54 protein-coding genes (2 of these 54 only partly in view) are annotated in these 56,758 nt (G+C 56.8%); 34 read left to right on the forward strand and 20 right to left on the reverse strand.

Annotation, left to right across the window (positions count from 1 at the left end):
- Both MFP24_RS15780 and MFP24_RS15785 read right to left on the reverse strand, forming a co-directional pair.
- A protein-coding gene (locus tag MFP24_RS15780; RefSeq protein WP_249231387.1) for a HutD/Ves family protein crosses the window boundary here: on the reverse strand, nt 1–180 show its start. It extends 396 nt beyond the left edge of the window; 180 of the gene's 576 nt are visible here — the first part of the coding sequence; its start codon is at nt 178–180; its stop codon lies beyond the left edge, outside the window.
- Nucleotides 177–1,532: a formimidoylglutamate deiminase gene (locus MFP24_RS15785; RefSeq protein ID WP_249231386.1), complete on the reverse strand. Its 1,356-nt coding sequence runs from the start codon at nt 1,530–1,532 to the stop codon at nt 177–179. The genes MFP24_RS15780 and MFP24_RS15785 overlap by 4 nt, the downstream gene beginning before the upstream one ends.
- A 100-nt stretch (nt 1,533–1,632) precedes the next feature.
- Here MFP24_RS15785 and hutI point away from each other — a divergent pair, with 100 nt between their 5' ends.
- A complete protein-coding gene (gene hutI / locus MFP24_RS15790; RefSeq protein ID WP_249231385.1) occupies nt 1,633–2,850 on the forward strand; it encodes an imidazolonepropionase in 1,218 nt (405 codons plus the stop codon).
- Nucleotides 2,847–3,638, forward strand: a complete 792-nt coding sequence (hutG, locus tag MFP24_RS15795; RefSeq protein WP_249231384.1) for an N-formylglutamate deformylase — start codon at nt 2,847–2,849, stop codon at nt 3,636–3,638. Before hutI ends, hutG begins: the two co-directional genes overlap by 4 nt.
- A 28-nt stretch (nt 3,639–3,666) precedes the next feature.
- On the opposite strand, the gene hutC is transcribed toward hutG, so the two are convergent.
- Nucleotides 3,667–4,422 (reverse strand): histidine utilization transcriptional repressor HutC, encoded by a 756-nt coding sequence (hutC, locus tag MFP24_RS15800; RefSeq protein WP_249231383.1) that lies wholly within the window; start codon nt 4,420–4,422, stop codon nt 3,667–3,669.
- Between the two features lie 244 nt (nt 4,423–4,666).
- Here hutC and MFP24_RS15805 point away from each other — a divergent pair, with 244 nt between their 5' ends.
- The 4 genes from MFP24_RS15805 to ahpF all read left to right on the forward strand — a co-directional run bounded on the left by MFP24_RS15805 (nt 4,667) and on the right by ahpF (nt 7,873).
- Nucleotides 4,667–4,987, forward strand: coding sequence for a type II toxin-antitoxin system PrlF family antitoxin (locus tag MFP24_RS15805; protein ID WP_249231382.1), 321 nt, complete (start codon nt 4,667–4,669; stop codon nt 4,985–4,987).
- On the forward strand, nt 4,987–5,445 hold the full coding sequence (locus MFP24_RS15810) for a type II toxin-antitoxin system YhaV family toxin (protein ID WP_249231381.1): 459 nt from the start codon (nt 4,987–4,989) through the stop codon (nt 5,443–5,445). The genes MFP24_RS15805 and MFP24_RS15810 overlap by 1 nt, the downstream gene beginning before the upstream one ends.
- A gap of 222 nt (nt 5,446–5,667) precedes the next feature.
- Nucleotides 5,668–6,231 carry an alkyl hydroperoxide reductase subunit C gene (gene ahpC / locus MFP24_RS15815; protein ID WP_249231380.1) on the forward strand — a complete coding sequence of 188 codons (564 nt, stop codon included), beginning with the start codon at nt 5,668–5,670 and terminating at the stop codon, nt 6,229–6,231.
- A gap of 73 nt (nt 6,232–6,304) precedes the next feature.
- Entirely contained in the window at nt 6,305–7,873 is a 1,569-nt protein-coding gene (gene ahpF / locus MFP24_RS15820) for an alkyl hydroperoxide reductase subunit F (protein WP_249231379.1), read from the forward strand.
- 512 nt (nt 7,874–8,385) lie between these two features.
- Here the strand turns inward: ahpF and queG are convergent.
- Nucleotides 8,386–9,525: a tRNA epoxyqueuosine(34) reductase QueG gene (gene queG / locus MFP24_RS15825; protein WP_249231378.1), complete on the reverse strand. Its 1,140-nt coding sequence runs from the start codon at nt 9,523–9,525 to the stop codon at nt 8,386–8,388.
- A 144-nt stretch (nt 9,526–9,669) separates the two neighbouring features.
- On the opposite strand from queG, the gene nnr reads away from it, so the two are divergent.
- From nnr to MFP24_RS15880, 11 genes are all read left to right on the forward strand, one after another.
- Nucleotides 9,670–11,199: a bifunctional ADP-dependent NAD(P)H-hydrate dehydratase/NAD(P)H-hydrate epimerase gene (gene nnr / locus MFP24_RS15830; RefSeq protein ID WP_249231377.1), complete on the forward strand. Its 1,530-nt coding sequence runs from the start codon at nt 9,670–9,672 to the stop codon at nt 11,197–11,199.
- Nucleotides 11,196–11,678, forward strand: coding sequence for a tRNA (adenosine(37)-N6)-threonylcarbamoyltransferase complex ATPase subunit type 1 TsaE (gene tsaE / locus MFP24_RS15835; protein WP_249231376.1), 483 nt, complete (start codon nt 11,196–11,198; stop codon nt 11,676–11,678). Before nnr ends, tsaE begins: the two co-directional genes overlap by 4 nt.
- Nucleotides 11,675–13,360, forward strand: a complete 1,686-nt coding sequence (amiB, locus tag MFP24_RS15840; RefSeq protein WP_249231375.1) for an N-acetylmuramoyl-L-alanine amidase AmiB — start codon at nt 11,675–11,677, stop codon at nt 13,358–13,360. Before tsaE ends, amiB begins: the two co-directional genes overlap by 4 nt.
- 74 nt (nt 13,361–13,434) lie before the next feature.
- Entirely contained in the window at nt 13,435–15,366 is a 1,932-nt protein-coding gene (mutL, locus tag MFP24_RS15845) for a DNA mismatch repair endonuclease MutL (RefSeq protein WP_249231374.1), read from the forward strand.
- Nucleotides 15,359–16,300, forward strand: a complete 942-nt coding sequence (gene miaA, locus MFP24_RS15850; RefSeq protein WP_249231373.1) for a tRNA (adenosine(37)-N6)-dimethylallyltransferase MiaA — start codon at nt 15,359–15,361, stop codon at nt 16,298–16,300. The genes mutL and miaA overlap by 8 nt, the downstream gene beginning before the upstream one ends.
- 114 nt (nt 16,301–16,414) lie before the next feature.
- Nucleotides 16,415–16,711, forward strand: coding sequence for an RNA chaperone Hfq (gene hfq / locus MFP24_RS15855; RefSeq protein ID WP_249231372.1), 297 nt, complete (start codon nt 16,415–16,417; stop codon nt 16,709–16,711).
- 92 nt (nt 16,712–16,803) lie between these two features.
- Nucleotides 16,804–18,084: a ribosome rescue GTPase HflX gene (hflX, locus tag MFP24_RS15860; protein WP_249231371.1), complete on the forward strand. Its 1,281-nt coding sequence runs from the start codon at nt 16,804–16,806 to the stop codon at nt 18,082–18,084.
- 91 nt (nt 18,085–18,175) lie between these two features.
- Nucleotides 18,176–19,444, forward strand: coding sequence for an FtsH protease activity modulator HflK (hflK, locus tag MFP24_RS15865; protein ID WP_249231370.1), 1,269 nt, complete (start codon nt 18,176–18,178; stop codon nt 19,442–19,444).
- Nucleotides 19,445–19,447: 3 nt separating this feature from the next.
- The gene (hflC, locus tag MFP24_RS15870) at nt 19,448–20,437 is read left to right on the forward strand and encodes a protease modulator HflC (protein ID WP_249231369.1); all 990 of its coding nucleotides are present in this window, start codon (nt 19,448–19,450) and stop codon (nt 20,435–20,437) included.
- A gap of 134 nt (nt 20,438–20,571) precedes the next feature.
- On the forward strand, nt 20,572–20,772 hold the full coding sequence (locus MFP24_RS15875) for a DUF2065 domain-containing protein (protein WP_249231368.1): 201 nt from the start codon (nt 20,572–20,574) through the stop codon (nt 20,770–20,772).
- A gap of 99 nt (nt 20,773–20,871) precedes the next feature.
- On the forward strand, nt 20,872–22,170 hold the full coding sequence (locus MFP24_RS15880; RefSeq protein ID WP_249231367.1) for an adenylosuccinate synthase: 1,299 nt from the start codon (nt 20,872–20,874) through the stop codon (nt 22,168–22,170).
- Between the two features lie 134 nt (nt 22,171–22,304).
- Here the strand turns inward: MFP24_RS15880 and mpl are convergent, their stop codons facing one another.
- Complete coding sequence (gene mpl / locus MFP24_RS15885) at nt 22,305–23,690, reverse strand: UDP-N-acetylmuramate:L-alanyl-gamma-D-glutamyl-meso-diaminopimelate ligase (protein ID WP_249231366.1); 1,386 nt, start codon at nt 23,688–23,690, stop codon at nt 22,305–22,307.
- 167 nt (nt 23,691–23,857) lie between these two features.
- Between mpl and fbp the strand changes: the two genes are divergently transcribed.
- The gene (gene fbp, locus MFP24_RS15890; RefSeq protein WP_249231365.1) at nt 23,858–24,862 is read left to right on the forward strand and encodes a class 1 fructose-bisphosphatase; all 1,005 of its coding nucleotides are present in this window, start codon (nt 23,858–23,860) and stop codon (nt 24,860–24,862) included.
- Between the two features lie 111 nt (nt 24,863–24,973).
- Here the strand turns inward: fbp and ruvX are convergent, their stop codons facing one another.
- The 7 genes from ruvX to metK all read right to left on the reverse strand — a co-directional run bounded on the left by ruvX (nt 24,974) and on the right by metK (nt 30,616).
- A complete protein-coding gene (gene ruvX, locus MFP24_RS15895; RefSeq protein ID WP_249231364.1) occupies nt 24,974–25,396 on the reverse strand; it encodes a Holliday junction resolvase RuvX in 423 nt (140 codons plus the stop codon).
- Nucleotides 25,396–25,959 carry a YqgE/AlgH family protein gene (locus MFP24_RS15900; RefSeq protein WP_249231363.1) on the reverse strand — a complete coding sequence of 188 codons (564 nt, stop codon included), beginning with the start codon at nt 25,957–25,959 and terminating at the stop codon, nt 25,396–25,398. The genes ruvX and MFP24_RS15900 overlap by 1 nt, the downstream gene beginning before the upstream one ends.
- A 102-nt stretch (nt 25,960–26,061) precedes the next feature.
- Nucleotides 26,062–27,021, reverse strand: a complete 960-nt coding sequence (gene gshB / locus MFP24_RS15905) for a glutathione synthase (RefSeq protein WP_249231362.1) — start codon at nt 27,019–27,021, stop codon at nt 26,062–26,064.
- A gap of 12 nt (nt 27,022–27,033) precedes the next feature.
- On the reverse strand, nt 27,034–27,768 hold the full coding sequence (rsmE, locus tag MFP24_RS15910; RefSeq protein WP_249231361.1) for a 16S rRNA (uracil(1498)-N(3))-methyltransferase: 735 nt from the start codon (nt 27,766–27,768) through the stop codon (nt 27,034–27,036).
- Between the two features lie 119 nt (nt 27,769–27,887).
- On the reverse strand, nt 27,888–28,586 hold the full coding sequence (endA, locus tag MFP24_RS15915) for a deoxyribonuclease I (protein ID WP_249231360.1): 699 nt from the start codon (nt 28,584–28,586) through the stop codon (nt 27,888–27,890).
- 97 nt (nt 28,587–28,683) lie between these two features.
- Nucleotides 28,684–29,196 (reverse strand): SprT family zinc-dependent metalloprotease, encoded by a 513-nt coding sequence (locus MFP24_RS15920; protein WP_249231359.1) that lies wholly within the window; start codon nt 29,194–29,196, stop codon nt 28,684–28,686.
- Between the two features lie 268 nt (nt 29,197–29,464).
- Nucleotides 29,465–30,616: a methionine adenosyltransferase gene (gene metK, locus MFP24_RS15925; protein ID WP_249231358.1), complete on the reverse strand. Its 1,152-nt coding sequence runs from the start codon at nt 30,614–30,616 to the stop codon at nt 29,465–29,467.
- Between metK and MFP24_RS15930 the strand changes: the two genes are divergently transcribed.
- The gene (locus MFP24_RS15930; RefSeq protein WP_249231357.1) at nt 30,615–30,866 is read left to right on the forward strand and encodes a hypothetical protein; all 252 of its coding nucleotides are present in this window, start codon (nt 30,615–30,617) and stop codon (nt 30,864–30,866) included. The genes metK and MFP24_RS15930 overlap by 2 nt on opposite strands.
- 335 nt (nt 30,867–31,201) lie before the next feature.
- Nucleotides 31,202–33,181 (forward strand): biosynthetic arginine decarboxylase, encoded by a 1,980-nt coding sequence (gene speA / locus MFP24_RS15935; RefSeq protein ID WP_249231356.1) that lies wholly within the window; start codon nt 31,202–31,204, stop codon nt 33,179–33,181.
- A 38-nt stretch (nt 33,182–33,219) separates the two neighbouring features.
- On the opposite strand, the gene MFP24_RS15940 is transcribed toward speA, so the two are convergent.
- Entirely contained in the window at nt 33,220–33,843 is a 624-nt protein-coding gene (locus MFP24_RS15940; protein ID WP_249231355.1) for a LuxR C-terminal-related transcriptional regulator, read from the reverse strand.
- Between the two features lie 470 nt (nt 33,844–34,313).
- The gene (loiP, locus tag MFP24_RS15945; protein ID WP_249231354.1) at nt 34,314–35,066 is read right to left on the reverse strand and encodes a metalloprotease LoiP; all 753 of its coding nucleotides are present in this window, start codon (nt 35,064–35,066) and stop codon (nt 34,314–34,316) included.
- Between the two features lie 371 nt (nt 35,067–35,437).
- Here loiP and tkt point away from each other — a divergent pair, with 371 nt between their 5' ends.
- The 8 genes from tkt to MFP24_RS15985 all read left to right on the forward strand — a co-directional run bounded on the left by tkt (nt 35,438) and on the right by MFP24_RS15985 (nt 44,769).
- Entirely contained in the window at nt 35,438–37,432 is a 1,995-nt protein-coding gene (tkt, locus tag MFP24_RS15950; protein WP_249231353.1) for a transketolase, read from the forward strand.
- A 353-nt stretch (nt 37,433–37,785) separates the two neighbouring features.
- Nucleotides 37,786–38,802 carry an erythrose-4-phosphate dehydrogenase gene (epd, locus tag MFP24_RS15955; protein ID WP_249231352.1) on the forward strand — a complete coding sequence of 339 codons (1,017 nt, stop codon included), beginning with the start codon at nt 37,786–37,788 and terminating at the stop codon, nt 38,800–38,802.
- Between the two features lie 72 nt (nt 38,803–38,874).
- Entirely contained in the window at nt 38,875–40,038 is a 1,164-nt protein-coding gene (gene pgk, locus MFP24_RS15960; RefSeq protein ID WP_249231351.1) for a phosphoglycerate kinase, read from the forward strand.
- A 124-nt stretch (nt 40,039–40,162) separates the two neighbouring features.
- Entirely contained in the window at nt 40,163–41,239 is a 1,077-nt protein-coding gene (fbaA, locus tag MFP24_RS15965) for a class II fructose-bisphosphate aldolase (protein ID WP_136166011.1), read from the forward strand.
- Between the two features lie 259 nt (nt 41,240–41,498).
- Complete coding sequence (gene mscS / locus MFP24_RS15970) at nt 41,499–42,353, forward strand: small-conductance mechanosensitive channel MscS (protein ID WP_249231350.1); 855 nt, start codon at nt 41,499–41,501, stop codon at nt 42,351–42,353.
- 174 nt (nt 42,354–42,527) lie between these two features.
- The gene (locus MFP24_RS15975; RefSeq protein WP_249231349.1) at nt 42,528–43,148 is read left to right on the forward strand and encodes a hypothetical protein; all 621 of its coding nucleotides are present in this window, start codon (nt 42,528–42,530) and stop codon (nt 43,146–43,148) included.
- Between the two features lie 127 nt (nt 43,149–43,275).
- Complete coding sequence (argO, locus tag MFP24_RS15980; protein WP_249231348.1) at nt 43,276–43,890, forward strand: arginine exporter ArgO; 615 nt, start codon at nt 43,276–43,278, stop codon at nt 43,888–43,890.
- 156 nt (nt 43,891–44,046) lie between these two features.
- On the forward strand, nt 44,047–44,769 hold the full coding sequence (locus MFP24_RS15985; RefSeq protein WP_249231347.1) for an oxidative stress defense protein: 723 nt from the start codon (nt 44,047–44,049) through the stop codon (nt 44,767–44,769).
- 11 nt (nt 44,770–44,780) lie between these two features.
- Here MFP24_RS15985 and MFP24_RS15990 read toward each other — a convergent pair whose 3' ends face one another.
- Nucleotides 44,781–45,674: a LysR family transcriptional regulator ArgP gene (locus tag MFP24_RS15990; protein WP_136166016.1), complete on the reverse strand. Its 894-nt coding sequence runs from the start codon at nt 45,672–45,674 to the stop codon at nt 44,781–44,783.
- A 202-nt stretch (nt 45,675–45,876) separates the two neighbouring features.
- Here MFP24_RS15990 and rpiA point away from each other — a divergent pair, with 202 nt between their 5' ends.
- Complete coding sequence (gene rpiA / locus MFP24_RS15995) at nt 45,877–46,533, forward strand: ribose-5-phosphate isomerase RpiA (RefSeq protein ID WP_249231346.1); 657 nt, start codon at nt 45,877–45,879, stop codon at nt 46,531–46,533.
- 296 nt (nt 46,534–46,829) lie between these two features.
- Nucleotides 46,830–48,059 carry a phosphoglycerate dehydrogenase gene (gene serA, locus MFP24_RS16000; protein ID WP_249231345.1) on the forward strand — a complete coding sequence of 410 codons (1,230 nt, stop codon included), beginning with the start codon at nt 46,830–46,832 and terminating at the stop codon, nt 48,057–48,059.
- Between the two features lie 40 nt (nt 48,060–48,099).
- Here serA and MFP24_RS16005 read toward each other — a convergent pair whose 3' ends face one another.
- Both MFP24_RS16005 and ettA read right to left on the reverse strand, forming a co-directional pair.
- The gene (locus MFP24_RS16005) at nt 48,100–49,101 is read right to left on the reverse strand and encodes a zinc-binding alcohol dehydrogenase family protein (protein WP_249231344.1); all 1,002 of its coding nucleotides are present in this window, start codon (nt 49,099–49,101) and stop codon (nt 48,100–48,102) included.
- Nucleotides 49,102–49,248: 147 nt separating this feature from the next.
- Nucleotides 49,249–50,916, reverse strand: coding sequence for an energy-dependent translational throttle protein EttA (ettA, locus tag MFP24_RS16010; RefSeq protein WP_249231343.1), 1,668 nt, complete (start codon nt 50,914–50,916; stop codon nt 49,249–49,251).
- Between the two features lie 381 nt (nt 50,917–51,297).
- Between ettA and sltY the strand changes: the two genes are divergently transcribed.
- On the forward strand, nt 51,298–53,226 hold the full coding sequence (gene sltY / locus MFP24_RS16015; protein ID WP_249231342.1) for a murein transglycosylase: 1,929 nt from the start codon (nt 51,298–51,300) through the stop codon (nt 53,224–53,226).
- A gap of 73 nt (nt 53,227–53,299) precedes the next feature.
- Nucleotides 53,300–53,647 (forward strand): trp operon repressor, encoded by a 348-nt coding sequence (gene trpR / locus MFP24_RS16020; protein ID WP_249231341.1) that lies wholly within the window; start codon nt 53,300–53,302, stop codon nt 53,645–53,647.
- On the opposite strand, the gene yjjX is transcribed toward trpR, so the two are convergent.
- Nucleotides 53,644–54,180, reverse strand: a complete 537-nt coding sequence (gene yjjX / locus MFP24_RS16025; protein WP_249231340.1) for an inosine/xanthosine triphosphatase — start codon at nt 54,178–54,180, stop codon at nt 53,644–53,646. The genes trpR and yjjX overlap by 4 nt on opposite strands.
- Nucleotides 54,181–54,231: 51 nt before the next feature.
- Here yjjX and gpmB point away from each other — a divergent pair, with 51 nt between their 5' ends.
- Nucleotides 54,232–54,882, forward strand: coding sequence for a 2,3-diphosphoglycerate-dependent phosphoglycerate mutase GpmB (gene gpmB / locus MFP24_RS16030; RefSeq protein ID WP_249231339.1), 651 nt, complete (start codon nt 54,232–54,234; stop codon nt 54,880–54,882).
- Here gpmB and robA read toward each other — a convergent pair.
- Nucleotides 54,871–55,761: an MDR efflux pump AcrAB transcriptional activator RobA gene (robA, locus tag MFP24_RS16035; RefSeq protein WP_249231338.1), complete on the reverse strand. Its 891-nt coding sequence runs from the start codon at nt 55,759–55,761 to the stop codon at nt 54,871–54,873. The genes gpmB and robA overlap by 12 nt on opposite strands.
- Nucleotides 55,762–55,962: 201 nt before the next feature.
- Between robA and creA the strand changes: the two genes are divergently transcribed.
- Nucleotides 55,963–56,451: a protein CreA gene (gene creA / locus MFP24_RS16040; protein ID WP_249231337.1), complete on the forward strand. Its 489-nt coding sequence runs from the start codon at nt 55,963–55,965 to the stop codon at nt 56,449–56,451.
- 68 nt (nt 56,452–56,519) lie between these two features.
- On the opposite strand, the gene arcA is transcribed toward creA, so the two are convergent.
- Nucleotides 56,520–56,758, reverse strand: partial view of a two-component system response regulator ArcA gene (gene arcA / locus MFP24_RS16045; protein ID WP_136166026.1) — the end only. 478 nt of this gene lie beyond the right edge of the window; 239 of the gene's 717 nt are visible here — the last part of the coding sequence; the start codon falls outside the window, past its right edge — the gene reads right to left on this strand; the stop codon is at nt 56,520–56,522.

Genomic DNA, 56,758 nt, shown 5'->3' on the forward strand with positions numbered 1-56,758 from the left:
GATCACCCTGTCGGCGCCGGGAAAGGATGAAAACGCGCCGCTGGCGGCGATGGTGGCGATACTGGCCCGCCAGCCGAAGCCATCTTCTCCGCCAGGAAAGCGGACGATTTCCCGCGTTTCGCCGCCGCCGTTACGCCAGCGGCTGACCGGCAGGTCGCGCAGTTGGTAAATATGCATCATAACAGGGCCTGCATAACGGCACGGAAACGGGCGTCGCTTTCTTCCTGTCGGGCATGACGTCCCTGACGAATAACCTGCCGGCCGGCGACCCACACATCGCGGATCTGGCCGCGGTGGCCGCCAAACAGCCAGCGATTCATGCGCTGCCGGTCGTCGTCCAGCGCCAGAAAGGCGTCGTCCTCCAGCACCAGCCAGTCCGCGCGAAAGCCCGGTGCCAGCCTGCCGATATTGAGCCGGCAGGCCTGCGCGCCGCCCTGCGCCGCCTGCCGGTATAGCAGATCGCCCACCGAGGTTTCGTCGTCCGTCACGATACGGTTGCGGCGTCGGTCGCGCAGGCGCTGGCCGTATTCCAGCCAGCGTAATTCCTCCACCACGTCCAGCGAGACGTGGCTGTCGGAACCGATGCCCCAGCGCCCGCCCTGGGCGATATATTCCGTTGCCGGAAAGATCCCGTCGCCCAGATTGGCTTCGGTGGTCGGACATAGCCCGGCCACCGAACCGCTGACGGCCAGACGGCGGATTTCCGCGTCATCAAGGTGCGTGGCGTGTACCAGACACCAGCGATCGTCGACCTCAAAGCGATCCAATAGCCAGTTCACCGGCCGTTCTCCGCTCCAGGCCAGGCAGTCGTCGACCTCTTTCTCCTGCTCGGCGATATGAATATGCACCGGAAGCCGCTCGCCGAGGGAGGAGAGCACGTCGTGCATCTGTTCGCCGGTGACGGCGCGCAGCGAATGGAAGCAGATCCCCTGATTGTGCAGGGGCTTATCGGCCAGCAGACGGCGTAAATGCGCCTGCTGGCGCAGGTAGCGCTCGGTATCCTGAATAAAGCGCCGCTGCCCGGCCTGCGGCGGCTGCGCGCCAAAACCGGAATAGCTATACAGCACCGGCAGCAGCGTCTGGCCGATGCCCGCCTGTTCGGCGGCGTGGATCAACCGCGGCAGCATGGCGTCGTCGGCGTAGGGGCGGCCCCGTTCGTCGTGATGCAGATAGTGGAATTCCGCCACCTGCGTGTAGCCGCCTTTCAGCATATCGATATACAGCCGGGTGGCGATGTCTCCGACCTGCTCCGGCGTTAAACGCTGTACCATGCGATACATCAGCTCTCGCCACGTCCAGAAACTGTCCTGCGGATTTCCCGCCACTTCCGTCAGTCCCGCCATGGCGCGCTGAAAGGCATGCGAATGCAGGTTGGTCATACCCGGGATCACCGCCCCGGCGAGGCGGATTGCGTCGTCCGCCCGAGTATTGGCGGTGACGGCGGCGATCTCCCCCTGCGCGTTGACATCAATGCGTACGGACGGCTTCCAGCCTTCCGCCAGCAGCGCATGCGGCGCGAAATAACTCGTCATGCTTGCGTTCCCCGGATGTTATTGTATCAATCGACAATCTTGTATATACATGTTTATATTATTACGATAGATAATGCAATATGTGCCGGGGGAGAGAACGATGGCGGTTGAAATTGACTGTGACAGCCTGTGGTATGGCGCGGATGTCGTCACCATGCGCGACGGGCGTTATAACCAGATTGAAGACGGAGCGATTGCGGTAAAAAACGGCCGCATCGCCTGGGTTGGCCCGCGGGAAGCGGCGCAGGCGGCGCGCGCCGGGCGGCGAATCGATTTTGGCGGTGGCATCGTCACCCCCGGTCTAATCGATTGCCACACGCACCTGGTGTTTGGCGGCGATCGCAGCGCGGAGTTTGAACAACGGCTCAATGGCGCCAGCTATGCGCAGATTGCGGCGGGCGGCGGCGGTATTTTGTCCACGGTACGCGCGACGCGCGCCGCCAGCGCCGAAGAACTGGCGCAGAGCGCCCGGCGGCGTATCGCCTGTCTGTTGGCGGAGGGGGTGACGACGCTGGAGATCAAATCCGGCTATGGTCTGGACGAAGAGAGCGAACTGCGTATGTTGCAGGTGATCCGCTCGCTGGCGCGCGAGTTGCCGGTGGAGATTCACGCCACCTGTTTGGCGGCGCATGCCGTACCGCCGGAATACCGCGACGATCCCGATGGCTGGATAGACGTCATCTGCCAACGGTTGCTGCCGCAGGTAAAAGCGCAGGGGCTGGCCGATTCGGTGGACGCCTTTTGCGAACACCTGGCTTTTTCCGCCGCGCAGGTCGAACGCGTGTTCGCCTGCGCCCGGCAGCACGCGCTGCCGGTGCGGCTGCATGCGGCGCAACTGTCGTTTTCGGAAGGGTGTCAGCTGGCCGCCCGCTTCCAGGCGCTATCGGCCGACCATCTGGAGTACGCCACCGAGCGCGATGCGCAGGCGATGGCCGCTCAGGGCACCGTGGCGGTGCTGCTGCCCGGCGCATTTTATCTGCTGCGGGAAACGCAGCTGCCGCCGATCGAAGCTTTCCGCCGTCACGGCGTTCCCATGGCGCTGGCCAGCGACGCCAATCCCGGCACCTCGCCCGCACTCTCCTTACGGCTGATGCTCAATATGGGCTGCACGCTCTTCGGCATGACGCCGGAAGAGGCGCTGGCCGGGGTGACGCTGCACGCGGCCGGCGCGCTGGGCCTGACGGCAACGCACGGTTCGCTGGAAACGGGGAAAGTGGCGAATTTCGTGCATTGGCCGCTGTCCCGTCCGGCGGAGCTGACCTATTGGCTGGGAGGACAGTTGCCTTGCCAGGTTATCTATCATGGAGAAATGCGATGACACCTTTTGATTTTAGCGCCGGCACCTTGCCGCTGCTGGTCAGTATTCCTCACGCCGGCACCGCGTTGACGCCGGAAGTGGACGCGGGGCTGAGCGAGGCGGCGCGTCCTTTGTCGGATACCGACTGGCATATTCCCTTGCTGTATAATTTCGCGCGTTCAATGGGCGCCAGCGTGCTGATCGGCAACTATTCGCGTTTGGTGGTCGATCTCAACCGGCCGGCCGACGATCGGCCGCTTTATAGCACGGCGACAACCGGCCTGTTCCCGGATACGCTGTTTGACGGTGCGCCCGCGTTCAGGGACGGCATGACGCCGACGGCGCAACAGCGGCAGGGTTATCTTGAGCATATCTGGCAACCTTATCATCACCAGCTACAGCGGGAGCTGGCGCGGCTGAAGCGGCAGTTTGGCTACGTGCTGCTGTTTGACGCCCATTCGATCGCCTCGACGATCCCGCGTCTGTTTGCGGGGCGTCTGCCCGATCTGAATCTGGGCACCAATGATGGAAAAAGTTGCGGCGAGGCGATCGCTCAGGCGCTGAGCGCGCGCTGTCAGGCGCAATCGCATTTCAGCTGGGTGCTCAACGGTCGTTTTAAAGGCGGATATATTACCCGCGCTTACGGCCGGCCGGCGGAGCGACAGCATGCGGTGCAGTTGGAGTTGGCGCAGTGTAATTATATGGATGAGCATCCGCCTTTCCGCTGGCAGGAGGAGAAGGCGGCAGCGCTGCGGCCGCTGCTGCAATCGTTAGTGGAGACGCTGTTGCAGCAAGGGCGGGGCGCCTGAGGCTAACGCTATCCCGGTTAAGGGAATATCAACCGTTCTGCTGAAAGCGGCCGAACATTTTATAGCGGGCGCCGGGATAGAGCAGGCGGGCGCAGGTGACGACGCTATCCCGGTGCCAGGTACGGCGCTGAATTTGCAGGCAGGGTTCGTGGGCGGCGATATGCAGGAGTTTTTGCTCTTCCGGGCTGCCGCTCACGGCTTCCACCGTGTGTTCCGCGGCGGTCAGCGGCGCAACCTGGCTCAGATAAACGAACGGGGTATTTTGGGTAAAATCCTGCTGCAAATATTCCGGGGCGATCTGCGGATTGACCAGGCGATCTTCCAACTGAACCGGGATGCCGTCTTCAAAGTGCACGATGCGCGAGTGATAGAGCGGGGCGCCGACGGTCAGTTCGAATTTCAGCGCGTCTGATTCGCTGGAGGACTCTTGCCGCAAAAACAGCACCTGGCTGGTATGACGATGGCCGCGGCCTTTAATTTCGTCTGAAATATTATGCACTTCCAACATCGGGGTAAACGCTTTCCGTTCCGCCACAAAGGTGCCCACGCCCTGTAAACGCATTAAATAGCCTTCATGCGTCAATTCTCGCAGCGCGCGGTTGATGGTCATCCGGCTAACGTTCAGCTCATTCACCAGTTCACTTTCGGAAGGCACGCGCTGACGCGGCTGCCAGTGACCGTTATCGATCTGGTTAACGATAACTTGCTTAATCTGCTGATAGAGCGGGGCGGGCCGGTCGTTGGCGCCGGCTATCATCTCCGCTAATGTTTTATTTTGGGTCATGGTTTAACCTTTTATCCCGCCGGGCTCACTTTATAACAGATAATGTATCTGTATATACAACAGTTTTTCTCTTTCCGCTCTTTGCGGCGGCCGGCGGGGGATTTAGCGCTGATAATCAGCTTTTTCTGTGCTGATATTTATCATTATTTGGTTCAAGAGTTGGTTTCCGGCCATCAAAAAGAGTTGATAAAGTAAGGAATATTCCTTACTTTGAAGGTGATTATTCATTCAGAGAGAGCATACCATGCCTGTCATTCACGAACTTGCCACGATCACATCAAAGGGCCAGATCACGTTGCCCAAGCCGATCCGCCAGGCGCTGGGTGTCGATGCTGGCGGCAAGGTGGCGTTTGAACTGCAGGAGGATGGGAGCATCGTCGTCAGCCGCGTGGATGCTGAGCACGAGGATCCTGCTATCGGCGCGTTTTTGAGTCTGCTGGCTCGCGACATCGAAGCTGGTCGGCATGTTCACGGGCTGCCGGAGGATCTGGCTCGCGCGATGCTGGCGAATGTCGGACATGGCGCGAGTATGGATGAGGATATTGACGGCGAAGTGGCGCTCTGATGCAGCGGCACGGTTGGACTTTACTGTTCCATGACTGTGTGATCGAACAGTTGCGGAAACTGCACGCCGCCGCGCAGCGCGCGGAACAGAATGACCCCACGGGATTCGCGTCCAATGCCAACGTTAAATTGTTCCGCGCCCTAAGCCAACTGATGCTCGAAGTTGTTCCGGGCGATCCGTCATGTGACGAGTACCGTCAAGGCAATACCTTGGGGCCGGATTATCGTCACTGGCGGCGGGCCAAAATTGGGAGGCGGTTCCAGCTGTTCTTTCGCTACGACTCCAAGGCAAAGGTGATTGTCTACGCCTGGGTCAACGATGAGCAGACGCTACGATCGTCGGGCAGCAAATCCGATCCGTATGCGGTGTTTGAGAAGATGCTCGGGCGCGGAAATCCGCCGGACGACTGGAGTGTATTGGTGACTGCCAGCCGGCAGGATTGGAACAAACTCGAGTAACCGTTCAATCCACGTAGTAGGCGAGAATCTTCTTCAATAAACACGCGACGTTACGGGGGGAAAGTCTGCCGGAAGCCGTCGTATCGTCCATCGCTGCGCTACAGCGCTTCCGCCTATCGCCAAGTAAGGTATTACTTATCGATTCGATAACGACAACAGATTGGTGATGGCCATCACAATTATGTACTTTAATCCCATACCAACACACATGAGGATACAGTGATGTCAGTAATCAATACCAAAGTTAAACCATTCAAAAACACGGCCTTCAAAGATGGTGAATTCATCGAAGTGACCGAGAAAGATATCGAAGGCAAATGGAGCGTGTTCTTCTTCTATCCGGCCGACTTTACTTTCGTCTGCCCGACCGAACTGGGCGACGTTGCCGATTACTACGATGAATTCCAGCAGCGCGGCGTGGAAATCTACTCGGTGTCCACCGACACCCATTTTACGCACAAAGCCTGGCACAGCACGTCTGAAACCATCGGCAAAATCAAATACACCATGATCGGCGACCCGACCGGGCAGCTGACCCGCAACTTTGAAAACCTGCGTGAAGCGGAAGGTCTGGCCGATCGCGGTACCTTTATCGTTGACCCGCAGGGCATCATTCAGGCGGTGGAAATCACTGCTGAAGGTATCGGTCGTGACGCTTCCGATCTGCTGCGCAAAGTGAAAGCCGCTCAGTATGTGGCGTCCCACCCGGGCGAAGTCTGCCCAGCCAAATGGAAAGAGGGTGAAGCGACGCTGGCGCCGTCTCTGGACCTGGTCGGTAAAATCTAATCCGGACCCCCGCAGAGATAGTGATGTTTTTATCGGGTGCTCTGCACCCGATTTTTTGCACTGAGGATAATCGATGCTCGACAATACAATGAAAGTCCAGTTAAAAGCTTACCTGGAAAAATTAACCAAACCTGTTGAGTTAATTGCGACTCTGGATGACTCGGCCAAATCCCTGGAAGTCAGGGAATTGCTGACGGAAATCGCAGGATTATCTGAACAGGTTAGTTTCTCTGAACAGAATGGCCTGGCAGTGCGTAAACCCTCTTTTCTGATTACCAACCCAGGTTCGCAGAGCGGCCCGCGTTTCGCCGGCGCGCCGATGGGGCATGAGTTCACCTCGCTGATTCTGGCGCTGTTGCAGGTAGGCGGTCATCCGTCGAAAGAAGCGCAGGAGTTGCTCGACCAGATCCGCAACCTTGACGGATCGTTCCATTTTGAAACCTATTATTCGCTCTCCTGTCACAACTGTCCGGATGTGGTGCAGGCGCTGAATTTGATGGCGGTGCTGAATCCCAACATTACCCATACCGCCATCGACGGCGGCGTGTTTCAGGATGAGATCCAGAGCCGCAACGTGATGGGCGTGCCGACCGTGTTCCTCAACGGCGAGCACTTCAGCCAGGGGCGCATGAGCCTCGGCGAAATCGTGACCAAAATCGATACCGGCGCGAGCGCAAAGCAGGTTGAAAAACTGAATCAGCGCCCGGTGTACGACGTGCTGATCGTCGGCAGCGGCCCGGCAGGCGCGGCGGCGGCGGTCTATGCCGCCCGTAAAGGCATCCGTACCGGTCTGATCGGCGAACGTTTCGGCGGCCAGATATTGGATACCGTGGACATTGAAAACTACATTTCCGTACCGAAAACGGAAGGGGCCAAGCTGGCGACCGCGCTGAAAAGCCACGTTGATGACTACGATGTGGATGTGATTGACGCGCAGAGCGTTGAAGCCTTGATCCCCGGCAGCCAAGCGGGGGCGGCGCATCAGGTGGTGACCGTGTCCGGCGCGGTACTGAAGTCCCGCAGCGTTATCATCGCCACCGGCGCCCGCTGGAGAAACATGAACGTGCCTGGCGAAGATCAGTACCGTACCCGCGGGGTGACGTACTGTCCGCACTGCGACGGCCCGCTGTTTAAAGGCAAGCACGTGGCGGTGATCGGCGGCGGTAACTCCGGCGTGGAAGCGGCGATCGATCTGGCCGGGGTGGTGAAGCACGTTACCCTGCTGGAGTTCGCGCCGGAGCTGAAGGCGGACTCCGTATTGCAGGACAAATTGCGCAGCCTGCCGAATGTCGACATTATCGTTAACGCGCAGACCACGGAAGTGCAAGGCGACGGACAGAAAGTCACCGGTCTGGCCTATAAGGATCGCGTCAGCGATACGCAGCACCAACTGCCGCTGGAAGGGATCTTCGTGCAGATCGGCCTGCTGCCCAACACCAACTGGCTGGAAGGTACGGTCGCCCGTAACCGGATCGGCGAAATTGAAATCGACGCCAAGTGCGAAACCAGCGTTAAAGGCGTATTTGCCGCCGGCGACTGCACCACCGTGCCGTACAAACAGATCATTATCGCCACCGGCGAAGGGGCGAAAGCCTCGCTAAGCGCGTTTGATTATCTGATCAGAACGCAACCCGCCGAGTGATATTGACCACGTCGGCATAGCCTGCCGGCGGGTTTATTATCACAACCCCTTGGTGTTTACCCTGTCTGGCCCATTGCGCAATGCGCAATGGGCTTTTGGCGTTTCCCGTTGGAAAAAATAAGCCGTGGGGGCTTGCCAAGGAGCGATAACGAATCCATAATGCCCGTCCACTTTTCGCGTGGATGCGGATAAGTCGGCGCGGTTGAAGCGTTAAGGTTATTGGCTTCCCGCCAGCCTGTTTTCCGGCTCGTTATTATTCTCCTGTTATTAATCCACATAAAAAATCATAATGTTTTGAACAGACTTATCCACAGGCCGTCTGTGGACGTTCTCCCCGCACTCTCATCTCGTTGTCAGCGCTCTGTTTTTTATTTTATTGATATCTATAGATAAAAATTACTTATAAAACGTTATCAGGATCACTTGTACTTTTTGTGACAGTTGATTGTCAAAGAGTTTTTATATTTATCCACAGCTGGTGCGACAAATTGATGACGGCGGATTGCCGCCGTTCAGGCGTCACGCGGCAAGCCTTTCTCCACCGCGCGAATCAGCCTTTTTTTCCGCGCGGATTGCACCTTGATGCCCTGTGATGCGCGGCGTATCCTTTGTTGTTCAATGGCCCAGTGGATATGTTCGTCCAGCAGATCGTTTTCCCCCAGCCGGGTTTGCAGCGTCAGCACGATGCGGTCCTGATAAGGGGCGTTTCCCAGCGCCACCGCGATATTGCGCAGCCAGCGCAGATGGCCGATGCGGCGAATGGCGGAACCCTCGGTAATTCGCAGAAATTTTTCTTCGTTCCAACTGAACAGATCGAGTAATTCCGGGGTATGCAGCGCCGCGCGCGGGCTAAAATCGGTTTCGTCCGTTAATTGAGAGAAGCGATTCCACGGGCAAATTAACTGGCAGTCGTCGCACCCATAGATACGATTGCCCATCAGGGGGCGGAATTCCTCGGGGATCGCGCCTTCAAGCTCTATCGTCAGATATGAAATGCAGCGTCGGGCATCGACCGTGTACGGCTCGACGATGGCGCCGGTAGGGCAGGTTGTCATGCAGGCCACACAGCGGCCGCACTGCTCTTGCTGCGGCTGGTCGACCGGCAGCGGCAAATCGATCAGCAGCTCGCCGAGAAAGAACCAGGAGCCTGACTCCCGGTTTAATAGAAGTGAGTGTTTACCAACCCAACCAAGGCCGGCTTTGGCCGCCAGCGGGCGTTCCATTATCGGCGCTGAGTCAACGAAGGGACGAAAATTCAGTTCGCCGCAGTAGTCCTGAATCCGCTCGCCGAGTTTTTTCAGGCGCTGGCGCAGCAGCTTGTGATAATCGCGTCCCAGGGCATAGCGGCTGACGTACCCCAACTGCGGGTTGTTCAACGTACTGGCGAATGCCGCTTTGGCGGGCAAATAATTCATGCGCACGCTGATCACCCGCAGCGTGCCGGGCAATAGCTCATGCGGGCGCGCGCGCAGCATGCCGTGGCGCGCCATCCAGGCCATTTCACCGTGATACTGCTTGTCCAGCCAGGCCTGTAGCCTGGGTTCCTCGGCGGATAAATCCGTGTCGCAGATACCGACCTGCTGGAAGCCCAGCGATAGCCCCCATTGCTTGATAAGTTGCGCCAATTCACCGAGATCGTAGGGGTATGCCATGACCAGCCGTAAAAGGAATAAAGAGCGGGCTATTTTATCACACTCCGCTTTAGCGGCCGAATGCGCGGTAAATGGAGCGAACTCTGGCGGTTACCGCTATAGCTTGCTAAGTTGGGATCATTCGGGGAACCATAAGGGGGCGTGATGGCTGACGGCAAAACGCGTGGATATGACTTTTCTCTTCCACATTCGGTATTCCGGGCGGAGTGGGTACGCCGTGAAGAGGTAAACGCCGCCCGCGAGCTCGGGGTTTCATTACATGAACTGATGCTGCGCGCGGGCGAGGCCGCTTTTCAGGTCGCGCGCCGCTATTATCCGTCCGCCCGACGCTGGCTGATACTGGCGGGCCATGGCAACAACGGCGGCGATGGCTATGTGGTCGCCAGTCAGGCGCTGGCGGCGGGCATCACCCCTTATGTTATCGCCTGTCAGGGAAACCGCGCGTTGCCGGAGGAGGCTGAGGCCGCCCGTCGTTTCTGGCTGGAGCAGGGGGGCGCGATTCTGGATGCCGACGCCCCCTGGCCTGATGACGTCGATCTGATCGTTGACGGACTGCTGGGCACCGGTCTGACCAGCGCGCCGCGTCCGCCCTATGACGCGCTGATCGCCCAGATCAACGCGCATTCCGCCCCGGTGGTTTCCATTGATGTTCCCTCCGGCTTAAATGCCGAAACCGGGCAGTGTGCCGGCAACGCCGTTTATGCGGCGCACACGGTGACCTTTATCGCGCTGAAGCCGGGGCTGTTGACCGGACGCGCCCGCGATTTCGTGGGACGGTTGCACTATAGCGTCCTGGGAGTGGCTGACTGGCTGACCGGACAGACGGCGCCCATACGGCGGCTGTCGGCGGCGTTGCTTACCGAATGGCTGAAACCGCGGCGTCCCGGCGCGCACAAAGGCGATAACGGCCGCTTGCTGATCGTGGGCGGCGATTACGGCACCGGCGGCGCGGTGTTTATGGCGGGGGAAGCCGCCTTGCGCAGCGGCGCCGGTTTGGTGCGAGTGCTTACTCACAAACTCTACCTGGCGGCATTGCTGACGCATCGTCCCGAACTGATGGTGCAGGAACTGAGCGCGGAAACCCTGAAACAAGGGCTGGAATGGGCGGATGTGGTGGTGATCGGTCCCGGTCTGGGGCAGGACGAGTGGGGGAAAAACGCGCTGCGGCTGGCGGAAAATTGTAACAAACCCATGTTATGGGATGCGGACGCGCTTAACCTGCTGGCAATCAATCCGCATAAACGGCAAAATCGCGTGTTGACGCCGCATCCTGGCGAAGCGGCTCGTTTATTGCATTGCCGGGTGTCTGAAATTGAAAGCGATCGCTTACTTGCGGCGCAAAAACTGGTAAAACGCTATGGCGGCGTCGTGGTTTTAAAAGGCGCGGGCACGGTGGTCGCCGGCGAGCAGGGTCAACTGGCCATTGCCGATGTGGGAAACCCCGGTATGGCGACAGGGGGCATGGGCGACGTGCTGTCCGGCATTATCGGCGCCTTGCTGGCGCAAAAGCTATCGCCGTATGATGCCGCCTGCGCGGGGTGCGTGGTGCACGGCGCGGCGGCGGACGAACTGGCCGCGCGGCGAGGAACTCGTGGTATGCTGGCAACCGATCTGCTGCCGGCGTTGTCTCAATATGTCAATCCCGAACGGATACCCTTAGAAAAGACAGAATGAAAAAAATCGTGTTACCCCTGCCGGACGAGGCAGCAACCATCGCGTTGGGCGCGGCGCTGGCTAAAGCCTGTGAAAGCGCCTGCGTCGTGCATTTATATGGCGATCTCGGGGCGGGAAAAACCACATTCAGCCGCGGCTTTGTGCAGGCGTTGGGGCATCAGGGAAACGTAAAGAGCCCGACCTATACCCTGGTCGAGCCTTATGCGTTATCGCCGCTGGCGGTATACCATTTCGATCTCTATCGGCTTGCCGATCCTGAAGAGCTGGAATTTATGGGCATTCGCGATTATCTGGTTCAGGATGCCATCTGTCTGATTGAATGGCCGCAGCAGGGCGCCGGCGTATTACCCTCCGCCGATCTTGAACTGCATTTGCATTATCAGCAAGCGGGCAGACAAGCCGAACTCGCGGCGCTTTCCGCGCAGGGAGAGGCGATCCTGCGGCGTTTGGCCGGTCAGCTGGGGATAGAAGCACCATGATAAGTCGTACGATCAAACTGTTGGTATGCGCGTGGCTGATAGCGGCGGGGCCAGGCTGGGCCGCCAACCTGTCGGATATTCAGGTGAGTAACGGTTCCGGCCAGGCAACGGTAAGCCTGAGCTTTAGCGGTCAGCCTATTTATGCCTTCTTTCCGCTCAATAATCCTGAGCGAGTGGTGATTGATATTCGCCAGACGGCGCTGATCCAGGGATTGCCGCTGGATTTCAGCGGGCAAAATCTGATTAAGCGCATTCGCACCAGCAACGCGCAGGATGCGCAAAGCATCCGCCTGGTGCTCGACCTGACGCAGCCCGCCAAAACCAGGGCGGTCACGCGGCAAAACGGCTCCGGCTATAAGGTGGTCTTTACGGTTGCGGGCGACAAACCCCGAGCGGCGGCGCAGAAAAGTACGCCGGCCGCGCCCGGCCAGCCGCGCCCGGTGAAATCAGAACCGGTGAAAAACCCGTTCAATAATAAACCGACGGTGGTGGTGAACAGCAATGCCTCGGCCAGAGCGCCGGCGCGCGCCGCCGCTTCCGCCGGCAACGAGCGGGTGGTGGTGGCCATTGACGCCGGACATGGCGGACAGGATCCCGGCGCCATCGGTCAGAACGGGCTGCGCGAAAAGAACGTCACCATCGCCATTGCGCGCAAGCTGCAAACCTTGCTGAACGCCGATCCCGCTTTCAAGCCGGTGCTTACCCGCGACGGGGATTATTTTGTCTCGGTGATGGGGCGCTCGGATGTCGCGCGTAAACACGGCGCCAATATTCTGGTCTCCATCCATGCGGATGCCGCGCCGAATCGCAGCGCTACCGGGGCTTCGGTGTGGGTGTTGTCCAATCGCCGGGCGAACAGCGAAATGGCGAACTGGCTGGAACAGCACGAGAAGCAGTCCGAGCTGCTGGGCGGCGCCGGCGATTTGCTGGCCAACAGCAATGCCGACCCCTATTTAAGCCAGGCGGTGCTGGATCTGCAGTTCGGACACTCGCAGCGCGTCGGCTATGACGTCGCGACCAAGGTATTGGGCGAACTCCAGCGCGTCGGCGGATTACATAAACGCCGTCCGGAGCACGCCAGTCTGGGCGTGCTGCGCTCGCCGGATATCCCTTCGCTGCTGGTGGAAACCGGGTTTATCAGCAACGTAGGAGAAGAACGCCTATTGGGAAGCAGCGACTATCAGCAAAAAATCGCCGCCGCGATTTATCAGGGATTGCGCAATTATTTCCTGACGCACCCGTTGCAATCCTCCCCAAAGCAGGAAAGCCGCCCGGCGCTGGCGGCGGCAAATAGCGCTGCCGCCACCGGTTCCTCCAACGCGGCGGCCGGGAAGAACGGCGGCGGCAGTATCCGCCATACGGTGGCGCGGGGCGAAACGCTGTCGGCCATTGCGACGCGCTACGGCGTCAGCATGGCGGCGATCCGCAGCGTCAATAAGCTGAACAAAGATATCGTCTGGGTCGGACAGCGTCTGAACATCCCGGCAACGGCAAGCAAAGCGGCGCCCGCGGTCGCCGATACCAAAAAAGCGGCGCCCGTCAGGCATAAAGTTGTGCGGGGCGATAGCCTGAGCGCCATTGCCGCCCGTTATGGCGTGAGCATGAAAGAGATTCAGCGGGCGAATGATATGAACTCGGGCAACGTACAGCTGGGCCAGACGTTGATTATTCCTTCCGCCTGAGCGGGCTGATTTTTCCGGGCGCGTTTTTTATTATGATCGTGCTGTTTATTGTGATGCTGTAAGAGGGATAGACCATGCCGATTCAGGTTCTGCCGCCGCAACTGGCAAATCAGATCGCCGCCGGAGAAGTGGTGGAGCGGCCTGCGTCGGTGGTGAAGGAACTGGTGGAAAACAGCCTGGATGCCGGCGCGACCCGTATTGATATCGAGATAGAGCGCGGCGGCGCCAAGTTGATTCGTATCCGCGACAACGGCGCGGGCATCGGCAAGGACGAACTGACGCTGGCGCTGGCGCGTCATGCGACCAGTAAAATCGCCACGCTCGACGATCTGGAGGCCATTGTCAGTCTGGGATTCCGCGGCGAAGCGCTGGCCAGTATCAGTTCCGTCTCCCGTCTGACGCTGACGTCGCGCACCGCGCAGCAGTCCGAAGCCTGGCAGGCCTATGCCGAAGGGCGCGATATGTCGGTCACGGTCAAACCCGCCGCACACCCCGTCGGCACCACGCTGGAAGTGCTGGATCTGTTTTACAATACGCCGGCGCGGCGAAAATTTATGCGTACGGAAAAAACCGAGTTCGCGCATATCGATGAAGTGGTGCGGCGCATCGCCCTGGCGCGTTTCGACGTTGCCATTACGCTGCGCCACAACGGTAAGCCGATCCGCCAATACCGCCCCGCGCCGGAACCTTCGCAGCATGAACGTCGCCTGGGCGGCATCTGCGGCAGCGCCTTTTTACAGCATGCGCTGACGGTGTCATGGCAGCATGACGACCTGACCATTCACGGCTGGGTGGCCGATCCTTCCGGGGCGAAGCAGTTGCCCGACATGCAATATTGTTACGTTAACCAACGTATGATGCGCGATCGATTGATCAATCATGCGATTCGTCAGGCTTATCAGGATCGGCTCAAAGACGAGCAGCAACCGGCTTACGTCCTCTATCTGGAGGTCGATCCGCATCAGGTTGACGTCAATGTGCATCCCGCCAAGCATGAAGTGCGTTTTCATCAGGCGCGCCTGGTGCATGATTTTATTTATCAGGCGGTGATGACGGTATTGCAGCAGGTATCCGCGCCAGGGCTGCTGATGCCTGAGCCGGGAAGCGAACAGCCCATGCGGTGGCAGCAGGAAAACCGTACCGCCGCCGGTGAAAATCATTTTGCCCAACCCGCCGTCTCCCCGCCGGCTAAACGCCCCCAGGGTTCCGGCCGCGCCGCTGAGACGCCGCCCCCGGCCTATCCCGCCGGGCAGGGCTATCAGAAGAAACAGGGCGAGCTGTACCAGAAACTGTTGCGACCGGTTGATCCGAATGAAGAGGGATCCCGGCGCCGCGCGGCGCAGAGCGGCGCTATCCCCGCGCCGGCTGAACCCGCGTCCGGGCGGCGCAGTGAGTCGGCGGCGCAGCCTGAAACATCGCCGGCCGTTGCGGAATCGCCGCTGGAGAGCAATGCGACCGGGTTCGGCCGCGTTTTAACCGTCTATCCGCCTTGCTATGCCCTGCTTGAATATCGCAAGGGGCTGGCGTTGCTCTCTTTATCCGTGGCGGAGCGCTGCCTGAAACAGGTGCAGCTGACGCCGCCGGAAAGCGGGCTGCGCCCGCAGCCGTTATTGATCCCCCAGCGCCTGACGCTGAATAAATCCGAACTGGCGGTGCTGGCGAAACACCGGCCGCTGTTGACGACTTTTGGCATCGATATTCTGGTCGAATCGCAGCGCGCCACCTTACGGGCGGTACCTTTACCATTACGCCAACAAAATTTACAAAACTTGATCTCTGAACTGTTAGGCTATCTGGCCGATTATCAAACGATAGAACCGCAGGTTCTGGCGGCATGGTTGGCCGCCCGGTTAAATAGCGAACAGCAAAACTGGAGCCATTCCCAGGCGATACAATTATTAACGGACGTGGAGCGGCTTTGTCCGCGGTTGGTAAAAGACCCGCCGGCTGAACTTTTATATCCGATGGACGTCAATACAGCCATCAAGGCTTTGCAGCATGAGTGATTTTGCAACGGCGCCCTATCCGCCGGCTATTTTTATCATGGGGCCGACGGCATCCGGAAAAACGGCGCTGGCGATGGCATTACGTCAATATCTGCCGGTGGAGTTGATTAGCGTTGATTCAGCCCTCATCTATAAAGGCATGGATATCGGCACCGCCAAACCGAGCGCGCAGGAACTGGCCCGGGCGCCGCATCGGCTGATCGATATTCTCGACCCGGCGCAGGCCTATTCGGCGGCGGATTTTCGCCGGGACGCGCTGCGGGAAATGGCGCAAATCAGCGCCGCCGGGCGCATCCCCCTGCTGGTGGGGGGGACGATGCTCTATTTTAAGGCGTTGCTGGAGGGATTATCCCCGCTGCCGCCGGCCGATGCCGCGGTGCGACAACGCATCGAAGAGCAGGCGGCGGCCGTTGGCTGGGAGGCGATGCATCGCCGGTTATGTGAGATAGATCCGGTTGCCGCGGCTCGGATTCATCCAAATGATCCGCAGAGACTCTCGCGGGCACTGGAAGTTTTTTTCGTTTCAGGTAACACTTTAACTGAACTGACAAAAACGGCTGGAGAAACGCTGCCTTATCGCGTTCATCAGTTCGCTATCGCTCCGGCGACGCGCGAATTGCTGCATCAGCGCATCGAGTTGCGTTTCCACCAGATGTTGACGTCAGGTTTTGAGGCGGAGGCCCGGGTTCTTTTCGCCCGAAATGATTTGCATAGGGATTTGCCTTCCATTCGTTGTGTCGGTTACCGCCAGATGTGGTCATATTTATCCGGTGAAATTGATTATGATGAAATGGTTTATCGGGGAGTTTGTGCGACGCGTCAGCTTGCCAAGCGACAAATGACCTGGTTGCGCGGTTGGGACGATGTCCATTGGCTGGACAGCGAAAAGCCGCAGGAAGCGTTAGATAAGGTAGTACAGGTTGTTAGTGCATAGGTTGACTGATTGTGTACAATTGGCTAGGTCTCAGCGCACAAATTTTTTACATCGGTATTTTAGAACCCTGTGGGTTCTTTGTTACAAACAACATACAAATAAGGAAAATATAGAATGGCTAAGGGGCAATCTTTGCAAGATCCGTTCCTGAACGCATTGCGTCGTGAACGTGTTCCGGTTTCGATTTATTTGGTGAATGGTATTAAGCTGCAGGGTCAGATTGAGTCTTTCGATCAGTTTGTCATTTTGTTAAAAAATACGGTTAGCCAGATGGTGTACAAGCACGCCATTTCTACAGTGGTTCCATCCCGTCCGGTGTCTCATCACAGTAATAATCCAGGCGCCAGCAATTACCATGGTAGTAATCCGGCGGGCCAGCAACAGCCGCAGGAAAATGATGACGCTGAATAAAGCGTATCGTCAATTCACCGCGGCGGGGGTGAAGAACGCATTGCTCATCCCCTCCGCCGTGGTGTTTTTTGTTCGTTTGAGAGGTTACTCGCTTGTTTGACCGTTATGAAGCCGGTGAACGGGCCATACTTGTTCATATTTACTTCTCGCAAGATAAAGATACCGAAGACCTGCTGGAGTTCGAGTCTCTGGTTTCCTCTGCCGGTATTGAGTCGTTGCAGGTAATTACCGGCAGCCGTAAAGCACCTCACCCCAAGTATTTTGTTGGCGAAGGCAAAGCCGAAGAAATTGCCCAGGCAGTAAAAGAAACCGACGCTTTTGTGGTGCTGTTCGATCATGCGTTGACGCCCGCCCAGGAACGTAATCTGGAACGTTTATGCGAGTGCCGGGTGATTGACCGCACCGGGTTGATCCTGGATATTTTCGCCCAGCGCGCGCGAACCCACGAAGGCAAATTACAGGTAGAGCTGGCGCAGTTGCGCCATCTTGCCACCCGGTTGGTTCGCGGCTGGACGCACCTTGAGCGGCAGAAAGGGGGCATCGGTCTGCGCGGCCCGGGGGAAACCCAGCTTGAAACCGACCGCCGGCTGCTGCGTAATCGCATCAGCCAGATTTTATCCCGTCTCGAACGGGTGGAGAAGCAGCGCGAACAGGGGCGCAGGGCGCGGGTACGCGCCGATGTGCCGACGGTTTCGCTGGTGGGTTATACCAACGCCGGTAAATCCACGCTGTTTAACAAGATAACGTCGGCCGGCGTCTATGCGGCCGATCAGTTATTTGCCACGCTGGATCCGACATTGCGCCGTATTGAGGTGGATGATGTCGGTGACACGGTGTTGGCGGATACCGTAGGTTTTATCCGGCAGTTGCCGCACGATTTGGTGGCTGCGTTTAAGGCTACGTTACAGGAGACGCGTCAGGCTTCTCTGCTGTTGCACGTTGTGGACGCCGCCGATCCTCGTCTTGACGAGAATATCGACGCGGTGGATACGGTGCTGGCGGAGATTGAAGCGGATGAAATTCCTGCGCTGTTGGTAATGAACAAGATCGATATGCTGGAAGATTTCGTGCCGCGTATCGATCGCAACGAAGAAAATCTACCGGTCAGAGTGTGGCTTTCAGCTCAGAGCGGTGAAGGTATTCCGTTGCTATTTCAAGCGTTGACCGAACGACTATCCGGGGAAATTGCGCAATATTCATTGAGCCTTCCCCCTCAGGCCGGACGTCTGCGCAGCCGCTTTTATCAGCTTCAGGCAATAGAAAAAGAATGGATTGAAGAGGACGGGCATATCGGTTTAGCCATTCGTATGCCGATTGCCGACTGGCGCCGCCTCTGTAAACAAGAGCAGGAACTGACGGATTATGTTGTCTGACTGGCGGAAACGGTCTGAACGGCGAAATAGTCTGACGGACTCTGGGATATTGAACCTGAAGAACATCTATCATAAAGAATGGAGCTAAAACATGGCGTGGAATCAGCCCGGTAATAACGGACAGGACCGCGACCCGTGGGGGAGCAGCAATAACAATAGCGGCAACTCTGGCGGAAATAATAATAAAGGCGGCCGGGAGCAAGGGCCGCCGGATCTGGACGATATCTTCCGCAAGCTGAGTAAAAAACTCAGCGAACTGGGAGGAGGAAAAGGTACGGGCTCCGGCAACGGCGGGACTTCCGGCGGCTCCGGCCTGGGCGGTCGGGTTGTCGGCATCGTCGCGGTCGCGGCGGTCGTCATCTGGGCGGCCAGCGGCTTCTATACCATCAAAGAAGCGGAACGCGGCGTGGTGACGCGCTTTGGTAAATTCAGCCATCAGGTCGAACCCGGTCTGAACTGGAAGCCGACGTTCATTGATTCCGTCAGGGCCGTTAACGTGGAGTCGGTGCGTGAACTGGCGACGTCGGGCGTGATGCTGACCTCGGACGAGAACGTGGTGCGCGTCGAAATGAACGTGCAGTATCGCGTAACCGAACCGGAACGCTACCTGTTCAGCGTAACCAATGCCGATGACAGCCTGCGTCAGGCGACGGACAGCGCATTGCGCGGCGTGATCGGCAAGTACACCATGGATAAGATCCTGACCGAGGGCCGAACCATCGTGCGTACCGATACCCAGCGCGTGCTGGAGGAAACGGTGCGTCCTTACAATATGGGCATCACCCTGCTGGACGTCAACTTCCAGGCGGCGCGTCCGCCGGAAGAGGTCAAGGCCGCGTTTGACGACGCCATTGCCGCCCGTGAAAACGAGCAGCAATATATTCGTGAAGCGGAAGCCTATGCCAACGAGGTTCAGCCGCGCGCCAACGGTCAGGCGCAGCGTATTCTGGAAGAGGCTCGCGCTTATAAAACCCGTACCGTTCTGGAAGCGCAGGGTGAAGTGGCCCGTTTCGCCAGAGTGTTGCCGGAATACAAGGCCGCGCCGGAGATTACGCGCGAACGTCTGTATATCGAAACCATGGAGCGCGTACTGAGCCATACCCGTAAAGTGCTGGTCAATGACAAGGGCGGCAACCTGATGGTGCTGCCGCTGGATCAGATGCTGCGCGGCGGTTCATCCGGCAGCGGCGAGAATACGCCGTCAGGCAACAGCGGCGCCAACCCGCTGCGTTTGCCCGCCACGTCCGGCAATAGCGGGGCGAGCACCGGCCAGACGCGAAGCAGCAACAATGGAAATATCATGGATCAGCGCAGAGCGAATGCGCAACGTGATGACCTCACTCGAGTAGGGAGAGAATAATTAATGCGTAAGCCCTTACTATTTATCCTGATCCTGGTACTGGTGGTGGTCTATGCGTCACTGTTTGTGGTGCAGGAAGGCCAGCGTGGCATCGTGATGCGTTTTGGCAAAGTGTTGCGCGATGATGAAAACAAACCGCTGATCTATGCCCCGGGATTACAGTTCAAGATCCCGTTCATTGATTCGGTGAAGATGCTGGATGCCCGTATTCAGACCATGGAAAATCAGGCCGACCGCTTTATCACCAAAGAGCAGAAAGACCTGATTATCGATTCCTATATCAAATGGCGCATCAGCGATTTCAGCCGTTACTACCTGGCGACCGGCGGCGGCGATGTTTCTCAGGCGGAAGTGCTGTTGAAACGTAAATTCAGCGACCGTCTGCGTTCCGAGATTGGCCGTCTGGATTTAAAAGGCATCGTTACCGATTCGCGCGGCCAACTGATGACCGATGTGCGTGACGCATTGAACACCGGTACCGGCGAGACCACGGAAGCCGATAACGCCATTGCTTCGGCCGCGGCCCGCGTTGCGGAGGAAACCACCGGCGCTCAGCCGCACGTTAACCCGAACAGTATGGCGGCGCTGGGTATCGAAGTTATCGACGTGCGCATCAAGCAGATTAATCTGCCGACCGAAGTGTCCGACGCCATCTACCAACGTATGCGTGCGGAACGTGAAGCGGTAGCGCGTCGCCACCGTTCGCAGGGTCAGGAAGAGGCCGAGAAGTTAAAAGCGACGGCCGACTACGAGGTAACCCGTACGCTGGCGGAAGCCGAGCGCCAGGGTCGTATTTCCCGTGGTGAAGGCGATGCGGAAGCGGCGAAACTGTTTGCCCAGGCCTTCAGCGAAGATCCTGATTTCTACTCTTTCATTCGTAGCCTGCGCGCCTATGAAAGTAGCTTCAGTTCTAATCAGGACGTGATGGTGCTGAGCCCGGACAGCGATTTCTTCCGCTATATGAAATCGCCGGAAACGACGCTCCGTCGTTAATCGCTGACTGTAGAAAATTTGCCTAAAGCCCGTATTTACGGGCTTTTTTTATGACGGGCTTCCTGCTTGTCCCCCTTTGGGCCGTCGCAAGCGACGTTTAAAATCGCTCCCGGCGATTTTTATATGGAGTTTTTATGAACGCAACCGTGTGGATGGCGCTGGGTCTGGTGCTGATTATCGAAGGGCTGGGGCCCTTGCTGTTTCCCCGGATCTGGCGGCGGATGATTTTGGCGATGGCGCAGTTGCCTGATAACACGTTACGGCGTTTTGGCGGCGGAATAGTGGTTGCCGGATGTGTGATCTACTATATGTTGCGTAGCCGCATGGGCGGTTAAAATAGCGCGGAAAAATGTGCGCAAACGTGTGCTAAAAGTACTGAAAACGAGCAAATGAGATGTTAGAATCCTTTTTTAAGCAACCTGGTGATTCTTGAGATGGGAAAGAACGTCGTCGTACTGGGCACCCAATGGGGTGACGAAGGTAAAGGTAAGGTCGTTGACCTGCTGACTGAACGGGCTAAATATGTTGTGCGCTACCAAGGTGGCCACAATGCTGGCCATACTCTGGTTATCAACGGTGAAAAAACCGTTCTTCATTTAATTCCCTCGGGCATTCTGCGTGAAAACGTGGTTAGCATCATCGCTAACGGCGTGGTGCTGGCGCCTGACGCATTGTTGAAAGAGATGACGGATCTTGAAGCGCGCGGCGTCCCGGTACGCGAGCGTTTGCTGCTTTCCGAAGCCTGTCCGTTGATTCTTCCTTATCATGTGGCGTTGGATAACGCGCGTGAAAAAGCGCGCGGCGCGAAGGCCATCGGCACGACGGGGCGCGGCATCGGTCCGGCTTATGAAGATAAAGTCGCCCGCCGCGGGCTGCGCGTCGGCGATCTGTTTGATAAACAAACCTTCGCCGTCAAGCTCAAAGAGATAGTCGAATACCATAACTTCCAGCTGGTTAACTATTACAAAGTCGAAGCGGTCGACTATCAGAAAGTGCTGGATGACGTGCTGGCGATCGCCGACATCCTGACCGGCATGGTGGTCGATGTGTCCGATCTGCTGTACAAGGCGCATCAGCGCGGCGAATTTGTGATGTTTGAAGGGGCGCAGGGCACGCTGCTGGATATCGACCACGGCACCTATCCGTATGTGACCTCTTCGAATACCACCGCCGGCGGCGTGGCGACAGGTTCCGGCCTGGGCCCGCGTTACGTTGATTACGTGCTGGGCATCGTCAAAGCCTATTCCACCCGCGTCGGCGCCGGTCCGTTCCCGACCGAGCTGTTTGATGACGTCGGCGATTACCTCACCGAGAAAGGCAACGAATTCGGCGCCACCACCGGCCGTCGCCGCCGTACCGGCTGGCTGGACACGGTTGCCGTTCGCCGCGCGGTACAGATCAACTCGCTGTCCGGGTTCTGTATGACCAAGCTGGACGTGCTGGACGGCTTGCAAGAAGTCAAACTCTGCGTCGGCTACCGTATGCCGGACGGCAGCGAAGTGGATACCACCCCGCTGGCCGCCGAGGGCTGGGAAGGGATCGAGCCGATCTATGAAACCCTGCCTGGCTGGTCCGAAAGCACGTTCGGCGTGCAACAGCGCGATAAATTGCCGCAGGCGGCGCTGAACTACATCAAACGCGTAGAAGAACTGACCGGCGTTCCGGTGGATATTATCTCTACCGGTCCGGATCGCAGCGAAACCATTATCCTGCGCGATCCGTTTGATGCCTGATTAGAGTTGGAAAAGGACGGGTAACCCCCTCCCAGACACCCCCTTGCCAGGGGGTGGGGCGTGCTCCCTCCCCTGCGAAGGGGAGGGTTGGGGGGGGCCGCAGAAAGCGGATTACCGTCCTTTTTACTGCCCCGCTATTTATCCTCGTTGATTTCCGCCAGCGCTTTATTCTTCAATGCATCCAACAGTTTATTATGGATGTTGCCGAAGCCCCCGTTGCTCATGACCAGAATATGATCGCCCGGCTGTGCGGTTTTCACAATCATCTCTACCAGCGTATCGACGTCGGCGCTGCAGTGCGCGGGCTGTACGCAGGCTTCCGCCACCTCGGCGACCTGCCAGGGAATATGCTGCGGCTGGAACAAAAAGACCTCGTCGGCGCGGCCCAGCGACGGCGCGAGTTCGTTTTTGCACATCCCCATCTTCATGGTGTTGGAGCGCGGTTCAAGCACCGCCAGAATGCGCGCCGTCCCGCCGACTTTGCTGCGCAGCGCGGCCAGCGTCGCCAGTATGGCGGTAGGGTGGTGGGCGAAATCATCATAAACGCTAACGCCGTGCTCGGTGCCGCGTAATTCAAGGCGGCGGCGGGCGTTGACGAATCCCCCCAGGGCGCGGCAGGCGTCGGCAGGCAGCACGCCCACGTGGTGCGCCGCGGCAATCGCCATCAGCCCATTGTGCATATTGTGTTCGCCGACCAGATCCCAATGCACTTCGCCAACCGGCTCGCCGTTCAGGTAAACCTGGTATTCGCTGGCGTCGGTAGTCACTTTTTTCGCATTCCACACGCCGTCTTCACCGACCAGCTCCTGCTCGCTCCAGCATCCCATCGCCATCACCTGCTTCAGATGAACATCGTTGGCCGGCAGGATGATTTTCCCGCTGCCGGGAACCAGACGCACCAGGTGATGGAACTGTTTTTGGATGGCTTTCAGGTCGTCGAAAATATCGGCGTGGTCGAATTCCAGATTATTCAGAATAAGGGTGCGGGGACTGTAATGAACGAACTTGGAACGCTTATCAAAGAAGGCGCAGTCATATTCGTCGGCCTCGACCACCATAAACGGGCTGGCGCCTAAACGCGCCGAGACGGTAAAGTTTCCCGGCACGCCGCCAATCACGAACCCCGGCTGGTAGCCGCAATCTTCCAGGATCCAGGTAACCATGCCCGCCGTGGTGGTCTTGCCGTGCGTACCGGCGACCGCAATCACCCAGCGGTGGCGCAGGACATCATCATGCAGCCACTGCGGGCCGGAGACATAAGGCAGCCCCTGTTCCAGCATGGCTTCAACGCAGGGATTCCCTCGCGTCATCGCATTGCCCACTATAATCAGATCGGGGGCGGGATCGAGTTGCGCCGGGTCGTATCCCTGAATCAGCGTGATTCCCTGTTCTTCCAGTAAGGTACTCATGGGAGGATAAACGTTCGCATCTGAGCCTGTTACCTGATGTCCTAATGAACGGGCCAGCAGCGCCAGACCGCCCATAAAGGTGCCGCAGATACCTAAAATATGAATACGCATACAGTTTCCATTTATACAATGTGATTGCGCACATTCTAACGCTATGAATCCGCCATAAGAAATGGATTTGACTAGGTACTCACTTTCTCTTTGGGCTACACTGCATGCGCAAACGTTGGCGGTATACCAATAAACCGCTTTTCATCCGCAGACTCTGGAATAGTGTTATGAAAACGTTAGGCGAATTTATCGTCGAAAAACAGCACGATTTCTCTCATGCCACCGGTGAGCTTACCGCGCTGTTGTCAGCGATTAAACTGGGTGCCAAAATTATCCACCGCGATATCAACAAAGCGGGACTGGTTGATATTTTAGGCGCCAGCGGCATTTCCAATATTCAGGGCGAAGTACAGATGAAGCTCGATCTGTATGCCAATGAGAAGTTGAAAGCGGCGTTAAAAGCGCGGGGCGAGGTCGCCGGCATCGCCTCTGAAGAAGAGGACGAGATCGTCATTTTTGAAGGCGATCGGGCTGAAAACGCCAAATATGTGGTGTTGATGGACCCGCTGGACGGCTCTTCCAACATTGATGTCAACGTATCCGTTGGCACTATCTTCTCCATTTACCGCCGTACCACCCCTCTGGGTGTCTCGGTAACGGAAGAGGACTTCCTGCAGCCGGGCAATAAGCAGGTTGCGGCGGGCTATATTGTCTACGGTTCCTCCACCATGCTGGTGTACACCACCGGGCACGGCGTGCATGCCTTTACCTACGATCCGTCTCTGGGCGTATTCTGCCTGTCTCATGAAAAGGTTCATTTCCCGGAAAAAGGGAATATGTACTCCATCAACGAAGGGAATTACATTAAATTTCCTCTGGGCGTGAAGAAATACATCAAGTACTGCCAGGAGCAGGACGAAGCGACGCTGCGCCCTTATACCTCGCGCTATATCGGTTCACTGGTCGCCGACTTCCATCGCAACCTGTTGAAGGGCGGGATTTATCTCTATCCGAGCACCGCGAGCTACCCGCAAGGCAAACTGCGTCTGCTGTACGAATGCAATCCGATGGCGTTTCTGGCGGAACAGGCGGGCGGTAAAGCCAGCGACGGCGAAAACCGTATTCTGGATATTATCCCGGATAAGCTGCACCAGCGTTCGCCTTTCTTTGTGGGAACGGAGTCGATGGTGAATGACGTTGAACGTTTTATCCGTGAGTACCCGGATGTGTAACTTCTCTTTCGCCTGAGTGGTAGCGTTTTTTTGTGGCGTGCCGCCATCCATGGCCGCCACCCTTCGGGCCGTCGCTAACGCATGGATACCCACCGTCCGCCTGCCCTATCGCTACGGGTTTTGCGCCTCAAACCAGCTTTCCAGAATAATAACCGCCGATGCGGCATCCACGCTGCCTTTATCCAGCGCCCGGAAACCGCCGCGATCGAACAGATCGGCGCGCGCTTCCACCGTGCTCAGCCGCTCATCATGCAGCTCGATCGGCACGCCGAAACGGCCATGCAGGCGGTTGGCGAACTTTCGCGCTCTGGCGGTGAGCGGCTGCTCGGTGCCGTCCATATTGAGCGGCAGCCCGACGACGACCAGCGCCGGTTGCCATTCGGACAACAGCTTCGCCACTTTTTGCCAATCGGGTACGCCGTCCTGCGCTTTAAACGACGTCAGCGGACGGGCGGTGCGCGTTATTTCCTGGCCGATAGCCACGCCGATGCTTTTGGTGCCGAAATCAAAGGCGAGAATGGTGCGGCTCGCCATCAGGCGTGTCCTGCTTCGGCGGCGATATTGTGGATATCCACACCCAGCTTTTTAGCCGCCGCGCGCCAGCGTTCGGCAATCGGGGTGTGAAACAGGATCTCTTTATCCGCCGGCGTGGTCAGCCAGGCGTTATCCAGCAGTTCGCTTTCCAACTGGTCTTTTTCCCAGGCGGAATAGCCCAGCGCCACCAGGATGTTTTCCGGCTGCTGCGCGGTTCCCAATGTCTTCAGCACGTCTTGCGAAGTGGTGATCATGGTCTCCGCTGAAATGCCGATGCTGGAGGCAAACCCGGCACGGGGCGTATGCAGGATAAATCCGCGATCGTCCGCCAGGGGGCCGCCGGCAAAAACGGGCTTGTCCAGGCGGATCGAAGGATCGCGCGGCGTTGGCGCTATCTTCAGCTTTTTCAGCACATTTTCCACCGTGAACTGTTCCATGGGCTTGTTGACGATCAGCCCCATGGCGCCGTCTTCATTATGCTCGCAGATATAGACCACAGAACGTCTGAATACCGGGTCCTGGAGCGCTGGCATGGCAATGAGAAAGTGATGCTGTAAGTTCATTATGTGTTTTTATCGATCTCTGTCGGCGTTTGATAATCGGCCCGTCGACCAAAGACGAGCCGGACGTTTATACGTTCCGGCTGAAGCTGGCGCCGGAATGCATCAGCTGTTGCGCGCAGCCAGACGTTTTTCAATCGCATTCATCAGCATACCGGTGATGGAAACATCCGGGTAGGCCGCTTCGATCTCGCGTACGCAGGTCGGACTGGTGACGTTGATTTCCGTCAGACGATCGCCAATGATATCCAGACCAACAAAAATCAGGCCTTTCCGCTTCAGCGTCGGCGCCACGTCGCGGGCGATGCGCCAGTCGCTTTCGCTCAGCGGACGCGCTTCTCCACGTCCTCCGGCGGCCAGGTTGCCGCGCGTCTCCCCGCTTTTGGGAATACGGGCCAGACAGTAGGGTACCGGTTCTCCGTCCACCACCAGCACGCGCTTATCGCCCTCTTTAATCTCCGGCAGGTAATTTTGCGCCATGCAGTAGCGGCTGCCATGCTCGGTCAGCGTTTCAATGATGACGGAGACGTTGGCGTCATCCTGCTTCAGGCGGAAAATCGAGGCACCCCCCATGCCGTCCAGCGGCTTGAGGATTACGTCGCCGTGTTTCTGGTGGAACTGACGCAGCTTATCCGCGCTGCGGGTAACCAGGGTATCGGGCGTCAGATGCGGGAACCAGGCGGTGAACAGCTTTTCGTTGCAGTCGCGCAGGCTCTGCGGTTTATTGACGATCAGCGTGCCTTGCTCTTCCGCGCGCTCCAGGATATAGGTGGCGTAAATAAATTCCGTATCGAACGGCGGATCTTTACGCATCAGAATCACATCCAATTCCTCCAGCGCGATGTCCTGATCGCCGGAGAAATCATACCAGCCGTCATAGTCGTACTGAACGTTCAGGCGGCGGGTGGTGGCGCGGGCAACGCCGGCATGCAGATAGAGATCGTTCATCTCCATATAATGCAGTTCCCAGCCGCGGCGCTGCGCTTCCAGCAGCATGGCGAAGCTGGTGTCTTTCTTGATATTGATGGCGTCGATAGGATCCATCACGATACCGAGTTTGATCATTATGTTCTCCTGTTACCCCAGATCGCCGAAACGTACCTGTAAGGCGGTAATGGCGGTGAGCGCGGTAGTTTCTGTGCGCAATACGCGAGGCCCCAAAAGGATGTCGGTAAATCCGTACTCTGAGGTCATCGAAATTTCAGTGGCGGAAAGCCCTCCCTCCGGGCCGATCAGCAGCCGAATCTGATTTACCGGCAACGGTAAGGTATTAATGCTCTGCGTCGCCCGCGGGTGCAGATTGAGTTTTAACGCCGCATCCTGCTCGGCGCACCAGGCTTCCAGCGTCATGGCGGGGCGCACTTGCGGCAGGCGGTTGCGGCCGCATTGCTCACAGGCGGCGATGGCGATTTTGCGCCACTGGACGAGCTTCTTTTCCAGACGGTCCGCGTCCAATTTTACGCCGCAGCGTTCGGAAAGCAGGGGAGTAATCACGTTCACGCCCAGCTCAATGGATTTCTGAACGGTGAACTCCATTTTTTCGCCGCGCGAGATGACCTGCCCAAGATGCAGGCGTAACGGCGACTCTTTATCTTCCAACTTACCTTCAGCGACGCGGACGCGCACATTTTTTTTATCCGCCAGCACGATTTCGGCATCAAAGATGTGATTACTGCCGTCGAATAATTGCAACGGTTGGCCGCTGCTCATACGCAGAACGCGCCCAACGTGGTTGGCGGCATCTTCGCTCAGTGCGACTTCGCCGCCCGCGAGCGGCAGCGTTTCAGGATGAAAAATGCGCGGGATTCGCATACTGATGTTGTGACCTTTATCATGTAGTAATCCGCATCGGACCGAGCGGGTCCAATAGCGGCAAACCACCGGCGGCGCGCGGTGGTTTTACGGACGAATAGCTATAGTAGGTAGACAGGCTATCGCTGGCAAGCCTGTTGAACGTAAGGGTTGTGATTCCCCTGTTTCGCGGCGATGCGCCGGTCGCGGGTGCACTCCCACTGCGTTACCGGGAATTGCTTGTCCCAGACCTCGAACAATCGGGTTTGCTGGCTGGATAAACGCAACTGGTAGCGATCTCGCATATAAAAATAGGTACGGGCGATGGCGCCGCGGGCGCGGGCCGGCGGTTCCGCCAGCTTGTTTTTGAAATCGACTTTCATCTCGCACTGGCCGTACTGCGCTTCTCCGCCGTTCCATTGACCATACATGAAATTACCGCGATCGCCGTTGACTTCGCCGATGGCGGGTTGCAGGTTATGCAGGTCGGTTTCCATTTCACGGTATACCGGATCCCGGCTGCAGTTTTTCCTGCCGCCATTTTGCCAGCACTGGCGCTGGTGGCCGAACTGCCAGGCGGGAACCACGTGTTCCCACTCGATGCGGTTGGCGCGCAGCTCGCTTTTTCTTACCTGATAGCCGCAGGAGGCGAGATCCGGGATGCCTTTTTTCCCCTGCCATTTGATGTCGCAACCGCAGTAAAACGAACCCGGCGCGCCCTGATTTATCTCTACCGCCGCCGCCTTTGCCTGCGAGAAATTATTAATGTTTTGACTAAAGGCGGTGGCGGAAATCAGGCCCAGTCCGACCGCGGCGATAATCAGTGTTTTGCGTAGCATATTCCAAATAATCCACAATCAACAAAGCAGGCAGACTACCGGATGAGACTGCGGCAGGCAAATGCAAAACGCAGTTTTTTAAACTGAAAATTTTCTTTTAAATAGAATTTGTTACGATAAAACGTAATGTTCTGCCGCAATGCCGGCAGCGATATTCTGTTTCGCCGCGCAGTACGCGGTTATGGCGGCGCACGGTTAATTCATGTTGCCGGCAAGCGCATTGGTAGGGGAAGGTTTTACCCTGCACGGATTGCACGGCAAAGCGATGCGTCCGTCTGGCTGGCGTCTGTAACACATGCTCCATCATCCAGCGCCACTCTTGGCCGTGCGGCGCCACTTTGCCGAAGCGGGCGAATACCAGCAGATGCGCCAGTTCGTGCGGGACGACTTCATCGATAAAAGCCTGCTGGTTCTCCTGCAATAAAACAGGATTAAGGCGGATTTCCCAGTGCTGTAGCCAGGCGGTGCCGGCGGTGGAACCGCGCTGCTGATAGTTGACAGCGGGTTCGGGATAATGGGTGTCCAAAGCCGTATTGGCCAGTTGGAGCTTATCGCGCAGGCAACGCATTACCGCCTGGTGATGGGCAATGGGAATTCTCGGTGTGTTCATGGGAGGGAGCATAAAACGAGTGGCGAAGCCGTGCAATAGGCTGGGGCCGAGGAGGAATTACAAGGGGAACGACTATTTTTCGTCATGCCGGTTTTCCCCGTAATTACCATTTCCCCGTCATGCCCGCGAAAGCGGGCATCTCCGGCAACACCGAACCGCTAGCGGAAGCAGATCCCCGCCTACTGCCGCGGGGATGACCGGTGGTATTCGGGGATGACGGAATTGGGCCACCTGCGCAAGGACGACAACAGGAAAGCAGAAAACCCGCTTACAAACCGGCGGCTTCACGCAGCTGCGCGGTTTTATCGGTTTTTTCCCACGGGAAATGTTCGCGCCCGAAGTGACCGTAAGCGGCGGTATCCTGATAGATCGGGTGCAGCAGATCCAGCATCTTGATGAGGCCGTATGGACGCAGATCGAAGAATTCACGCACCAGCAGGGTAAGCCGCTCGGTTGAAATCTTTTCCGTGCCGAAGGTTTCGATCATGATGGAGGTCGGTTCAGCCACGCCGATGGCGTAGGACACCTGGATCTCGCAGCGCTCGGCCAGACCGGCGGCGACAATGTTTTTCGCCACGTAGCGCGCGGCGTAAGCGGCGGAACGGTCGACTTTTGACGGATCCTTGCCGGAGAACGCGCCGCCGCCGTGACGCGCCGCGCCGCCGTAGGTATCGACGATAATTTTACGCCCGGTCAGACCGCAGTCGCCCATCGGGCCGCCGATAACGAAACGCCCCGTCGGGTTGATGAAAAATTTGGTGCCGGCAGTCAGCCATTCGGCCGGAAGCACCGGTTTGATAATCTCTTCCATCACCGCTTCATGCAGATCTTGCTGAGCGATGTCTTCCGAGTGCTGAGTGGACAGCACAACGGCATCGATACCGGCAATTTTGCCGTCGTCATACAGGAAAGTGACCTGGCTTTTCGCGTCCGGACGCAGCCACGGCAGCGTGCCGTTTTTACGCACTTCGGACTGGCGCTGCACCAGACGGTGGGCGTAGGTGATCGGCGCCGGCATCAGCACATCGGTTTCGTTGGTCGCGTAGCCAAACATCAGGCCCTGATCGCCCGCGCCCTGCTCCAGCGGGTCGGTACGGTCAACGCCCTGGTTGATATCGGGAGATTGCTTGCCGATGGCGCTCAGCACGGCGCAGGAGTTGGCGTCAAAACCCATTTCGGAATTAACGTAGCCAATATCGCGGATGGTGCGGCGCGTAATTTCTTCAATATCTACCCAGGCGCTGGTCGTGATTTCACCACCGACTAACACCATGCCGGTTTTTACGTAAGTCTCGCAAGCGACACGAGCCTTGGGATCTTGCTCCAGAATGGCGTCAAGGACCGCATCGGAAATCTGGTCAGCAATTTTGTCAGGATGTCCTTCAGAGACGGACTCGGACGTAAAAAGGTGTTTAGCCATGAGTTTCTTTACCTTCAAATCAAAGCCGTTAAGCAGTGTATCAGTGAATCGGTATAGATGGATTAACATCTGGATGGCTATTCTAGGTCACATTTTGGCACTATTGCCAGCAGTTTTTAGTTTTAGCCGTCCATCGCCGTCATCTTTCAGGCTGCTGGAGGTCGGCCGCCGGGATATTTTCATTTTGCTTTTCCGCCGTCATCCCGGTATAAACGGCGAGCGGTTTGTTGGCCGTGATGTGATATACTAAACCGTTTGCTTAAGGCTGACCGCATACCCGGACCTTGCGGCGCACGTGGAGGTGATAGGATTAATGATCCGTTGTTTACTGAGTGTGTTGCGCTCGCAACGCTTTTCTTTTGACGCTATGGCGTCAGCTGCTCAACCCTTCTTTTTGTTGGCTCGAAGTTGCCTGTCGCTGAATGCGACGCAGGACTCCAGGGCCGGCTAACCCGTCGTTTATTTCCTGAGCCAGACGCATGCGACGCTCCTCTGGCAATGATTTCCCGGTGATTTTTCACAACCAGTTTCACTGACCCGGACCACGGAGTCTGACAACGTGTTTTACACTAATAGAGGTTCGTTATGTCTGACGACATGATTCATCACGGCTCGTCAGCGACGGGTAAACATGAAAATTTGCGCTCCATGCAGGAGGTTGCCATGAATGACCGCAATGCCAGCGAAATGCTTCGTACCTATAATATTGCCTGGTGGGGCAATAATTATTACGACGTCAACGAGTTGGGGCATATCAGCGTCTGTCCGGATCCGGATGTGCCGGAAGCCCGCGTCGATCTGGCCATGCTGGTTAAAGATCTGCAGGAGGAGAACCATCAGCGCCTGCCCGCGCTGTTCTGTTTTCCGCAAATTCTCCAGCACCGTCTGCGCTCCATTAATGGGGCGTTTAAACGGGCGCGCGAAGCCTTTGGCTATCAGGGCGGCTACTTTCTGGTCTACCCCATCAAAGTCAATCAGCACCGCCGCGTGATCGAGTCGCTGGTCAATTCAGGCGAACCCATGGGGCTGGAGGCGGGCTCAAAGGCGGAGTTAATGGCGGTGCTGGGGCACGCGGGAATGACGCGCACGGTGATCGTCTGTAACGGTTATAAAGACCGCGAGTATATCCGTCTGGCGTTGATCGGCGAAAAGCTGGGGCACAAGGTTTACCTGGTCATTGAAAAAATGTCCGAGATTAAGCTGGTGCTGGAAGAGGCCGAGCGCCTGAACGTAGTGCCCCGTCTCGGCGTTCGCGCCCGCCTGGCTTCGCAAGGTTCCGGCAAATGGCAGTCCAGCGGCGGCGAAAAATCCAAATTCGGTCTGGCGGCGGTGCAGGTTCTGCAACTGGTTGAAACGCTGCGCGCGGTGGGACGGTTGGATAGCCTGCAACTGCTGCATTTCCACCTCGGCTCGCAGTTGGCCAATATCCGCGATATCGCCACCGGGGTGCGCGAGTCCGCCCGTTTCTACGTTGAGCTGCACAAGCTGGGGGTCAATATCCAGTGCTTCGACGTCGGCGGCGGTCTGGGGGTGGACTATGAAGGCACCCGCTCCCAGTCGGACTGCTCGGTGAACTACGGTCTGAATGAATATGCCAACAATGTTATCTGGGGCATCGGCGACGCCTGCAATGAACATGGGCTGCCCCATCCGACGGTGATCACCGAGTCGGGCCGCGCGGTGACGGCGCACCACACCGTATTGGTTTCCAATATTATCGGCGTGGAGCGTAATGAGTTCAGCGAACCTACGGCGCCCGAAGCGGACGCCCCGCGCGCGCTGGAAAGCCTGTGGTCGACCTGGCAGGAAATCAAACAGCCGGGCAAGCGCCGTTCGCTGCGCGAGTGGCTGCATGACAGCCAGATGGACCTGCACGATGTGCATACCCAGTATACGCACGGCATGCTGGACTTAACCCAGCGGGCGAAAGCGGAACAGCTTTATCTGAGCATCTGTCAGGACATTCAGCGGCAGTTGGACCCCAGTAATCGCGCCCACCGGCCGATTATCGATGAGCTGCAGGAGCGCATGGCCGACAAGCTGTACGTCAATTTCTCGCTGTTCCAGTCGATGCCGGATGCCTGGGGCATCGATCAGCTGTTCCCGGTCATGCCGCTGGAAGGGCTGGATAAACCGCCCGAGCGCCGCGCCGTACTGCTGGATATTACCTGTGATTCGGACGGTTCCATCGATCATTACGTGGATGGCGACGGTATTGCGACGACGATGCCGATGCCGCCGTACGACCCCGATAATCCGCCGTTACTGGGTTTCTTTATGGTCGGCGCCTACCAGGAAATTCTGGGGAATATGCATAACCTGTTTGGCGACACCGCCACGGTCGACGTATTCGTTTTCCAGGATGGCTCGGTTGAGATTGAGGAGTCGGACGAAGGCAATACGGTTGCCGACATGTTGGAATATGTCCAGCTCGATCCGGAAGTCTTGATGGCCCGTTTCCGCGATCAGGTAAAAGCCACCGAACTGGATGCGGACCTTCAGGCGCAGTTCCTGGAAGAGTTTGAAACCGGTCTTTACGGCTATACCTATCTGGAAGACGAGTAGCGGCTTATCGGCAGGGGATGTGCTTAGGCACATCCTTTTCACCTTAGCGCCAGCGAACCCATAACGGTAATATTTTTTGTTGATTCAGAGAAATAAGACGGCTGCTCCGCGACGCCGTCTCTGAAGAGAATTTTGGCGATAAGCAGTAACGAGTTCTTATCCTGTACGCCATATTTATTCAGTAATCTTGATTTACTGTTCAATACCGACTTTTTATTTAGCCCGATGATTTCTGAAATTGATTCCGCGGTATAGCCCGAAGTCCAATATTGAAAAACAGCCTGCTCGGATTTGGATAGCCTGACGGGATTGAGAACGTGCGGGTTCTGCGGCGGTATAAAATCCAGTAGTTTATAAAAGAAATCTATCGGTGATGATTTAGAAATAAGCATGGTTTTTTCATCAATACACACCGGAGGATGATAAGGGGAGTTATTGATGATAATGAATAACGAGGCCGTCTTGTAAAAAGAGGTTCTTACCGATTCATAATATTCTTCAAACCCTTCGCTGCTGCCGTCAATGATAAAAATACCGTTCGTTCTTGCATGAGGCAGGGTAAACCTATAAGCAGGCCTTACATATAGCGTAGGGGAGCGGGATAGGACCTCTCGTAAGCCTACGATAGTAAAATGACATTTGCTGAAAATTCTGACATCCATGATTTTTAACACATAAGAGTTTATTTTTTAAGAAGAACATAAACCAACAGTGGTTATTAATGCTGCCCGTGTCACTCAACCGTAAAAAAATTGTTACTCTAAAGTGGTTTTAAATCTTTAAGGCAATGAATATCTTGAAAAACGTGGAATGGAAAAACGTTTGATTTATATCGTTATGATTATATTGGTAAAAGCCGACGATACCCATGAGCATATAGTATGCTTGATTTGTAAAATCATTGCTATCTTTAAAATACATCAATTTAGCCCGTTGCCAGCAAAAGTCTGAATAGATTAATTGATATTAATAACTATTGAACCAATTTATTTAATTGGTGTTTTCTATCATTTTATCCCTGACTTCAGTTCAGCGGCGGGGAACCAGGGGACGGATTTCATTTAAGGCGCCTGAATGTGTCAGGCGCCGGACGGACGTTTTCAACGGCTAATTATTATTAAATTCGGAACCGTTACTTTTCAGCGGCAATACGCTCACGAATATGTTTGGCGCGCTCTTCCGACGGGGGATGTGAATCAAACATGCTGCTTTGATGTCCGGCATCCAGCTTGGCCAGTTTCTCAAAGCTGGTCGCCAGCCCTTCGGTTTTGATGCCGCGTTTCTTCAACAGCTCAAACGAATAGTCATCGGCCTGCTTTTCCTGTACCTGCGAGAATTGCGCATTGACCAGTTTTTCACCCAGATCGGCAAGCTGGGACTGCGACAACGAGGCGGCGACGCCGCCGGTTGAAGAGATAGCCGTACGCGCCGCCGTCGCCGCGTAAGCCAGCTGCATCGCCTTGCGGGAGTGGCCGAGCGCGACGTGCCCCATTTCATGGCCCAGAACGCCCTCGACTTCATTATCCGTCATCAAATCCATCAGACCGCTGTAAACGCGGATGCAGCCATTAGCCATCGCCCAGGCGTTCACGTCTTTTGTCTGGTAGACCTTGTAGTTGGCCGGGGTGCCGTTGATATCGTGGCCTAACGCATCGGCAATTTTATTCAGACGCTTGGTGTAGGTGCTGCTGGCAGGCGCGATTTGGGCTTCTTTATCCATTTGCTCGCAGGATTGATTGCTGAGCGTTTTTACCTGTTCATCACTCAGGGTCGCCGCCTGAAAGGCCTGGGCGCCGGACTGCATTAACGTACTGGTGTCCAGGTTTTGGCAACCGCTCAGCGATGTGGCGATACAGAGCGCCAGCGCGGAGGTACGAATATTCATAAAATCATCTCCCTACGATAGTCATTAAGTGAATTAGCGGTGAGTAACGGCGAATCGTCGCGCGGATTATATGGCGTTAACGATAAACGAGCATGAACATAACCGAAAACTGCGTTTATAAAAAGATCTGCGTGACGACGCGGATTCTGCGCACGGCCGCTATGGCGCCCGATGACCGCCGTTATTGCCGGCTATTCGCCCGGTCGGAAAAATGAGATGAAATCCTCTTTTTTGCTCACGGTTCCAAGTGCATTCACCTTGATTTTAATGTACATTTATAGTCATCTTTTCTTTGTCTTTATTAGCTAACGTATTGATTAGTATACCATATGCCTGTCAAGGCATCTGTTCAATCCGATCTGGAGTAAAGCATGTCCTCTCGTAAAGAACTTGCCAATGCTATTCGTGCGCTGAGCATGGATGCGGTGCAAAAGGCCAAATCCGGTCATCCGGGCGCACCGATGGGTATGGCGGATATCGCCGAAGTCCTGTGGCGCGATTACCTTAACCATAACCCCGCCAATCCGCACTGGGCCAACCGCGACCGCTTCGTGCTGTCCAACGGCCATGCTTCCATGCTGATTTACAGCCTGCTGCACCTCACCGGTTACGATCTGCCCATCGAAGAATTGAAAAATTTCCGTCAGCTGCATTCCAAAACCCCCGGTCATCCGGAGTACGGCTACACCGCCGGGGTGGAAACCACCACCGGGCCGCTGGGGCAGGGCATCGCCAACGCGGTCGGCATGGCGATTGCCGAACGTACGCTGGCGGCGCAGTTTAACCGTCCCGGCCACGAGATTGTCGACCATCATACCTATGTCTTTCTGGGCGATGGCTGCATGATGGAAGGGATTTCCCACGAAGTCAGCTCGCTGGCGGGCAACATGAAGCTGGGCAAGCTGACCGCGTTTTACGATGACAACGGCATCTCTATCGACGGCCATGTCGAGGGCTGGTTTACCGACGACACCGCCGCGCGTTTTGAGTCTTACGGCTGGCATGTGGTACGCGGCGTGGACGGACACGATGCGGAGGCCGTCAAGCGCGCTATCAGCGAGGCCCGGCTGGTGACCGACAAGCCGTCACTGCTGCTGTGTAAAACCGTGATTGGTTTCGGTTCGCCGAACAAGGCCGGCACGCACGATTCCCACGGCGCGCCGCTGGGCGACGGCGAAGTCGCCGCGTCCCGCGAACAGCTGGGATGGAAGTACCCGCCGTTTGAAATTCCGGCGGAGATTTACGCCGAGTGGGATGCGAAAGCCGCCGGCCAGCGTAAAGAAGCCGCCTGGGATGAGCTTTTTGCCGCCTATGCCAGCGCTTACCCGGATCTGGCCGCGGAATTCAAGCGCCGTACCGACGGCGCCCTGCCGGATAACTGGCAGGCCGACGCGCAGAAATTCATTGAACAGTTGCAGGCGACCCCGGCGAAGATCGCCAGCCGTAAAGCCTCGCAGAACGCGCTGGAAGCCTACGGTAAACTGCTGCCGGAATTCCTCGGCGGCTCCGCCGATCTGGCGCCAAGCAACCTGACCATCTGGTCCGGTTCCAAATCGCTGGATAAAGACCATGCCGGCAACTATATCCACTACGGCGTGCGTGAATTCGGCATGACGGCGATTGCCAACGGTATCGCGCTGCACGGCGGCTTTATTCCCTATACCGCTACCTTCCTGATGTTTGTGGAATACGCCCGTAATGCGGTGCGCATGGCGGCGCTGATGAAAATCCGCAGCATTTACGTCTATACCCATGACTCCATCGGTCTTGGCGAAGACGGTCCGACTCACCAGCCCGTTGAGCAGTTGGCCAGCCTGCGGGTGACGCCCAACCTGAGCGCCTGGCGTCCGGCGGATCAGGTGGAAACCGCGGTGGCGTGGAAATATGCCATTGAGCGTCAGGACGGCCCGACGGCGTTGATACTGTCGCGTCAGAATCTGGCTCAGCAGGATCGTACCGCCCAGCAGCTGGCCGATGTGGCGAAAGGCGCCTATGTGCTGAAAGACGGCGGTGGCCAGCCGGATGTGATCCTGATTGCCACCGGTTCCGAAGTCGAACTGGCGGTGGGCGCCTATGACAAGCTGACGGCGGAAGGGCGCAAGGTGCGCGTGGTGTCGATGCCGTCCACCGACGCGTTCGACAAGCAGGATGCGGCCTACCGTGAAGCGGTGCTGCCGCAGGCGGTGACGGCGCGCGTGGCGATCGAAGCGGGCATTGCGGACTACTGGTACAAGTATGTCGGCCTGAACGGCGCGATTGTCGGGATGACGAGCTTCGGCGAGTCCGCTCCGGCAGAGCTGCTGTTTGAAGAGTTCGGCTTCACCGTGGATAACGTGGTGGCGAAGGCTAAAGCGTTGTTGCAGTAAGTTCCACACCGGCGCGATAGCCGCCATCCGAGCCGCCAGAGCGATCTGGCGGCTTTTTGCTGGCTGTCCCTGCCGCTCCACCACCTTCCAGCTCGCCGTTCGCCAGGTAGAAATATGATGTGCGTCACTCTTCTGGCACCCGCCGAGTGAGAATATTTCTTTTGCAGGCTAATTCGTTTATGCTAGCTGAAGCGTTTCAGTTGTGATGTTGGTCGCACTTCATCAGCCGCTATCGGGCCATCTTCCAGAGGGAAGCGGCGCGGATGGTCAGGAAGCACAAGAAGCGGTTTATTCCTTGTGGCGTACTGACTATCCTATGAGCTTGACGCGACCACCAAAACACAGGGAGTTCCATGACGATCCGTATTGCGATAAACGGTTTTGGCCGAATTGGCCGCAATGTTCTGCGTGCGCTGTATGAATCGGGCCGCCGGGCGGAAATTGCGGTGGTAGCCATCAATGAACTGGCAAGCGCGGAGGGGATCGCCCACCTGCTCAAGTATGACTCCAGCCACGGACGTTTCTCCTGGGATGTCCGTCAGGAATGCGATCAACTGTATGTCGGAGAGGATTGCATCCGACTGTTGCATCAGGCCGATATCCAGCAGTTGCCCTGGCGTGAGCTCGGCGTTGACGTGGTGCTGGATTGCAGCGGGGTATACGGCAGCCGTGAAGACGGCGAAGCGCATCTGGCGGCGGGGGCGAAGAAGGTGCTTTTTTCGCACCCTGGAACGGCCGATCTGGATGCCACCGTGGTGTTCGGCGTCAATCATCAAAATTTACAAGCCGAACACCGTATCGTGTCGAATGCATCCTGCACCACCAACTGCATTATTCCCATTATTAAACTGTTGGATGACGCGTTTGGCATTGAAAATGGCACGGTAACGACGATCCACTCGTCGATGAACGATCAGCCGGTGATTGACGCCTATCATCACGATCTACGGCGTACCCGCGCCGCCAGCCAGTCCATTATTCCGGTGGATACCAAACTGGCGGTGGGGATAACGCGGATTTTCCCGCAGTTCGTCGATCGTTTTGAGGCGATATCCGTTCGGGTGCCGACGATTAACGTCACGGCGATTGATTTGAGCGTTAGCGTGAAGCAAGCAGTAAATGTTAATGAAATCAATGCACTATTTCAAAAATCAGCGCATGAGGCATTTCGTGGTATAGTTGATTATACCGAATTGCCGTTGGTTTCGGCCGATTTTAACCACGATCCGCACAGTGCTATCGTTGATGGCACGCAGACTCGGGTCAGTGGTCAGCACCTGATTAAAACGCTGGTCTGGTGCGATAACGAATGGGGTTTTGCCAACCGGATGTTGGATACAACCCGGGCGATGGCAACCTGCGGTTTCTAGTACGAGGGTATTGGTCGGCGATCAATACCTCGCTCAAGCAACTTTAAAAGAGAATCAACAAGAGGATTCACCATGTCTGTAATTAAGATGACCGATCTGGATCTGGCCGGCAAACGTGTACTGATCCGCGCGGATCTGAACGTGCCGGTAAAAGAAGGTAAAGTGACGTCCGATGCGCGTATCCGCGCTTCTCTGCCGACCATCGAAAGCGCGCTGAAACAGGGTGCCCGCGTGATGGTGACTTCCCACCTGGGACGTCCGACCGAAGGAGAATACAACGAAGAGTTTTCTCTGCTGCCGGTGGTCAATTACCTGAAAGAGAAATTGTCTTCCCCGGTTCGTCTGGCAAAAGATTATCTTGATGGCGTAGACGTTGCTGAAGGCGAACTGGTCGTTCTGGAAAACGTACGCTTCAACAAAGGCGAGAAGAAAGACGACGAAGTGCTGTCCAAAAAATATGCCGCTCTGTGCGACGTATATGTTATGGACGCCTTCGGCACCGCGCACCGCGCTCAGGCTTCCACCCACGGCGTGGGCAAATTCGCCCCTATCGCCTGCGCCGGCCCGCTGCTGTCAAATGAACTGGAAGCGTTAGGCAAGGCGCTGGGCAACCCGGCTCGTCCGATGGTGGCTATCGTCGGCGGTTCAAAAGTCTCCACCAAGCTGACCGTGCTTGACTCCCTGTCCAAAATCGCCGACCAGCTGATTGTCGGCGGCGGTATCGCCAATACCTTCGTTGCGGCCCAAGGTCATAACGTGGGTAAATCCCTGTACGAAGCGGACCTGATCCCCGAAGCGAAAAAACTGCTGGAAACCTGTGATATCCCGGTTCCGAACGATGTCCGCGTGGCGACTGAATTCTCCGAAACCGCCGCCGCAACCCTGAAATCCGTCACCGCGATCAAAGACGATGAACAGATTCTGGACCTGGGCGACGTTTCCGCCGAACGTCTGGCGGACATTCTGAAAAACGCCAAAACCATTCTGTGGAATGGTCCGGTCGGCGTATTTGAATTCCCGAATTTCCGTAAAGGCACCGAGATTGTCGCCAGAGCCATCGCCGAAAGCGATGCATTTTCCATCGCCGGCGGCGGCGACACGCTGGCGGCGATCGACCTGTTTGGTATTGCCGACAAAATTTCCTATATTTCTACCGGCGGCGGCGCTTTCCTGGAGTTCGTCGAAGGTAAAAAACTGCCAGCGGTTGTTATGCTGGAAGAACGTGCGAAACAGTAATGCTTTAGGTTGAGCGCAGTTTACTGCCTCAACCCTGGCCGTCCCGTCAGTGGTGTCGGGACGGCTATCGATTTAACGATCGATTTTTTTAACCCCCCACGGCCAACGAAACGGGACACGTAACATGTCTAAAATTTTTGATTTCGTAAAACCTGGTGTCATCACTGGTGATGACGTTCAGAAAGTTTTCGCAGTAGCGAAAGAAAACAAATTCGCCCTGCCGGCAGTAAACTGCGTCGGTACCGACTCAATTAATGCCGTGCTGGAAGCCGCAGCCAAAGTACGCGCGCCGGTGATCGTTCAATTCTCTAACGGCGGTGCGGCGTTTATCGCTGGTAAAGGCCTGAAGGCGGAAGGCCAGCAGGCGGCTATTCTGGGCGCCATTTCCGGCGCGCACCACGTGCATCAGCTGGCGGAACACTACGGCGTGCCGGTTATTCTGCACACCGACCACTGCGCCAAAAAATTGCTGCCGTGGCTCGACGGGCTGCTGGATGCCGGTGAAAAACATTTTGCCGCCACCGGTAAGCCGCTGTTCTCTTCCCACATGATCGATCTGTCTGAAGAGTCTCTGGAAGAAAATATTGAAATCTCTAGCAAATATCTGACTCGCATGGCGAAACTGGGTATGACGCTGGAGATCGAACTCGGCTGCACCGGCGGCGAAGAAGACGGCGTGGACAACAGCCATCTGGATAACTCCGCGCTGTACACTCAGCCGGAAGACGTGGCTTATGCCTATGAAAAACTGAATGCCATCAGCCCGCGCTTCACTATCGCCGCGTCATTCGGTAACGTGCACGGCGTTTACAAGCCGGGCAACGTTCAGCTGACGCCGAAAATTCTGCGCAACTCGCAGGATTACGTCTCTGAAAAATACAACCTGCCGCACAACAGCCTGAACTTCGTGTTCCACGGCGGTTCCGGTTCTTCTGCCGCGGAAATTGAAGAAGCGGTGGGTTACGGCGTCGTCAAGATGAACATCGACACCGATACCCAGTGGGCGACCTGGGAAGGTATTCTGCAGTACTACAAGAAAAACGAAGGGTATCTGCAGGCTCAGTTGGGCAACCCGGAAGGCGCTGAAAAGCCGAACAAGAAATACTACGATCCGCGCGCATGGCTGCGTGCCGCACAGGCCACAATGGTTGCGCGTTTAGAAAAAGCCTTTAAAGAACTGAACGCTATCGACGTTCTTTAACTAAGATTCTTAAAGGTTTATACCCTAAATAATTCGAGTTGCAGGAAGGCGGCAAGGGAAGGAGTCCCGATGAGCTTACTCAAGTAAGTGATTCGGGTGACTGAGCGCAGCCAACGCATCTGCAGCTTGAAGTATAACGGGTATATCGCTAAGGCTCCCACGGGAGCCTTATTTATAGGTACGGATTTCGCCGCAGATTGCGGTTTTTTGGTGTGAAAGTGACGCTCGGTCAGAGAGCGCAAGAAACAGGAGTCATTAAATGGAAGAACTGAACGTTGGTGTAGAACAGGCGACCGGCTGGCTGGTCAGCCACCAGGATATCTTGTTGCAGTACGTGGTTAATATCGTCGCCGCCTTACTGATCCTGATTGTTGGTCTGGTTATCGCCCGAATTGTGTCCGGAACGCTGAATCGCCTGCTGGTGAGCCGTTCTATTGATTCAACGGTGGCCGATTTCCTCGCGGCGCTGGTGCGCTACGGCATTATCGCGTTTACGCTGATTGCCGTATTGAGCCGGGTCGGCGTACAAACGGCATCGGTCATCGCGGTACTGGGTGCGGCGGGTTTGGCCGTTGGTTTGGCCCTGCAAGGGTCGCTGGCAAACTTTGCGGCCGGCGTGCTGCTGGTGACCTTCCGGCCTTTCCGGGTCGGCGAGTGGGTCGATCTGGGCGGTATTGCCGGCACGGTGACGCAGGTGCAGATTTTCTCCACCACGCTGCGTACCGCCGACGGTAAGATTATCGTTGTGCCGAACGGCAAGATCATCGCCGGGAATATCATCAACAGCTCGCGTGAGCCCGATCGGCGCACCGAGATCGTTGTCGGCGTGGCCTATGATGCGGATATCGAGGTGGTGAAAAAGCTACTGGGCGATATTGTGGCGGCTGATAAACGTATCCAGCACGATAAAGGCGTGACCATCCGGCTGAATGAACTGGCGGCGTCCTCGCTTAACTTTGTGGTGTGGGTGTGGACCGCCAACGGCGATGCTCAGGCGGTGTACTGGGATCTGCTGGAGAGCTTCAAGAGGGCGCTGGACGAAAATCGTATCGGCATCCCTTACCCGCAGATGGATGTGCATCTGTATAACGCCGAGCGGCAGGGCGCGAACTGACCTATTGGCTGGGTTATCCGGGAATGTCATTCCCGGATAACGTTCCCGCCGTAATAGCGCAATACCCATCCCAAAAGGCGCGTTACGCAACATAATCGCTTTAAAGGTGAAGATAATATTCTGCTTTTGTTCTATCGTAGCCCACCTCATTTTTCCTTTTGTTTGATACCGACAATGAAGCTAGACCGCACGCCGTATTTTCATACGGTCGTCATTTTTCTTTTTGCCCTGTTTCTGCCATACATCGGACAGCATGTCCTTCCCGCCAGTCAGGAATTTCTTGATTCCATTGAGTTATTCCAGTCTTTTTGGCTATTGTTCGGGGCGATATTCACCTGGTTTTATATCAAACCGCTACGCTGCGAAAGGGATAAGCGTATTTTCTGGTTATGGAGCATCAGCCTGTGGCTGGTGCTTTTTGGCCGCGGCATCAGCTGGGGGCGCAATTATCTGCCGGATGCGCCGAGGATCTATTTCCGGGCGATATCCGTCGTGCTGATAGGCGTTCCCCTGCTGATGCTCTTACTTCCCTCTATCAGGCGTGAAATCATCCGGCGTTTGCAAACGGAAACCCTGCCGGTTTGGGACATCGGGCTGATGGTGAGCTGTTATCTGATTTCCGACGTGATAGAGCATCAGCGCCTGTTGGCGTTTCTGTTTGTGTATGACGAACGGTATAAAAATATGATGGAAGAGCTGTACGAGCTGCCGTTTATGCTTTCGCTGTTTTTTATCACTTTCTTTCTCCAGAAGAAGGAGCGTGCGTCTTCCGTTTTCCCGCCCCGCGATCCCTGAGAAGGTTAATCTTTCCTCTTTGTTATTAGGGTTTCTAATGTGTTATTAGAAATTTAAATTTCCATTAATATAAAGCGCTCCATAAACTGCCGCTCATCTCAACCATGATTGTTGCAGGGAGACGGTGATGTTGGCGGTGTATCTACAGGGATTTATTCTTGGCGCGGCAATGATTCTGCCCCTGGGCCCGCAGAATGCGTTTGTCATGAATCAGGGGATTCGGCGGCAATATCACCTGATGATTGCGCTCCTGTGCTCGCTTAGCGATGTGGCGTTGATTTGCGCGGGCGTCTTCGGCGGCAGCGCGTTGCTCAGCCAGTCTTCATTACTGATGGGGCTGGTGACCTGGAGCGGCGTCGCTTTTCTGCTGTGGTACGGCTGGGGCGCGTTCAAGACGGCATTCAGTAAGGATTTGGCGCGGGTCGAAAGCGCGGTGATGAAGCAGAGCCGCGGGCGCATTATGGCGACCTTGCTGGCCGTCACCTGGCTCAATCCGCATGTCTATCTGGATACCTTCGTGGTGCTGGGCAGCCTGGGCAACCAGTTTGCCGATCGGGCCCGCGGCTGGTTTGCGCTGGGAACCATCACCGCGTCTTTCCTGTGGTTTTTTGCTCTGGCGCTGTTGGCGGCCTGGCTGGCTCCGTGGCTGAATACGCCGCGCGCGCAGCGGGTGATTAACCTGTTCGTCGGCGTGGTGATGTGGGGAATTGCCTTCCAGTTGGCGCGCTACGGCGGGCAATAAATTACCCGGCTTTAGCCCCAGGTTTCGGAAATTCACCTATATTTTGTTGTGTCGGCCGCGCGGTATGCTGTCCGTTTACCGCCGCGGTGGAAAACAGACGACGGTAAGCCGTTCAGGCGGCCGTCTCGGCGACAAAATATCAATAAAGGAGACATTGTGAAGCTAAAAGTATTGGCATTGGCCGCTATGGTCGGTTTAGGCGCCCCGGCTGTCGGCCTGGCCGCGGAATTGCCGGACGGCCCGCATATCGTGACGTCGGGCACCTCCAGCGTTGATGCCACGCCGGATATCGCCCGTCTGGCGATTGAGGTCAGCGTGTCGTCCAAAGATGCCGCGGATGCGAAAAAACAGGTTGATGCCCGCGTCGCCCAGTATTTTGATTTTCTGGCGAAAAACGGCATTGAAAAGAAAGATATCAATGCGGCCAACTTACGCACCCAACCAGAATATGATTACCAGAAGAACGGCGGTGCGGTGCTGAAAGGATATCGCGCGGTGCGTCAGGTCGAGGTGACGCTGCGCCAGTTGGATAAGCTGAATGAGCTGCTGGATGGCGCGCTGAAGTCCGGTCTGAATGAAATTCGCACCGTCGATCTGGGGGTGGCCAATCCGGATACCTACCGTGACGAGGCGCGTAAAAAGGCCATTGAGCAGGCAACCAGTCAGGCGCAATCCCTGGCTCAGGGATTTAACGCCAAGCTCGGACCGATTTACAGTATTCGCTACCACGTCGCCAACTATCAGCCCATGCCGGTGGCCCGGATGTTTAAAACGGCGGATGTGGCGGCTCAAAGCGAAGCGGCGCAAACCTATGAACAGCAAACCATCCACTTTGACGATCAGGTCGATGTGGTGTTTGAACTGCAGCGGAATCCGTAAACTAACGGCGTTTAAGACTGTCGTAGCACCTGATGCCCGTGCGCCAGCAGGGCATCGGTAACCTTTCTCATCATCCTGCTTTCCGGGGCGAAACGGTGCCAGTAGAGCATCCGGCGCTGAAACAGCCCCGGCGTCAGATCAATCAGTTCGTTGTCGGCCAGTTCTTTCTCGATTTGCAGATGCGGGATCATACAACAGGTAGTGCCCTGGCGGGCCAGCTGCACGAAGGCTTCCGAAGAGTTCACGATATGGCAGGGGACGCTGCCGGGGGATAAATCGAAGTTTTGCTGCAGGAACGCCTGATGCATATCATCAAGATGATCGAATGCCACCGCCGGCGCGCGTAGCAGCGCCGAGCGCGTCACGCCGTTGGGAAAATAGCGGGCGGCGAAGGCGGGGGAGGCGACAAACAGGTAGTCCAGGGCGCCCAGTTTATCCACCAGACAGCTTGGCAGCGGCTGTGGCTGAATACTCACCGCGCCCACCACTTCGCCGCGGCGTAATCTTTCCTGGGTCCGGGTTTCGTCCTCCACCTGCAGGTTGAGCCGGATGGGCGAGTCCGCCAGCACCGGTTGCAGGGCCGGCAGCAGCCAGGTCGCCAGACTGTCGGCGTTGATCGCCAGCGATAGCAGCAGCGGAATATCGCTGCTGGCTTCATTACCCAGCCACTCTTCTTCCAGCAGCTCGACCTGATGCAGCAGCGCCAACAGTTTCTGTCCTTGCTCGGTGGGGCGGGGAGGGATGGTCCTGACTAACAACGGCTGACCGAACAGATTTTCGAGTTGCTTGATGCGCTGGGATACCGCCGATTGCGTGATGCATAACTTCTGCGCGGCGCGCTCAAAACCCCGTTCGCGGATAACGGCGTCCAAAGCCTGAAGCGTTCGATAGTCCGGGCGTTTCATGAAAGTAAAAATTCCTCTGAACGAAATCTGTTTTTTTCACTATGCCACATTTTGCGCTTTTCCATGCAGAAATCTTATATACCTGCGGCGGCGATAAAATAATGCGCCGGCGGCGGGGGGAATTTACGCCATTTCCCCCCATGGGTGTTCTATAATACGCACACGTTTTCGTACTTTCGTAGCTATGGGCCTGAAACAGACTATGACACAGGATGAACTGAAAAAAGCAGTTGGCTGGGCGGCGCTTGATTACGTTCGCCCCGATACCATCGTTGGGGTGGGAACCGGTTCGACCGCCGCGCATTTTATCGATGCGCTGGGGTCGATCAAACGGCAGATTACCGGTGCGGTATCCAGTTCCGATGCCTCGACGGCCAAACTGAAAAGCCTGGGGATCCCGGTTTTTGACTGTAACGAGGTGGATTCCCTGGACGTGTACGTCGACGGCGCGGACGAGATCAACGGGCATATGCAGATGATCAAGGGCGGCGGCGCGGCGCTGACCCGGGAAAAGATCATTGCCGCCATCGCCCGTCAGTTTATCTGCATTGTCGATGAGTCAAAACAGGTGGACGTGCTGGGTAAATTTCCGCTGCCGGTTGAGGTTATCCCGATGGCCAGGGCTTATGTGGCGCGCGAACTGGCCAAAATGGGCGGACAACCGGAATATCGTCAGGGCGTGGTGACCGACAACGGCAATATTATTCTCGATGTTCACAACCTGAACATTATGGATGCGGTTGCCGTTGAGAATCACATTAACGGCATTGCCGGCGTCGTCACCGTAGGGCTGTTCGCCAACCGCGGCGCGGATGTGGCGCTGGTCGGTACCTCGACGGGGGTGAAAACGGTCAGGTAACGCTCCCGCCGTGCCGGGCGCGGGCGGATTGCCGCGCCGGAAAATTTTTTGTATAAAAATGAATTTGTCGTCAATAGCTCATTTTTGGCACTTAATATCACTTTTTCTTATTTTGTTTATCGTCGATATGGCGATGTGCCTATTTAGCCATATTTTTTGCCAGAAATGTTGAGCGCTCCTGCAACGAGCCGTACGCGAGAGGCAATCGGTTGTATTGATGGCGGCGTAATTTTTGTTATGTTGGCAGAGGTTGTTTACAAACTGCCGCATCTGAAGTCTGAAAATAAGGTCGGGAAATGGCAAAGGTATCATTAGAAAAAGATAAGATTAAGTTTCTGTTCGTTGAAGGCGTGCATCAGAGCGCGCTGGAAAATCTGCGTGCCGCGGGTTACACCAACATCGAATATCACAAAGGCGCACTGGAACCGGAAGCGTTGAAAGCCTCCATCCGCGACGCGCATTTCGTCGGTATTCGCTCGCGTACGCATCTGACGGAAGACGTTTTCGCCGCCGCTGAAAAACTGATTGCGGTCGGCTGTTTTTGTATCGGTACCAATCAGGTTGAGCTGCCGTCGGCGACAAAACGCGGCATTCCGGTATTCAACGCGCCTTTTTCCAATACCCGCTCGGTAGCTGAGATGGTGCTTGGCGAAATGCTGCTGCTGCTGCGCGGCATTCCGGCGGCGAACGCCAAAGCGCACCGCGGCGTCTGGCACAAGCTGGCCGTCGGCTCCTATGAAGCGCGCGGCAAGAAGCTGGGTATCATCGGCTACGGCCATATCGGTACGCAGTTGGGCATTCTGGCGGAAAGCCTGGGTATGCACGTTTATTTCTATGATATCGAAAGTAAGCTCCCGCTGGGGAATGCTCAGCAGGTTCGCCATCTTTCCGATCTGCTGAATATGAGCGATGTGGTCAGCCTGCACGTGCCGGAAACGGAAAGCACCCAGAATATGATGGGGCCCGAAGAGCTGGCGCTGATGAAGCCGGGTTCGATTCTGATTAACGCTTCGCGCGGTACGGTGGTTGATATCGCCGCGCTGTCCGAGGCATTGACCAGTAAGCATATCGTCGGCGCGGCGATTGACGTTTTCCCGCAAGAGCCGGCATCCAACAGCGAGCCGTTCCTGTCACCGCTATGCGAGTTTGATAACGTGTTGCTGACGCCGCATATTGGTGGTTCAACGCAGGAAGCTCAGGAAAATATCGGTGATGAAGTCGCCGGAAAGCTGGCTAAATATTCGGACAATGGCTCCACGCTGTCCGCGGTCAACTTCCCAGAGGTTTCGCTGCCCGTCCATGGCGCCCGCGCCCGCCTGCTGCACATTCATGAAAACCGCCCGGGCGTTATCACCAAGATTAACCAGATTTTTGCCGAACAGGGCATCAATATCGCCGCGCAGTATTTGCAAACCAGCGCGGAGATTGGTTATGTGGTGATTGATGTTGAAACTGACTGCGCGCACACGGCGTTACAGCTGATGAAGGCGATACCCGGCACTATCCGTGCCCGCCTGTTGTACTGATCCGCTGTTGACCAGCCCCTTGCGGGGCTGGTGTTTCCCGTCAAAAAGCGATAACCACCTTGCCGCGCATATGTCCTTCCAGCACTTTCCGATGAGCCTGGCGCAGCGTTTCAACGCTCAGCCCCTGCAGGGTTTCGCTTGCCGTTCCCTGTAATTTTCCCGTATCGACCAAATGGGCGACCTCCTGCAGAATTTCTCCCTGCCGGCTGATATCGGGCGTGTTGAACATGCTGCGGGTAAACATGAATTCCCAATGCAGCGCGGCGCTTTTCAGCTTCAGGGCGTTTTGATCGAGCGGACGCTGATTTTCCACGATGGTGCAGACGTGTCCCAGCGGGGCGATCAGTTTGCCGATGGCATCCCAGTGGCCGTCGGTATCATTCAGGCAGAAAATATAGTCCACCTGTTTGATGCCTTCTTTTTCCAGCCCGTCAATCAGATGGCGATAATCGACCACCAGATGCGCCCCGGGCTGGCGACACCATTCCGCCGAATCAGGGCGCGACGCCGTGGCGATGATTTTTACCGGGCTGCGCAGGGCGGCAAGCGAAATCGCCAGCGATCCTACGCCGCCGGCCCCGCCGATAATCAGCAGCGTTTTTTCTTCATCCGCCTGCTGGATTTTCAGATGTTCAAATAAGCCTTCCCAGGCGGTAAGGGAGGTGAGCGGCAGCGCCGCGGCCGCGGGCCAGTCCAGCGAGACGGGTTTATGCGCCGCGATGCGGGCGTCGATCAACTGATAGGTACTGTTGCTGCCGGGGCGGGTAATGTCGCCGGCGTACCATACTTCGTCGCCCACCCTGAAATTGCCGACGGCGTTGCCGGTTTTCACCACCACGCCGCTGGCGTCCCAGCCGAGGATGCGCGGCTGTTGTAAACCGTTTTGGCGCAGTCCGGCATGCACTTTGGTATCGACCGGGTTAACGGAAACCGCTTTGACCTCCACCAGAAGATCGTATTCTCCCGGCTCGGGGATTTCCTGAGTAATGGTGATCAAGTTTTCCGGCTGCCGGGGGTCGACGGCTATTGCATGAGCGGTCATGGCGTGGTTCCTCTTTGGTTTATTACTGCATATGACTTGCTTAATACACAGTGTAGAACGGCATGGTGCCGAGAGGATAACGCGTTTTTTCGATTATCGCTCCGCAGGGGAGAGCAAAACGGCCCGCAAGCGCGGGCCGTCGGGCGTTTACTTGGCGATCTTCTTGTATTTGATACGGTGCGGCTCCAGCGCGTCGGCGCCGAGCGTGCGCTTTTTGTACTCTTCGTATTCGGTAAAGTTGCCTTCGAAGAACTCCACTTTCCCTTCATCCTGATAATCCAGAATGTGGGTGGCGATACGGTCGAGGAACCAGCGGTCGTGCGAGATCACCATGGCGCAGCCGGGGAATTCCAGCAGGGCGTTTTCCAGCGCGCGCAGGGTTTCGATATCCAGGTCGTTGGTGGGTTCGTCAAGCAGCAGAACGTTGCCGCCCACCTGCAACAGCTTCGCCAGATGCAGACGGCCGCGCTCGCCGCCGGAGAGTTCGCCGACGCGCTTACCCTGGTCGACCCCTTTGAAGTTGAAGCGGCCCACGTAGGCGCGGCTTGGCATCTCGGTGCTGCCGATACGCATGATATCCTGCCCGCCGGAAACCTCCTCCCACACGGTTTTACCGTTGTCCATCGCGTCGCGGAACTGATCGACCGACGCCAGCTTCACCGTTTCACCCAGTTCGATGGTGCCGCTATCCGGCTGTTCCTGGCCGGACATCATGCGGAACAGCGTCGATTTACCGGCGCCGTTCGGCCCGATGATGCCGACAATCGCCCCTTTAGGCACCGAGAAGGAGAGCCCGTCGATCAGTTGGCGTTCGCCATAGGATTTGCTCAGGCCGACGACTTCAACCACTTTATCGCCCAGGCGCGGACCCGGTGGAATAAACAGTTCGTTGGTTTCGTTGCGTTTCTGGTATTCCGTGCTGTTAAGCTCTTCAAAGCGCGCCAGACGCGCCTTGCCCTTGGATTGGCGACCTTTGGCTCCCTGACGCACCCACTCCAGCTCTTTCTCGATGGATTTGCGCCGCGCCGCTTCGGAAGAGGCTTCCTGCGCCAGACGCTGATCTTTCTGCTCCAGCCAGGAGGAGTAATTGCCTTCCCAGGGAATGCCTTCGCCGCGGTCCAGTTCCAGAATCCAACCCGCGACGTTATCAAGGAAGTAACGGTCGTGGGTGATGGCCACCACGGTGCCCTCGAAGTCGTGCAGGAAGCGCTCCAGCCAGGCCACGGATTCCGCATCCAGGTGGTTTGTCGGTTCATCCAGCAGCAGCATATCCGGTTTTTCCAGCAGCAGGCGGCACAGCGCCACGCGGCGGCGCTCGCCGCCGGAAAGGTTGGCGACCTTGGCGTCCCAGTCCGGTAGGCGCAGCGCATCCGCCGCCCGCTCCAGCTGGTTGTTCAGGTTGTGGCCGTCGTGGGCCTGGATGATCTCTTCCAGTTTGCCCTGCTCGGCGGCCAGTTTATCGAAATCCGCGTCCGGTTCGGCGTACAGGGCATACACTTCATCCAGACGTTTCAGCGCCGTCACCACTTCGGCTACGGCTTCCTCAACCGATTCGCGCACGCTATGCTCCGGGTTGAGCTGCGGCTCCTGCGGCAGATAGCCGATTTTGATGCCGGGCTGCGGGCGGGCCTCGCCTTCGATGTCCTTATCGATGCCGGCCATAATGCGCAGCAGCGTCGATTTACCGGCTCCGTTCAGGCCCAGCACGCCAATCTTGGCGCCGGGGAAAAAGCTGAGGGAGATGTTTTTCAGAATATGACGCTTCGGCGGAACGACTTTACCGACGCGATGCATGGTATAAACATATTGAGCCACGTTGCGACTTCGCCTCTTTCTGTCTGTGTTGTATTGACACGATGATTTATGCGCCGCGCGTGGGCGGTCGTGTCGGGAACATCACCGCACAGGATGATACCTCTGCGGCGGATCGATCACTTTAGATCCCGGAGTGTAGCCGGTTTCGGCGCCCGATCCCAGCTATCCGGCCATTTGCCGTGATCGGTAGATGGCGCAGCCGCCGCCGTTGAGGAAAAGATGCGCTTGGTGCGGCATTCTTCCCGAATTGGCATGTCGTTGTTTTGTATGATGTGCCACACTTGAACGGTGCCAACAGGGCAACGGCGATGTTTTGCACAAGCGGTTTGATGGCGTTGATATTTCGCGTCATGTCGATAACGGATGAGGTTAACGCAGGTTATGGTTAAAGCGGGTCATTGGTGGTACGCCATTGCGGCGGTATGTCTGGCGGGGGCTTCGGCTTATGCGCAGGCGGATTCTCTGGACGAGCAGCGTCAGCGTTATCAGCAGGTTAACCAGGCGTGGGATAGCAACCAACTGGACGTCGTGGCGCGGGTTATGCCGACGCTGCGCGACTATCCGCTCTATCCCTATCTGGAATACCGCTCGCTGACGCAGGATCTGAGCCAGGTCAGCGCCTCGCAGGTGCAACAATTCATCACCACCCATCCCACGTTGCCGCCGGCGCGTAATCTGCACACCAGCTTTGTCAATGAGCTGGCGCGCCGTCAGGACTGGCAAGGGCTATTGGCTTTCAGCCCCCAGCCGCCGAAACCGGTGGCGGCGCGCTGTAATTTTTATTACGCGCAGTGGGCGACCGGGCAGCGTCAGGGCGTCTGGGAAGCCACCCGCGATATCTGGCTGACGGGGCGTTCGCTGCCCGCGGTCTGCGACAAACTGTTCGCCGTCTGGCAACAGGCGGGCGAACAGACGCCGCTGACGACGCTGGAGCGGATGCGGCTGGCGATGAACGAAGGCAGCAGCGGGCTGGTGACGTATCTGGCCAAACAGCTTCCCGACGATTACAAAACCATTAGCGACGCCCTGCTGAAGCTGCAAAGCGATCCGAACACGCTGGAAAGCTTTGCCCGCTCGACGGGGCCGACCGACTTTACCCGTAAAGTCACGCTGTCCGCATTCAGTCGCGTGGCGCGTCAGGATGCGGATAACGCCCGTTCCATGCTGCCGGTGCTGGTTCGCCTGCAAAAACTGAGCGCGGAGGAGCGCCAGGGAATGGAGGAAACCATCGCCTGGCGTCTGATGGGTAATGACGCCACCCCGCAACAGGCCAGCTGGCGCGATGAGGTGGTGCGGCGCAGCGCTTCCACCACCTTGCTGGAGCGGCGGGTGCGCATGGCGCTGGGAACCGGGGACCGGCAGGGGTTGGCGGTCTGGCTGGCGCGATTGCCGGCGGAGGCGCGGCAAAAGGATGAATGGCGTTATTGGCAGGCCGCTTTGCTGCTGGATCAGGGAAAACGCCAGGAAGGGGAAGCCTTGCTGCGCGCGCTGATGGCGGAGCGCGGATTCTATCCCATGGTGGCGGCGCAGAAATTGCGTGAACCCTACCCGATAACCATAAAAGTCGCCGTCAGGCCGGATCGCGCCCTGGCGCAGCGGCCGGAGGTCGCCCGCGTGCGGGAACTGATGTTCTGGCGCATGGACAACCTGGCGCGCGGCGAGTGGGTGGGGCTGGTGGCCGGCAGCACGCCGTCGCAGCAGGAGGCGCTGGCGCGCTACGCGTTTGAGCAGCGCTGGGCCGACTTAAGCGTGCAGGCCACCATCGTCGCCAAGCTGTGGGATCATCTGGAAGAGCGTTTCCCGCTGGCCTGGAACGATGAATTCCTGCGCGCCACGCAGGATAAAGGCATCAGCCAGAGTTACGCCATGGCGATAGCCCGCCAGGAGAGCGCCTGGAATCCGCAGGCGCGTTCCCCGGTCGGCGCCTCGGGGCTGATGCAGCTGATGCCGGCGACGGCGCAGCAGACGGCGAAGATGAGCAATATCGCCGGTTACGGCAACAGCAGCCAGCTATTTGACCCGCAGACGAATATCCTGTTGGGAACCAGTTATCTGGAATATGTTTATCAGACCTTCGGCCGCAACCGGATTCTGGCCTCGGCCGCCTATAATGCGGGGCCGTCGCGCGTCAATACCTGGCTGAGAAACAGCGCGGGACGCATCGATGCCGTGGCGTTTATTGAGAGTATTCCGTTCTCCGAAACGCGCGGTTACGTGAAAAACGTGCTGGCCTATGACGTTTTTTATCGTCACTTCCTGCGCCAGTCCGCCGGCGTGCTGACCGATGCGGAATGGCAGCGGCGCTATTGAGCGCGTCCGGGCGAACATTTTGCGCAACTTGTGTTATGCTGCCGTACTAGTTAAATAGTATGGCAGCCCTGTTATGACCCCGTTATCCCTTGAGGATCCCGCGCTCTCCGCGCAGGAAAATAGAGACTGGCTACGTTTTGTGGCGCTGTTGCAGCAGTCAATGAACGAAGACCTTCATCTGCCGTTACTACAGCTGATGTTGACCGCGGACGAGCGCACCGCGCTGGGCACGCGGGTACGTATTATTCAGGAACTGATACGCGGCGAAATGAGTCAGCGTGAGTTGAAGAATGAACTGGGGGCGGGGATCGCCACCATCACCCGGGGGTCGAACAGCCTGAAGGCCGCGCCTCCCGCACTGAAAGAGTGGCTGGAAGCGCAGTTGCTGCCCGTAGATGAAGAGCGGGGCGACGAGGGTTAATTTACGATTTGTATCGGCGTCTGGTAGATGGGATTATGGAAAGGGACCAGCGCCAGCAACAGCGCCTGATGATAAACGCTGGCGCGCGACAGCTTACCGTTGGTGAAAACGCCGATTGCGCCGCCCTGGCGTTTGATGTCCAGAATCCCCGTCAGCCGCGCCATTTCATCGCCTAATTCTCTCCCCTCGCGGATACCCTGTAATATACTTTCAGGCAGAACCAGGCTGGCGGAACGTGATTCACCGCGCTGGTGGGTGTTTTCAACCACCATCCAGGCGAAGGTCATATGTTCTTCTATTCCGGCCTCGACGCCAACCCAGAAATCGGCTTCCGGGCGTACCTGACGAGCCATCATCACCCGGTTTCTGGCCCCGGTGCGGGTTTCAACCGAGCCGAGCGGCTGGCGTGGCACGCCGCTGTCGACGTCGACGCCCTCGATACGGCAATTGTCTGCGCCAAAGACATCCGTGAATGCTAAAGTAATAGCTTCAATTTTTGCCGGGTTGGTGGTCGCAGCTACAACGTGATACATAACGGTTTCATACTCATTAGTTAATTTGACGCAGTATAACGGAAAACAACCATGTTACAGGTATATCTTGTTCGCCACGGCGAAACGGAATGGAATGTGGCGCGACGTATTCAGGGGCACTCCGACAGCGCGCTAACGCCCAGGGGGGAGCACCAGGCGCAACAGGTCGCGGAACGGGTAAAAAAATTGGGCATCACGCATATTCTTACCAGTGATTTGGGGCGTACCCGCCGGACCGCGGAAATTATCGCCCAGGCGTGCGGCGACTGTCAGGTAATCATTGAGCCGCGCCTGCGCGAACTTAACATGGGCATCCTGGAGGAACGGGATATTGACCTGCTGAGTCCGCAAGAGGAAGTGTGGCGTAAACAGCTGGTGGATGGCACGCCTGACGGACGCATCCCGGAGGGCGAGTCGATGGCGGAACTGGCGACGCGCATGCACGCGGTGCTGGACCGTTGCCTGGCGCTGCCGCAGGGGAGCCGCCCGCTGTTGGTCAGTCACGGTATGGCGCTGGGATGCCTGCTCAGCACGGTGCTCGGCTTGCCCGCTTGGGCTGAGCGCCGGCTGCGTCTGCGCAACTGTTCCCTGTCACGCCTTGATTATCAACACAGTCCGTGGCTGGCCTCCGGGTGGGTGGTTGAAACGGCCGGTGATATTTCGCATCTGGATGCCCCGGCCCTGGATGAGCTACAACGATAACGATGAGCCGCTGATTGGAATCAGGTATTCACAGCGGATGATCTCCGGCGGGCCGTTTTTGGTTTCTTTCGCTTCATCCGTGGGATGGAAGCGTTCGATATCGTATTCCTTGCGACGGACAAGTTTGAGCGTCGGCAAACAGGTGTCATACAGGGTGACGATAAAGTCCTGTAGCCCGTCCGTCGGACCTTCATAGATAAACAGCGCATACTCCCCGCCTGGCAGGGTGATGGATTCCCCGGGATGTGCGCCTTCAGGCAAATGCCGTGGCTCCAGCGCGGTGGTGTAGAGAACGTCATGCTCGTCGTCTTTATCTTTACTGGGCCGTGAGTGATGCAGGCCGTAAAGCACCGGCGGAACGATTGTGGCTTCGCCGAGAAACTGACGCCAGTAGTGAACGCGGATTTCGGTGCGGAAATTACAAATCTGCTCCAGACTACAGTTGTAGGATTGCGTCATCCCCACCAGTTGAGTTTCCGGCAGCGTAACAAACTGCGGTTGCGGCAGGGTAAACTCGCCAAGCCGGATCGGCGGATGGATGCCATGGGTGTCCCAGTTATCGGAGCGCCGATAGGATGCGGGCGTTTGCGCAAACTGCTTTTTGAATGCGCGAGTGAAGGTTTGCTGGGAATCGAAGCGATATTGCAGGGCGATATCAAGGATCGGTCTGCTGGTGAGACATAGCGCCACGGCGGCTTTGGTTAGCCGGCGGGCGCGGATGTAGGAACCAATCGCATGTCCGGTGACATCTTTGAACATTCTTTGTAAATGCCATTTGGAATAACCTGCTTTTGCCGCCACATGATCAAGCGATAACGGTTGATCGAGGTGGCTTTCCAGCCAGTTAAGCAGGTCACGTATAATACTGGCTTGATCCATAGAAGATCTTCCTCATAAAACACACTGAGCACTAAGCGTATGGAGAGCCTGCATCATAGCAATTTTTTTACATTGGCACTGCCTAAGATTTTGACGATATTTTGTTGGTTATTTCAACAATACAATATGGGCAGCGAAGTGGAGCGCCCCTCCATCATGCGGATATTAATCACTGATGATGAGTAATCTGAGAGTAGGAATATGAATAAAAAATTTATGCTGAGCGTTGGTTTATTGATGTTGTTTGTGAACGCGGTTCAGGCCGAAGAGGTCGGCTCCGTCGATACCACGTTTAAGCTGCTGGGGCCGGACCACAAGATAGTGCTGGAAGCCTTTGACGATCCTGATGTGGATAACGTGACCTGCTACATCAGCCGGGCGAAAACCGGCGGCATCAAGGGCGGGTTAGGGCTGGCGGAGGATACGGCGGACGCGGCGATTTCCTGTCAGCAGGTCGGGCCGATCGCGCTGAGCGACAAAATAAAAAACGGCGGCAAGAGAGGGGTGGTGGTGTTCCAGAAACGCACCTCGCTGGTGTTTAAAAAATTGCAGGTGGTGCGCTTTTACGATGGGAAACGCAATGCGCTGATCTATTTGGCCTATTCCGATCGTCTGGTGGAAGGGTCGCCGAAAAATGCGTTAAGCGCCGTACCGGTGATGCCGTGGGCGCGGAGTGACGGCGAGGAGTAGCGGGAAAACCATCGGCGGCGCAAGAGGAACGGCCGAAGCAGGGACTACGCTGCTTCGGCCGAGGGGAGTCACTCTTCCAGGTCGCCGCAGAAACGGTAACCTTCGCCGTGGATGGTGGCGATAATTTCCGGCGTATCGGCGGTGGATTCAAAATGTTTACGGATGCGGCGGATGGTGACGTCGACCGTACGGTCGTGCGGCTTCAACTCGCGGCCGGTCATTTTCTTCAGCAGCTCCGCGCGGGATTGAATCTTGCCCGGGTTTTCACAGAAATGCAGCATGGCGCGGAATTCACTGCGCGGCAGCT

This window comes from Brenneria tiliae, assembly GCF_023347575.1.
GTDB classification, from domain to species: domain Bacteria; phylum Pseudomonadota; class Gammaproteobacteria; order Enterobacterales; family Enterobacteriaceae; genus Brenneria; species Brenneria corticis.

Excerpts from the sequence above, each read along its gene's own strand:
- MFP24_RS15785 (WP_249231386.1), bottom strand. The coding sequence starts at position 1,532 with ATGACGAGTTATTTCGCGCCGCATGCGCTGCTGGCGGAAGGCTGGAAG.
- hutI (WP_249231385.1), top strand. The coding sequence starts at position 1,633 with ATGGCGGTTGAAATTGACTGTGACAGCCTGTGGTATGGCGCGGATGTC.
- hutG (WP_249231384.1), top strand. The coding sequence starts at position 2,847 with ATGACACCTTTTGATTTTAGCGCCGGCACCTTGCCGCTGCTGGTCAGT.
- hutC (WP_249231383.1), bottom strand. The coding sequence starts at position 4,422 with ATGACCCAAAATAAAACATTAGCGGAGATGATAGCCGGCGCCAACGAC.
- MFP24_RS15805 (WP_249231382.1), top strand. The coding sequence starts at position 4,667 with ATGCCTGTCATTCACGAACTTGCCACGATCACATCAAAGGGCCAGATC.
- MFP24_RS15810 (WP_249231381.1), top strand. The coding sequence starts at position 4,987 with ATGCAGCGGCACGGTTGGACTTTACTGTTCCATGACTGTGTGATCGAA.
- ahpC (WP_249231380.1), top strand. The coding sequence starts at position 5,668 with ATGTCAGTAATCAATACCAAAGTTAAACCATTCAAAAACACGGCCTTC.
- ahpF (WP_249231379.1), top strand. The coding sequence starts at position 6,305 with ATGCTCGACAATACAATGAAAGTCCAGTTAAAAGCTTACCTGGAAAAA.
- queG (WP_249231378.1), bottom strand. The coding sequence starts at position 9,525 with ATGGCATACCCCTACGATCTCGGTGAATTGGCGCAACTTATCAAGCAA.
- nnr (WP_249231377.1), top strand. The coding sequence starts at position 9,670 with ATGGCTGACGGCAAAACGCGTGGATATGACTTTTCTCTTCCACATTCG.
- tsaE (WP_249231376.1), top strand. The coding sequence starts at position 11,196 with ATGAAAAAAATCGTGTTACCCCTGCCGGACGAGGCAGCAACCATCGCG.
- amiB (WP_249231375.1), top strand. The coding sequence starts at position 11,675 with ATGATAAGTCGTACGATCAAACTGTTGGTATGCGCGTGGCTGATAGCG.
- mutL (WP_249231374.1), top strand. The coding sequence starts at position 13,435 with ATGCCGATTCAGGTTCTGCCGCCGCAACTGGCAAATCAGATCGCCGCC.
- miaA (WP_249231373.1), top strand. The coding sequence starts at position 15,359 with ATGAGTGATTTTGCAACGGCGCCCTATCCGCCGGCTATTTTTATCATG.
- hfq (WP_249231372.1), top strand. The coding sequence starts at position 16,415 with ATGGCTAAGGGGCAATCTTTGCAAGATCCGTTCCTGAACGCATTGCGT.
- hflK (WP_249231370.1), top strand. The coding sequence starts at position 18,176 with ATGGCGTGGAATCAGCCCGGTAATAACGGACAGGACCGCGACCCGTGG.
- hflC (WP_249231369.1), top strand. The coding sequence starts at position 19,448 with ATGCGTAAGCCCTTACTATTTATCCTGATCCTGGTACTGGTGGTGGTC.
- MFP24_RS15875 (WP_249231368.1), top strand. The coding sequence starts at position 20,572 with ATGAACGCAACCGTGTGGATGGCGCTGGGTCTGGTGCTGATTATCGAA.
- MFP24_RS15880 (WP_249231367.1), top strand. The coding sequence starts at position 20,872 with ATGGGAAAGAACGTCGTCGTACTGGGCACCCAATGGGGTGACGAAGGT.
- mpl (WP_249231366.1), bottom strand. The coding sequence starts at position 23,690 with ATGCGTATTCATATTTTAGGTATCTGCGGCACCTTTATGGGCGGTCTG.
- fbp (WP_249231365.1), top strand. The coding sequence starts at position 23,858 with ATGAAAACGTTAGGCGAATTTATCGTCGAAAAACAGCACGATTTCTCT.
- ruvX (WP_249231364.1), bottom strand. The coding sequence starts at position 25,396 with ATGGCGAGCCGCACCATTCTCGCCTTTGATTTCGGCACCAAAAGCATC.
- MFP24_RS15900 (WP_249231363.1), bottom strand. The coding sequence starts at position 25,959 with ATGAACTTACAGCATCACTTTCTCATTGCCATGCCAGCGCTCCAGGAC.
- gshB (WP_249231362.1), bottom strand. The coding sequence starts at position 27,021 with ATGATCAAACTCGGTATCGTGATGGATCCTATCGACGCCATCAATATC.
- rsmE (WP_249231361.1), bottom strand. The coding sequence starts at position 27,768 with ATGCGAATCCCGCGCATTTTTCATCCTGAAACGCTGCCGCTCGCGGGC.
- endA (WP_249231360.1), bottom strand. The coding sequence starts at position 28,586 with ATGCTACGCAAAACACTGATTATCGCCGCGGTCGGACTGGGCCTGATT.
- MFP24_RS15920 (WP_249231359.1), bottom strand. The coding sequence starts at position 29,196 with ATGAACACACCGAGAATTCCCATTGCCCATCACCAGGCGGTAATGCGT.
- MFP24_RS15930 (WP_249231357.1), top strand. The coding sequence starts at position 30,615 with ATGAGTTTCTTTACCTTCAAATCAAAGCCGTTAAGCAGTGTATCAGTG.
- metK (WP_249231358.1), bottom strand. The coding sequence starts at position 30,616 with ATGGCTAAACACCTTTTTACGTCCGAGTCCGTCTCTGAAGGACATCCT.
- speA (WP_249231356.1), top strand. The coding sequence starts at position 31,202 with ATGTCTGACGACATGATTCATCACGGCTCGTCAGCGACGGGTAAACAT.
- MFP24_RS15940 (WP_249231355.1), bottom strand. The coding sequence starts at position 33,843 with ATGGATGTCAGAATTTTCAGCAAATGTCATTTTACTATCGTAGGCTTA.
- loiP (WP_249231354.1), bottom strand. The coding sequence starts at position 35,066 with ATGAATATTCGTACCTCCGCGCTGGCGCTCTGTATCGCCACATCGCTG.
- tkt (WP_249231353.1), top strand. The coding sequence starts at position 35,438 with ATGTCCTCTCGTAAAGAACTTGCCAATGCTATTCGTGCGCTGAGCATG.
- epd (WP_249231352.1), top strand. The coding sequence starts at position 37,786 with ATGACGATCCGTATTGCGATAAACGGTTTTGGCCGAATTGGCCGCAAT.
- pgk (WP_249231351.1), top strand. The coding sequence starts at position 38,875 with ATGTCTGTAATTAAGATGACCGATCTGGATCTGGCCGGCAAACGTGTA.
- fbaA (WP_136166011.1), top strand. The coding sequence starts at position 40,163 with ATGTCTAAAATTTTTGATTTCGTAAAACCTGGTGTCATCACTGGTGAT.
- mscS (WP_249231350.1), top strand. The coding sequence starts at position 41,499 with ATGGAAGAACTGAACGTTGGTGTAGAACAGGCGACCGGCTGGCTGGTC.
- MFP24_RS15975 (WP_249231349.1), top strand. The coding sequence starts at position 42,528 with ATGAAGCTAGACCGCACGCCGTATTTTCATACGGTCGTCATTTTTCTT.
- argO (WP_249231348.1), top strand. The coding sequence starts at position 43,276 with ATGTTGGCGGTGTATCTACAGGGATTTATTCTTGGCGCGGCAATGATT.
- MFP24_RS15990 (WP_136166016.1), bottom strand. The coding sequence starts at position 45,674 with ATGAAACGCCCGGACTATCGAACGCTTCAGGCTTTGGACGCCGTTATC.
- rpiA (WP_249231346.1), top strand. The coding sequence starts at position 45,877 with ATGACACAGGATGAACTGAAAAAAGCAGTTGGCTGGGCGGCGCTTGAT.
- serA (WP_249231345.1), top strand. The coding sequence starts at position 46,830 with ATGGCAAAGGTATCATTAGAAAAAGATAAGATTAAGTTTCTGTTCGTT.
- MFP24_RS16005 (WP_249231344.1), bottom strand. The coding sequence starts at position 49,101 with ATGACCGCTCATGCAATAGCCGTCGACCCCCGGCAGCCGGAAAACTTG.
- sltY (WP_249231342.1), top strand. The coding sequence starts at position 51,298 with ATGGTTAAAGCGGGTCATTGGTGGTACGCCATTGCGGCGGTATGTCTG.
- trpR (WP_249231341.1), top strand. The coding sequence starts at position 53,300 with ATGACCCCGTTATCCCTTGAGGATCCCGCGCTCTCCGCGCAGGAAAAT.
- yjjX (WP_249231340.1), bottom strand. The coding sequence starts at position 54,180 with ATGTATCACGTTGTAGCTGCGACCACCAACCCGGCAAAAATTGAAGCT.
- gpmB (WP_249231339.1), top strand. The coding sequence starts at position 54,232 with ATGTTACAGGTATATCTTGTTCGCCACGGCGAAACGGAATGGAATGTG.
- robA (WP_249231338.1), bottom strand. The coding sequence starts at position 55,761 with ATGGATCAAGCCAGTATTATACGTGACCTGCTTAACTGGCTGGAAAGC.
- creA (WP_249231337.1), top strand. The coding sequence starts at position 55,963 with ATGAATAAAAAATTTATGCTGAGCGTTGGTTTATTGATGTTGTTTGTG.